The organism is Flavobacterium sp. TR2 (assembly GCF_025252405.1).
Classification (GTDB): domain Bacteria; phylum Bacteroidota; class Bacteroidia; order Flavobacteriales; family Flavobacteriaceae; genus Flavobacterium.
This window is the reverse complement of sequence record NZ_CP104307.1, coordinates 4209093-4266763: the sequence shown is the minus strand read 5'-3', so window position 1 is coordinate 4266763 and position 57671 is coordinate 4209093. Positions and strand designations below refer to the sequence as shown.

Here is a 57671-nt window from a genome sequence, read left to right as displayed (position 1 = left end):
AAACTGGAGTTATGCAGGATTATAACTTGAGTTTTTCAAATGGTACAGAAACTTCAACAGGACGTTATTCTGCAGAATATATGAAACAGGATGGAGCTATTATCAATACGGGTTTCGAGCGTTATTCTTTTAGAGCTAATAATACACAAGATATTGGCAAACTAAAAATAGGAAGTAACATGGGGGTTTCTTTCAGCACCATTAATCCAGAGCGCAGTTCAGGTGGAAGAACTTTACTTGAGCATGCCATTAAAATGGCTCCTTATTTGCCAATTTATAATGAAAATAGTTTAGGCGGTTATCAAGGGCCTAGCGCCATTGATGGAAATGATGCTGAAAACCCAGTGCGTGTGGCTAATTTAGGATATCAAAAAATCAACAACCTGTCTATTATCGGAAATATTTATGCAGAATTAGAAATCTACAAAGGTTTGAAATTCAGATCGCAAGTTTCTTTAGATTACTTTACAAGTAAAGACCATACTTTTATTCCAAGCTTTCAAGATGGCTCTTATCACAAACAAGCATTTTCTTCAACCAACGAAACAAATTCTCAAGGGCAAACTATCGTTTTTGATAATAGTTTAACGTATAAAACAACTATTGCTCAAAAGCACAACCTTGAAGTATTGGGAGTTATTACTAAAATTGACGGAAAAGGACAAAGTTTAGCAGCAGGTAGCAAATACTACATTTCAAACGAAATTGATCAGTTAAGATATAATGAGGGTAGTTTAGGGTCTTCTAATTATGAAGAAAAAAACTTAGGATATATTGCTCGTATCAACTATGATTATGATGGCAAATATCTTTTAGCAGTTTCAGGACGTAGAGATGCATCTTCTCGTTTTGGGGCAAATAACCGTTGGGGGAATTTCTACTCAGTGGCTTTAGGTTGGAATATTGCGAAAGAAAACTTTATGCAAAATTCTATTTTCAGCACCTTAAAACTTAGAGCTAGTACAGGAACAACAGGAAATGATAGAATTGACAATTATCAATACAGCGCTACTTTATTGGCAAATTACAATTATCCAATTGGAGGAGAAAATGCACCAGGTGTTTCTTTAGGTGTTGCGGCTAATCCGGACTTGAAATGGGAGTCAAAACTAGATAGAAATATTGGTGTTGATTTCGGTTTATTTGATGATGCGCTAACAGGTTCATTTGAATATTTCAATAATAAAAGCAGCGATATTCTTTTTGCAGTTCCTTTGGCTGCTTCTGTTGGATCTGCAGGCGGCGGAACTCAAATTCAAAATATTGCAGACGTAAAAGTAAGCGGTTTTGAGGTTTCTATTGGCTACAATGACAGAAAAGGAGACTTTACATGGTCTGCCGTTGCAAATTTAGGAACAAGTAAAAATGAAGTGGTTGGTTTAGCACCTGGAGTGACCAGCGTATTAGGTGGCCCATCGCCAAGAGCAGGTTTAGAAAATTTCTCTAGATTAGAAGTAGGACAACCATTATTCTATTTTTATGGATACCAGACTAATGGAATTTACCAAAATCAGGCAGAAGTAGATGCTGTTTTTGGACCAGGTCAGACTGCTATAAAACCGGGTGATATTAAAATTGTAGATCGCGATGGCAATAAAGTGATTAATTCAGATGATAAAACAAATATCGGAAATCCGTATCCTGACTTTACTTATGGTTTAAACCTAACTGCAGCATATAAAAACTTTGATTTTAATTGCTTTATCACAGGAGTTGCAGGAAATGATATTTATAATGCAAACACTTTTGACCTAAAAGGAATGAACCGTTTGTTTAATGCCAGCACTGATGTTCTCGACAGAGCAATTGTTCAAAACGGTGTTGTAACAAATCCGTCAGCGACTTTGCCAAGAGCACAAGGAGCAGATATCAACTGGTCTTCTGCAAACCAACGCTATATTGAAGATGGTTCTTTTACAAGATTAAAAAACATCGCTATAGGATATACATTAACAGGAGATGCTTTTAAGACCTATTTCTCAAAAGCAAGGTTCTATATAAGCGGACAGAACCTTATAACAATTACTAATTACTCTGGTTTAGATCCAGAAATTGCACGTGCCGATGGTAATGCAAATTCTGCAGGTATCGATTTAGGAAGATATCCACAGCCAAAATCGGTAATTTTTGGAATTGATGTTACATTTTAATATTTAAAGACGATGAAAAAAATTAAATATATACTTATAGTACTGTCTGGAGCTTTAACTCTAACTTCATGTGACAGTAGCGAATTAGAATTGACTAACCCCAATACTTTATCGCCTGAAACTTTCTTTAAAACCGAAACTCAGGTGCAGTCTGCCGTAAACGCTTCGTATGCAAATCTTCAGACAAGAGGGCTTTATGGAAGAAATCTTTTCTTTGCGATGGACCTTATGGGGCATGATGCTTTAGGAAATCCGCAGTTAGAGGGTAACAAAAAGCCTTTTCAGGATTTTTCTTTTAACGCAGGAAACGATATTATTCAATACTATTGGGAGTCTTGTTTTACGGGAATATCTAGAGCTAATTTTGTGTTGGATAATGAGCCTAAAATCAATGCTCTTCCCAATAATGTTTTATCTCAGGAAAAAAAGAACAAGTATTTAGGAGAAGCTCATTTTTTAAGAGCCTACTATTATTTCCTATTAGTAAGACGTTTTGGCGATTTGCCAATTTACAAAACAGGTACTATTGTTGGAAATGCAAGAAGCCCTAAAGCAGAAGTATACGCTTTAATTGAAGAGGATCTGGTATTTGCAACACAAAATCTTTTGCCAAAAGGATCAGAATCTGCAGGAAGAGCCAATAAAGAAGCGGCTTATGCGCAATTGGGTAAGGTATTATTGTACCAAAAGAAATATGATGAAGCTTTAGCAGCGCTTAACAATGTGACTGGTTACAGCCTTGAAGATAAAGGTAATTTTTACAACAACTTCATGCAAGAAACAGAACATGGTAAAGAATCTATTTTTGAAATTGAGTTTGATGAAAAAAATGGAACTGGTGATCAGTGGGGAGCTGTTGGAGATAGTGGAGGAACTGGTTTTGATGAGTCAACACTTAGAGGTCAGGAATACGGAAATCTTAGCTGGTACAATGTTTACCCATCAGATGATCTTTTAGATTCTTATGAAGCAGGAGATAACCGTTTTGGAGATACTTTTTATGTGCCAGGATCATCTTATTTAAAAGGAACTAAGGTTATGGTCGCAAGCAATTTTACTACTTCTGCAGGTATTAGAAGAGCGGGGTGGAAAAAGTATCAAAACTATTACAATAGAGAAGATGAAGCAACGCGTTCAAGCATTAACTTTAAAGTGATGCGTTATGCAGATGTATTGCTTATGAAAGCAGAGTGCGAAAACCAGAGAAATGGCGGTTCGCAGACAGCAGCGATTGCTTATATTAAAGAAGTTCGTGACAGAGCAAACTTGGCAACGAGTATTACGGCATCAAAAGACGCAGTTTTTGCTGCAATTGTTCACGAACGTCAGGTAGAATTTGCTGGAGAACAATCTCGTTTTGATGATCTTATAAGATGGAACATGGCAAGTACAGTATTGCAGGGTACAGGTTTTACTCCTGGTAAAAGTGAGCTATGGCCTATACCAAACAGAGAAACATCTTCTAATCCTAAAATAAAACCAAGCGATAACAATCCTGGTTATTAAGATATTTAAATTTTGGTAAGTTTAAGTTAAATAAAGTCAAGTTAAGTTAAGTCAAGTTAGTTTTTTTATAAACAGCGCATTTATTGCGCTGTTTATTGTTTACAGAAAGTGAATTGCAGAAAAACTGACTTCATTTTCGAAATTATTTCAATTAAATCATATAAAATGAAAAATACAGGTAAAATTTTATGTGTGCTCTTTTGTAATTTATTTGCAATAAACATAGAAGCACAAAATCCTATTATCAAAGATATTTTTACAGCCGACCCAGCACCTCTAGTGCATAAAGGCACTTTGTATTTGTATACAGGACATGATGTAGCTACTCAGGAAGATACCAATTATAAAATGGCCGACTGGCACGTTTTTTCTACCACCAATATGAAAGATTGGAAAGATCACGGAGCCCTTCTTTCTCCAAGTGCATTTTCTTGGGCAACTGGCGATGCGTATGCAGCCCAGTGCATAGAAAGAGACGGAAAATTCTATTGGTTTGTTTCTACATTTCATAAAAAAGATGAAGTAAGCCAGGGAGGCGCTGCAATAGGCGTGGCAGTTTCAGACAGTCCAACTGGGCCTTTTAAAGATGCAATAGGGAAGGCGCTTATTATAAATGAAATGACAACAGATATGAAATATGGTTGGGATGATATCGACCCTACTGTATTTATAGATGATGATGGACAAGCGTATATGTTTTGGGGAAATGGAAGCTGCAAATGGGTGAAGCTTAAGAAGAATATGATAGAATTGGATGGAGAAATTACCACTTTTAAACCTAAAAATTATATTGAAGGTCCGTGGGTGTACAAAAGAAAAGGACTTTATTATTTAGTGTATGCCAGTGCAGGCACAAAACCTGAAATGATAGAGTATTGTACAGCGAAAAGTATAACTGGACCATGGAAGTATCAGGGAATTATTCAGGAGAATGTCCAAAATAGTTTCACCACGCACCCTGGAATTATTGACTATAAAGGAAAATCGTACTTCTTTTACCACAACGGAAGTTTGCCAACAGGAGGCAGTTACAGACGTTCAATTTGTGTAGACTATATGCATTATAACAAAGACGGAACTATTCAAAAAATTATACAAACCACAGAGGGAGTAGGTTCCGTAAAATAAAATCTCATTTTGTTTTTTCTTACGAATAAATACTATTAAAAAAGATAAATATAATGGTATATAAAAAATTAAGCATTAAAATTTCGGTTTCTATGATAGCATTCATGCTAACAATTCCATTATCGGGAATAGGGCAGAGCAAAAAGAAAACCGCTAAAGCAGAATCTGAAAGGCCTCAATACAAAAATCTCTTTAAGGAAGCAGGTTATAGTCAAGATGAAATAGACAAGAAACTAGCTAAAGCCTATTTTGATATATTCGAAGGCCCAAACAAAGTATATTTTAAAGAAGGAGATGATCTAGGATATGTTTCCGATGTTAAAAATAAAGATGCCCGTACCGAGGGAATGTCTTACGGTATGATGGTGGCTGTCCAGCTCGACAAGAAAGATGTTTTTGATTGCTTATGGAGATGGTCTGTAAAATATATGCAGCATCAGGATGGACCAAGAGAAGGCTATTTTGCATGGAGCGTAAATCCGGTGACCAAAAAGCAGAATTCTCCGGGTTCGGCTTCAGATGGTGAATTATATTATGTTACGAGTCTTCTTTTTGCTTCTAACAAATGGGGCAATAGTACAGGAATTGACTATTACAAAGAAGCTAGGAGAATCCTGGATGCCATGTGGAAAAAAGATGGTACAGGCAATGTGCATAATATTATAAATATTGAACACAAACAGATTTCATTTGTTCCCGAGGGAGGTGGCTATAACTGGACAGATCCTTCTTATCATGTCCCTGCATTCTTCGAAGTTTGGGCACTGTATGCTAAAGATGGACATGAGCAATTTTATAAAGAATGTGCAGAGGTTTCTCGTAATTTTTTGCATAAAGCCTGTCATCCCGTAACAGGTCTTAATTCTGATTACACCGAGTTTTCTGGAGAACCGCATCCAACACCTTGGATGCCTGCGGGATTTCGCTATGATTCATGGCGAGTTCCCATGAATGTGGCAATGGATTATACTTGGTATGGGAAAGATAAAAAATGGCAGGAGGAATATGCGAGGCGCTTTCAAAATTTTCTTAGATCTAAAGGATTAGACAAGTTCGAAGATCAATTTAATCTAGATGGCTCAACACCTGATTTTATCCTTCAAGCCGGTCCTGTAAAAAAGCTTAGGCATTCTATTGGGTTGGTAGCCACTTCAGCAGCAGCGTCATTAGTTAATCCCGATAAAGAAAGTTTGGATTTTGTTCATGCCCTATGGAATGCTAAGCTTGAGCCCTACGAAGACGGTTACTTTGATCCATACTATGATGGGCTGATGTATCTTTTTAGCCTAATGCATCTTAGCGGAAAATATCAAATTATTGTTCCAGAAGTAAAATAACTTTTAAAACAGAAAACATGAAACAGTATAGAATTGTTATCTTATTGGTTTTATCAAGCTTTGTTGGTTTTGCACAGACAAAAACAACTTCAATTATCGAAGATTTTAAACCTTCAGTGGTTAATCAGCCAGGACAGGAATATCCAAAAGTTAATTCTCAAGGCTATGCACGATTTCAAATTTCAGCACCAGAAGCAAAATCTGTTGTAGTAAGTCTTGGATTGGGAGGGGCCAAAGGCGGAACTGTTCTTACAAAAGATCAGGACGGTTATTGGAGAGGCACTACAGAAGGAGCAATGGATGAAGGTTTCCACTATTATCACCTTACAATTGATGGCGGAATTTTTAATGACCCTGGTGCGCTCAATTTTTACGGATCTACACGTTGGGAAAGCGGTATTGAAATTCCGGCACACGATCAGGATTTCTATGCATTAAAAGATGTTCCGCACGGAAATGTGCAGCAGATTCTTTTCCCTTCAAAGAGCACCAATACATCACGTAGGGCTTTTATATATACCCCACCTTCTTATCATAAAGATAAGGACAAAAAATATCCAGTGTTGTATTTACAGCACGGCTGGGGTGAAGATGAAACCGCTTGGAGCAATCAGGGGCGTGTAAACTTAATTATGGACAATTTAATTGCTGAAGGCAAAATAAAACCATTCATTATCGTCATGGCGTACGGAATGACAAACGAAGTTAAATACGGCGGATTGGCAAGCTTTAAAATAGAACCATTTCAAACGGTTCTTGTAGAGGAATTAATTCCGTACATCGATTCAAATTTTCGTACGATTTCCAATCAGGCAAACCGTGCTATGGCTGGTCTGTCAATGGGCGGAATGGAAACGCATTCTATCACGCTTAATAAACCTAATATTTTCTCTCATTATGCACTTTTAAGCGGAGGAATTTATAAGCCAGAAGAAATTGAAGACAAGTCAAAGCTTAAACTTATTTTTATAAGCTGTGGCAGCCGCGAAAGGCCCGAATCAGTACAGTCTGCGGTAAAAACATTGAAAGATGCAGGGGTTAATGCCGTTTCTTATATCTCTGAAAATACGGCTCACGAATTTTTGACTTGGCGAAGAAGCTTCAAAGAATTAGCTCCGCTATTGTTTAGATAGTACTTAAAAACAAGATGCTTTTTGGATGTTTATTCTGGTATTGGATAGAGTAAAGATAGGAAAGCCATTTTTCGCTGTATGCAGATTGTCTTTGAGATTTCTTCCTGATTATTTTTTAAAAATACCGGTAGCAGAAAATTCATCTCGCATTTTAAACGCCAGCCAATGATTTATGTAAAGGAAGGCTAGGTTTGGCTGCAAAGTTATTGGCTGTTCGTTAAATTTGAAGTGAAAAATAAAACCACTATTTTAAATAAAATTTAAAGTAGTGGTTTTTGTATTAATAAACAATAATGGATAAAACTATAAAGTTAGTATCAATATTAGTATCTATTATTTAAGAATAGGCTATTCAATTACAATTTTTTTGGTTGTTGCAGTTGAATTTTGAAGAATCTTCGCTAAATATATACCTCTAGGAAGTTTAGTTCTTATAACATGATTAGTGTTAGATTTTAGATTTTTGGTTTCGTATAATGGCGCACCAGTAATTGAGTATATAGTCAGAGAATAATTTTCGTCTGATTGTGAAGCGCAATAAATATTAAACTCTCCATCTTTTGATGGGTTCGGATATACTTGAATAGTAGTATCTGCTTCAATATTATCTGCCAAAATAGCAACATTGGCACTTTTTGCTGTAGCCTCTATTTTATTGAACTTGAATAACTGGCACGAAGTCCCGTAATATTCCCAAAGCTGAAGATTTGCGGTGCCATCCATATTGCAATTGGAAGTGTCCCAGCCTTTTGAAGTATCTACGGCTGATTTTACGCTGTAATAGCCATTGCCAACATCTGTTACCAGCCATTTTTGGGCATCATTGCTATAGTCATCCCAAAGTCTAATCGATTTTCCATTTGTTGGATCTGCGCTTTCAAGATCTATTACGCGTCCTGTAGAACTTGCATTTGATTTAAATCGCCAATAGCCGTTTCCAGCATCAATGGCAATCCACTGCTGCGCTGTTGCTCCTGATCTATCCCAAGGACGAATCGCCGTGCCATTTGCATTAGTTCCGTACTTAAGATCTATTACCTTATTTGAGTTTGTTTTAAATTCAATTTCATAGACACTATTATTTATTAGTGTAGTGCAGTTTTGCGATGGGATGTTACTGTTTGCATATGCAGAGAACCATTGTTTGACTGGTGCAGCACAAGCCTCCCAATTGTTGTTGAATGCAGTTGTAACATTGTATGGATCTGCATTGGTTATAAGGCCTTCCGGTGCGAGCAGATTCCAGCTGCAATTTCCAGTAGCATCAATTCTTCCTTTCAGATTGAGACCAAAACCGCTTGTCGTGCCAGTGCCCCACGTTCCATCACCTGTGGGAGACCAATCCGTTTCTGTTATCATAATAGGAGCAACGTTTGCAATAGGCTGGACATTAGCATTCCAAGCGTTATTAAAACTGGTGGTGTTTTCTGCATTTGCTCCCCAATAGCCAGGATAAACATGAACAGCATAACCAATATTGCCGCCTGTTATCAAATGGTTTGGATATCCTTGGTAATGGGATTGATATCCCGTTCCTGGTATCCAGCAGACATTATTTGCACCATTGGCTCTAATTTTATTTACTAAATCCTGAAAGTAATTATGTAAAGCGGCAAAATGTTCATCGCCCGTAGCTCCCCAATTTCCATTTGTCCCAAGTATTTCTATAGGCTCATTGGCTATTTCAAACATCACATTATCTACATTTTTTAAATTTGGATGGCCCGATAGATATTGCCACACAGTTCTTAGATAATTATGGTAATTGTCTCCATAGGCAATTCGATTAGGACATACTCCAGGAGGGCGAAGGACAACATAAAGTCCTCTGCTTCTGGCATGATTAATTAAAGGAATTATAACTTGATTTACATAAGTTACCAATCTGTTGTAATCAAAGCAGGAGATATCATTTTCTCCCGCTGAGCAGCCTGGCGTATTGGTCCAGTAAGGATCAATATGAAGCCTTATATAATTTAATTTCCATCCGTTACTTGTGTTGGTAAGCGCGTCCATAACAGCATTATTATAGTTTAGGCAGCCTTGAACATTATAATTATCCCAACGGCATTGGTTATACGAGCATCCATTAAACCAAGGACTGGGAGTGATGGCAACGCCATGAAGCAAAACGTTTTTTCCGCAGGGATCCTTTAAATTTTTACCTTCGATATGCAATGGAGGCAGAGGCATTCCGGGCCAGGCAAATAATTGCATTAAAGGAATAAACATTAAAAATAGAAAAAGTAATTTTTTTAATCTTTTCATAACTTAAATGGTTTTAATTAGTTAGTAAATCTACTCTTTGTTTAGAGTAAGTTTTTTACTGCTAATTTAATAATAAAAGACATTAAAAAAAACAACCGATTGTGTTATTTGTTAAGAAAATATTTTATTGGAGGATTCTGAGTAAAATTTTGATAATCAAATGTGGAGCGGTCTATGCGTTTAGCTTTTGTCTTATATTGCCTTATGCAAGCTTTTTTAAAAGGGCAAGATCGATTTAAAAAGTAAGTATATAACAGTTAACTAGGAAAGTCGGTAAAAATTATGTAATTGTATGTTCATTTTTACAGCTTCAGATTAATACTGCTTTAGCTTTTAGCCGTAGAAAAAATATCATCTCAGTCTGTCGGGATGCTTGACAAAGCAATGATCCAGCATAACTGAATGCCAATCAATAGCGATGTGCATTATATTGTTAGGGATGGGATTCGTTTAGGAATAAACAGAAATCATGTGAATTGTTACAATTTATAGCAACCGATTGTTTATATTTGAGAGGCAGGGCATTCCGTAACTGATCATTCAAACATTAGTGGCAATAAAATAATATTAAATCATATAAAATTAAATCATGAAAAAGCTAGGTCTCTTGCTAATGATAGGGATGATTCCTGTGACTGCTTTTAGTCAAAGAGCAACTAAAGTATGGGAATCGGATTCTTTATTTCTCAAACCAGAATCGGCACTTTATGATTCTTCGAAAAAGATTGTGTATATCTCCAATATAAATGGAGAATACTTAGCCAAGGACGGAAATGGATTTATTTCTAAAATTAGAACAAATGGACAAATAGAAGTTCTAAAATGGATTGATGGACTGGACAATCCGCAAGGAATGGCTTTATTTAAAAATAAACTGTTTGTGGCTGATATTAATAAAGTTTTGCAAATAAATACCAATACGTCTAAAATAGAAAAAGTATATAAAGCTGATTCTGCAAAATTTTTCAATGATGTTACATCAGATCGCAATGGAGACATTTACGTATCGGATTGTTTTGACAATAAAATCTATAAAATATCTGATGGAGAAATAAAGGTATGGCTTGAATCTGATTTTCTTTCTATGCCGAATGGATTATTATCCAGAAAAGATGAAGTTTTAGTGTTGAATATGAAAAGCCGAACTGCTTTTGCGGTTAATAAATCGACAGGTAAGGCTTATGAAATTTTTAATGGAATTGATAATTTAGACGGTATTGCCAGTGATGGAGGTAACGGGTTAATAGTATCTGGAGCATGGCAGGGAGAAGTGTTTCATATCGATGCAAAAGGAAATAAAAAACTCATTATTGATTTAGGAAAAGAAAAGATTGCTGCTGCAGATATTGAATATATCGCAGAGAAAAAGCTATTGATAGTGCCGACTTTAAATAAGACTGTAATGGGATATCATTTGGAGTAAAATTATTTTTATCGCAAGCTGTATTTGATACAGCAGTGAAAATACAACATCTATGGCATTAACTGCCTCAAATGTGGCATTCTATTTTTTTATATAAAGTTACTTTTAGTCCTTAATAGAAACTAAATAATAACTAAATAACATTTCATGAAAAAATTAAGTCAGGTTGCCTTAATGCTAACATTTGCTGTTGGATTTTCTTCTTGCTTTGAAAATTCAGGCACAGAGAAAAAACAGGATGGGATAAATGCAGACACGAAGATTAATAAAGCCGCAGAATCTGATTGGATAAAACAATTCGAAGACACTTTTGAGACAGATATCTCGCTTTCAAAGTGGACAAAAGTGCAGCGTACCGACTATAATTCTAAATATTGCGATTACAAAAGTTCGGTGCCTTCAGTGCAATCTAGAGACGGAAGAGGATGCCTGGAAATTAAAACAGCCAAGCTCAGCGCAACCAAATACCAGTCAGGACTTGTGAAGTCGCTTTATGAGTACACGCCTGAAAATAATACCGAATACAGATTGTCTGCCACGATAAAATTACTGGCAATGGACGGAGCCAATTATAAGTCATTTGCGCAAACATATGGCGCATGGCCGGCTTTCTGGACAGTTCAGGAAGATGGATGGCCTACACATGGGGAAATTGATATTATGGAAGGCTATTCTTTTGCTCCAAATGCCTCCCGATTTGCCTCTAATCTTTTTTACGGAACAGCGGTAGGGGCAAATCAATTGGAAAACCTGGCAGAAAGGCAATATCCAGTAAGTTTTAATATTGATGGAAACAATGGATGGCATTTGTATGAATGTTTTATAAAAATGAAAGATAATGCGCTAACCATAACAATAAAAATTGATGATAATATTGTTGCAGCTTACGCAAACAGCAGCGTATCAAAACTGAATTTGAATAATTTCAAAAAGCATAATATTGTTTTAAATATGAATGTTGGGTCAAATCATTCCAGTTTTATAAATCCTGATAAAATAAATTTGTTTACAGCTGCAATCATGTGGGTAGATCAAGTTTCGGCCTATAAAAGAGCACTATAATAGCCCTGCCGTTTTTCATATCGTTATTAACAAAAAACACCACTCATAACGAAGTGGTGTTTTTTTGGCAGATGGCTGCCAATCTAATTCAAATTTGTTTTTGATTTAATCTAAACCTTCTAAAAATCCGGTATGTGAACTTTTGACCGCAAAATTAGAATCGTACAATAAAGGCCAGTCATTGCCTGGGTGATTCAGTTCAGTGCTGAACGGAATCCATGATTCATTATCTCTCATTCCCCAAATTGTCAAAGCGTATTTGTTTGCCGCTGGAAGCGCATTATAAATCTGCACCATCTCTTTATATTTTGCTTTTTGAGCCAGTCTTCTTTCATTAGTAAATGCAGAGATATCGTTAAACTGGTTTACCTGTATATCCAATTCTGAAACATGAATTTTTAAGCCTTTTGCAACAGCCTTGTTAAGATCTGTTTGTATTTGCGCTTTGGTTGGGCTTAAATAGGTATTGTGCATCTGAAAGCCAACACCGTCAACAACTTTAGCAGCTTTTAGATCATCCAGTAAGCTAAAAACTTTGTCTTGTTTTGCTGTATTAGTTGAGGTAGCGTAATCATTATAGAATAATAATAAAGAAGCATCACCAGCAGCAATTGCGGCATTTCTTGCCCATTGAAAACAGTCTTTTACATAGTTAGGCCCCATTCGCTGTAAGAAAATAGTATTTTTCATGGCGCCACTGTCATCTACAGCTTCGTTAACCACATCCCAAGATTTTACTTTTCCCGCATAATGCGTTACCACATCAGTAATGTATTTTTTAACTTCAGCTGCAAATTCAGCATCTGTTCCAGAAAAATCTTTTAGCCACTGCGGCACTGCATTATGCCAAACTAGGGCATGGCCGTGCACGTTGATGCTATTGGCATTTCCGTAAGCCACAATTTTATCGGCTACAGTCCAGTTGTAAACACCGCTTGCAGTTGAGATCTGATCCATTTTCATTTCGTATTCGGCAGAAATGCTGCTGAATTCATTTTTCAGAATAACATCATAAGGACTTCCGCTTGTCAATTGTGAAGCTTTTATCGCCATACCAACAAAAAACGGATTGGCTAGCTTATTTACTTTTACCTTTAAAAAAGTGGGATCTTCAGGAATACCGCTTGAGCCTGTTGTAACAACCGCAATTACATTTGAATAATCAGAAATTTGCGTTTCGTTTTTGGCTCTCACTCTGTAGTAGTATTGCGTTCCTCCGGTTAAACCTGTTACAGCATCATTTAAATCAGTAATTTCTTTTGCATTGTAATTTGGGACAAAAGAGGTGAAGTTTTCTGTAGTTGAAATATCCAGGAGATAGCTTTTGGAATGCGAAACATAATTCCATTTGGCTTTAAAACCATGATCATTTATATCTTTTGGAGCATTGGCAACTGGCGTTTCCAGAGTTTCAACAGTTTCGTTATCGTCCTTCGAGCATGCATTTAAAAAAAAGACGAGGCCAGCCAGCATTAATAAAAATTTACTTTTCATACTGTTTGTATTATGGACATTCTTTTTTCATAGAATGTCCTTATTTATAGTTATTTATTCGATGTAATAAAGAGGCCGTTTTGACCACAGCCTCTTTTTTAAGTTAAAATGTCAGATTAATTATTGATAACGGATTTTAATATTATCAAATTTAATGGCACTGGGGTTAGGGGTATCTCCCTGAGCAATTCCAACTTTAATTTCGTTGATTTTAGATGGATTTAAATTAGCAGCTGTATTAGATCCAAAACCGTAGTTGTCTTTAAAATCTGCAATAGATATGGTTTTTGTCATCCAGTTTACATCCGTAATTTTAAAATTATAGCCATAGTTTACTCCGTCAATAGTATTTAACTGGATTGCAAATTGGGCACCCGTAACATTTGCACTTACGTCAATGTCAATATAAGCTTTTGCTGCATCTGTATTAGAAGCACTTAGGAAACTGGCTCCTCCGCCGCCACTGCTTCCGTTATAGCCATTGGCAGTTGAACCTGCCCAAACCAATGTGGTGTAATTTCCAGTCGGACCTCCAGCTGTACTGGTGCTGAAACTTTCTACGTCTCCATAAGATGTCCAATCTTTTCTAAGGCCATTTCCGTCAAAATCAGATACCAGAATAATGGTTGCAAAATCAATTGTCTTTTTTGCTGTTCCTCCAGGTGTAGTAATGGCAAGTTCTGATCCAGAAGCTGCATCTGCAGGCAAACCGATAATAATTGAAGAAGACGATTTTACTGTATAGCTTACCGCTTTTCCTGCTAAGGTTACAGATGAAATATTATAAAACCAAGTTCCTTCGATTTCTAATGGAAATCCTGGAGTTGCAACAGTAGGAGTGGTTTTGGTAATTGTTGGTACAGGCTGTAAAATCTCAATGTTTTTAGTAACAGAGCCATTTGCAGCTGTAAAAGTAATAGGCTGCACACCAAATCTGCTTCCTAGCTTTTCATCAAAAGGAATGGTGAAAATAAACGATTTGTCTGAATTGTAATTAGGATTAAAAGCAATATTGATAGTATTATCTAGTGTAATCTTTTTTAGTCCCGTTAAACCTTCCCCTTCAACTCTTACTTTATTGTTTGGAAAGGCCTGATTTAGTAAATCCCCCGGTTCGGCAACCATTGCATCTATGTTTGCGCTGGCTGCATCATCATTCTGGCAGGCTGTAAAAGAAGCCAGCATAAAAAGCAGTAGAATGCTATATTTTATTGTATTGATCATAGTTTAGTTATTAAAGTTAAAAGGAACCGGAGCTTCTAATAATGATGGATTGGTATCTATGGCAGACTGAGGCAATGGAAGTTCAAAATAATTGCTGCTAGGCGTTATTTTTCTTGAAACCAATTCTGTTCTGGCATCATCAGAATAAAAACCTACTTCCTGCTGTGAGATAATCGCAGTTGCTTCAGCCAGACCGCGGCGTTTTAAATCAAAGAAATATTGTCCTTCCAAAGCAAATTCAATCCTTCTCTCATTAAACAGATCATCTCTTGTAAGGACTGTTTTAATTGGCAATCCCGCTCTTTTTCTTACTTCGTTAAAAGAGCTTAAAGCAGCTGCAGAAGTAGTGGATGGCGCTCCTGCCAATAATGCTTCAGAATTCATCAGTAAAATGTCCGAATACCTTAGAATGATTGTATTTTGCGAGGTTCTCATAAAGAATACGTCATTTCTTTCCGCAGCTGACCCTACTATGTATTTTCTGAAATTTGCGGCTGTAGAAGAATATATTTTTTTGTATGTAAAACCGCCTTGACTTTTTAGTAATTCAGGGTAAAAATCGCCATCGGTCATAATGGTGCTTTTCTTTCTGATATCTTTTGGCTCAAATCCATTTTGCAGAGAAATTGATGGAAGGTAAACTCCCCATCCGTCACCACCGCCTGTAATTCCAGTACCTCCTGGAACTATATACGCCTGATTGGTATTTTGAGTTCCCCATTCTGTAGCAATAGCTTTCCATTGAAGCGCAAACATACTCTCTGCACTATTATTATTTTCCGGACTGCTGAACAGATTTCCGTATTCTTGAATTAAAGTATACTGATTTCCGATAATTTTCTGGGTTAAAGCTGCACATTGGGCATATTCATTTAAAGTCAGATGCACTTTGGCTAAAATTCCCATTGCGGCATATTTAGTCACATACCCTTTCTTTAATCCTTTTTCCGGTAAATTTTCTGCCGCATATTCTAAATCCTGCTTGATGAATTTGTAAACATCTTCAACAAGATTTCTTTTTGGCTGTGCAGCAGAACCCGCTTTATTGATGATAGGCACGGCTCCAAAAGTTCTAACCAAATAGAAATAGGCATTGGCCCTCATGAATCTTGATATGGCAATTGCATTTTTATAAGATGCCTCAGGGAGTTCGCTTTTTCTGGCTTCAACCAGACTCATTAAGTTATTAGACTGGTCGATAACCGAAAACAAGGCTACGTATCCTTCTGTAAGAATCGGATTTTGAGATGTTACCTGAGCATCTTTAAACTGCGCATAAGCGCCGTCAAATGTAAAGGCGTTTCCGGCATACATATCTCCTACAGCAATTAGGAATTTATCGTTAAAAGCAAACCAAGGCTTAAAGTACAAGCTCTCGGCGATTCCGTCAAAAGCGGTAACGCCTTCAGGCAGATCGCTTGGCGTCAATTGGTTTTCAGATGGTGCATTCAAAAACTCATCTGAGCAGGAAAATAAAGACAGCAATGGTATAAGCATTCCCATCAAAAAAAGTTTAAAAAGTTTTTTCATAACTATATTTTTATGTTAATGACTGCAAGTCATTAAGTTGAATGTGTTTTTATAAAGCTTAGAATTCTAAATTTACCCCTATGGAAGTTATTCTTGGCACAGGATAACGCCCCAAGTCGATACCGCTCAGTGTTATATTCTGATCTAGGTTTCCAAGAGCTGGATCAAATCCGGTATATTTTGTAAACGTGTACAAGTTTTGAACGTTTGCATACAATCTTACTTTAGATATAATGGAATTGTCGAAAATCTTATTTGGCAGATCGTAGCTTAAAGAAACATTTTGGATTCTTAAATAAGAACCGTCTTCAACAAATCTGTTCGAAATTCTTCCGTTGCCATTTGGATCATTAAGCGTAATTCTCGGAACATCGGTATTTTCATTCACTCCAGGTTCAAAAGCCTGCATGGCCTGTGTGCTTACGTTTCCAAATCGGTCTCCAAAGCCAGGATAAATTCCGTCAATATAATGGCGCGTAAAGTTGTAGATCTTGTTGCCTTGACTTCCTGTTAAAGAAACCGAAAAATTGAAGTTTTTGTATCTAAGGTTATTCGTAATAGCGTAGGTAAAATCAGGAATGGCATCTCCTATGGCTGTCTGGTCTTTACTGTCTATTTTTCCGTCACCATTAAGATCTTTAAATCGAATGTCTCCCACGCCTGTTCCTGCTTCTTGAATTGGTCCAGCTGCCAGTTCTGCCGCATTTTTAAACAAACCATCTGTCACATATCCGTAAAACTGTCCTACAGGCTGTCCTTCGGTAGTTCTGGTAACATTGTATAAATCAAACTGCACTTTTCCTAACAATGATTTGCCCTGACCTTGAAAACGAGTCAGTTCATTATTGTATTTTGAAAAAATGATCGTGGTATCCCAGCTAAAATTTTCTGCGGCGATGTTTCTTGTATTTAAAGTAAGCTCAATACCTTTTGTTACAATTTCACCTGTATTCAGATAATAGTTAAGGGCACTTTGATTGGATTCATCGTTGATTTGTTTGGTCAGGAAATCTGAAGAATTTTTAATGTAATAATCAAAATCTAATTTTACTCTGTTGTTAAGCATTGCCAGTTCAAAACCGGTATTGAAAGATTTAAGAGATTCCCATTTTATGTCTGGATTTCCCAAATTGTCGATCGTTGGCGAAACCCCGCCAAATGGCGATGCTAGCAGCGATAAAATAGTCTGGTATCGGTTTGCTGGAATGTTTTGATTTCCTACAAGACCGTATCCGGCTTTGAATTTCAGATAATTGACGCTTTTTGACAAAGGCTCAAAGAACTTTTCGTTGCTCACTGTCCATCCTCCTGAAAATGAAGGGAAATATCCCCATTTGTGGTTTGGTCCAAAGTTGGATGAAGCATCCGCTCTTAAAGAAGCAGAAAAAGAATATCGGTCAGAAAAACCGTAGTTTAATCTTGAAATATAAGAAGTCATAGACCAGCGTCCAGAACCGTTTCCGTTTAGGGCAGTGGCGATATCACCGATATTAAGATTGGTGAAATCTTTATTTAGGAAATCGCCTGTCCTGTAACCGCTTAAATATTCATAATAGCTTTCCTGCGCTTCCTGGCCCAGTAAAAAAGTAAAATTATGCTTCTCGTTAAGCGTTTTGTTGTAAGTCAGATAGTTTTTGATATTCCAGTAATAGCTCTGATCTTGCTGTTTGAACGATTTATTTAAAAGCTCCGTTACGTTTCCTAAAGTATATTTAGGCACAAAAGTGCTGTTTTTTGAGAAATTCAAGTCGTATCCTAATTCTGATCGGAAAACCAATCCTTTTAAAATAGTAAAATCAGCAAATAGATTTCCATTGATTTTAAATCTTTCTGTAGTGGCATTATTGTATTCAGATAAGGCAATTGGGTTAGTGGCTTCATTTGCCGATGATCCCAAACCAGATGTTGGTCCCGCATAAGAACCGTCTGCAGCTCTAACCGGTAATTCTGGAGACTGTCTTAAGGCGTTCATAACCAATCCTCCTCTGTCATCATTTCTTACCACTTGCTGAGATGATTTGCTTATTGAGAGGTTATTGCCAATTTTTAGCCAAGATTTTACATTAGAATCTACATTTAAGCGCATTGCCAATCTGTTGAAATCTGAATTTAAGACAATACCTTCCTGATCAAAATAATTTAAAGAAGTATAAAAGCGTGTTCCATCTTTTTCTCCAGAGAAAGAAAGCTGGTGATTGTATATGGTTGCTGTTCTGAAAAGTTCGTCCTGCCAGTTTGTGCCATTTCCAAGCAGATTCGGTTTTTGATATTGATACGGAACAGGTTCGCCATTTAGCTTGTAGATTTTTGCCTGATAAGCCGCATATTGAGGCAGGTTTAAAACATCAACCGTATTGTTTATCTGTTGTGTTCCTAAATAGGTTTCGTATGTAAATTTAGATTTTCCCTTTTTTCCTTTTTTAGTGGTAATCAAAACCACTCCATTTGCACCGCTTGAACCGTATATGGCTGTTGCAGAAGCATCTTTTAAGATATCGATCGTTTCTATGTCTGAAATATTCAAACCGGACAAAGCAGAATTTTTAGTCTGTCCGTTTCCTCCGCCTAGAGCGCTAAACGAAAAGGAGTCATTGTTCTTGTCTGCAAAGACAGGCGTTCCGTCGATCACATATAAAGGCTCATTCCCGTTAATAGAGGTAATTCCTCGAATCTGAACCGAGATTCCCCCTCCTGGAGTACCGGAGTTCTGCGTAACATTCACACCTGCGGCTTTACCCACAAGAGCCTGATCAATGGAAATAAAAGGCTTATCCTGAATTTCAGAAGCTTTAATAGAAGATACAGCGCCATTTATGTCTTTTCTTTTTGATGTCCCGTATCCGATAACCACCACTTCGTTTAGTTTTTCGAGGTCGCTCGCCATCACCACCTGCATATTCGGTTTAGCTTCAAGGATTAAATTTTTGTATCCTATATAAGTGAAAAGCAGCATTGCTTTTGGTTCAATATTATTCAATACGAAACTGCCGTCAAAATCCGTGACTGTTCCATTTTTGGTTCCTTGTACTATTACACTAACGCCTGGAAGACTGTTTCCCCCCGATGTTACTTTACCTTTAACAGTTTGAGCGAAGAAAAAATTTCCCCACAAGCATACTATTAAGCACAATAGTCTTTTTAATGTTTTTTTCTGCATAAAGTTTGGTTGTTTAGTTTAAATTGAAATAATTAGTAATTCGTTAAGTTTTAAGAAAAACATTTAAAAATTTGGGAGTTTGGCCAAGAGATTGTTTTGAGTTAGAGCGGCTAAACTTTTTTCTTAAATATTTCTTAACGAAAGTATATTCTAGAGGTGTTGCATTGTAGCACAGATGATGCATATTGTGCAACAGATGATGCAAAAAGCGCTTCTGAATCCCTGTAAATGCTAAATTGAAGTCCTATAGGCATTAAAACAGCTGCTGAAGTATTGATAATTTTTTAGACTAAAAAATATTGTTTGTTCAAAATATTAAGGGTTTAATTTTTATAAGCTGAATTTCAGCTGAAAATTAAAAGCTTGGATTTTGAAAAAAATCACTGACAAAAAAAGAGCTTCGGTTTAAACCGAAGCTCTCTGCCATTTGATGTTTAATTATGGATATTCTGCTATTCTTTCGTTCTTTTTTCCTGCGTGGGCAAATGTCCATATTTGATTTTATAGCACTTGGCAAAATAGGAGGGAGAAGTAAAACCGACTTTGAAGCTTATTTCGTTGATATTATTATTGCCCTGTTCTATGAACTGTTTTGCTTTTTCTAGTCGCACATTTCGGATAAATTCATTGACAGAAACACCCGTTAAGGTTTTTATTTTTCGATAGAGCTGGCTTCTGCTTAAAAAGATCTTAGATGAAAGGAGTTCTACGGTTAGTTCAGGCTCACTGATGTTTTCATTAATATAATGCAGAATCTTTTGGATGAAATCATTATCAAGCGAAGTTGTTTTTTCTTTTCCCTGTTTTGTGATGCCGCTGTAAAATTTCTTAAACATGATCTGTCTGCTTGTAATAAGCTGAGCCAGACTGGATTTTAGAATATCCAGTTCAAAAGGTTTGCTTAAATACATATCAGCCCCCGAATCGATGCCTTCCAGTCGGTCTTTTACCATTGCTTTGGCAGAAAGCATCAATAAAGGAATATGGCTTGTTTTTAAATCGCCTTTTATGTTTTTGCACAGTTCCAGTCCGTCCATTACTGGCATAATGACATCGGTTATGATTAAATCGGGCAATTTCTGCACCGCAAGATCGTAGCCTTTTTGGCCATTTTCGGCCGTAATTACTCTGTATGACTTGCTAAGTTCCTGTTTTAAATAATTTCTCAGTTCTGTATTGTCTTCTACAATTAAAACGGTATAGGCTTTTTGAGTTTCTGCTTCAGAATTAGATTCAATCTCATCTCGAACAGGCTCAGATAGAAGTTCGTTTTTGCTCTCTATTTTATATTTCTCCTCAATGATTTCACTTCCTTTATATAGCGAGCTGCCTAACGGAAAAGTTATTTTAAAACTTGTGCCTTGGCCAACTTGGCTCTCAACTTCAATTTTTCCTTTATGAAGTTCGACAAATTCCTTTACAACCTCCAAGCCAATTCCTGTGCTTCCGTAATATTCCTTATTGAGATTATTGACCTGGTAAAAACGGTCAAAAATTTTATTCAAATCTTTTTTTGGTATTCCCGAACCTGTATCTGCAATGGTTATCGAAAACGATGGGACTTTATTTCCGTCAATTATCAATGCATTTTCGGTTTCTGATGCGTTTATGGAAATATGGATAGAACCATTATCAGGGGTAAATTTAAATGCGTTCGAAATAATATTAAACAGTATTTTTTCCAGCATTTTAGGATCCAGCCAATCTTCGAGCTCATCTATGGGCGATTCAAAATTAACAGCAATGTTTCGGGCAGCAGCTTCTTCATAAAAGTAGCCTATAACGGCTTCGGTAAACGATACTACTTCAACTTTCTTGGCTTGAAGCGAAATTTTATTAAACTCTAATTTGTTAAAATCCATAAGCTCATTAATTAGCCTAGAGAGTCTATCAGAGCTTTTGTGCACTATTTTTAATTTATTGTATATCTCCGGAGATATTTTTTTACTTTTTAAAATGTCTTCCAGAGGATTGATAATCAGTGTTAAAGGAGTTCTGAATTCATGCGAGATATTGGTAAAAAACTGAAGTTTTTTATTGTTTAATTTCTCCAATTGAATGTTCTTTTCCTTTTCCAGAATGATAGCCTGCTTCGCTTTGAAACGGTTTTGATAGATCTTGTTAAGATAGAGGATCAGGAAAATTAAAATAGAAGAATAGATTAAATAAGCCCAAATGGTTTTCCACCATGGGGGAAGCACTTTTATTTTCAGTTCTAATTGATTGCCGCTCCAAGTGCCGTCTGCGTTGGCAGATTTTACTTTAAAGGTATAATTTCCCGGCGCCAGATTGGTATAGGTTGCTGTTCTGTTATTTCCTACATAGTTCCAGTCTTTTTCAAAGCCTTCCAGATAATACGCATATTGGTTTTTCTTAGAATAATTATAATTGATTCCTACATATTCGATGGTAAAAACAGACTGCGTGTAATTAAGCGTAATTTCTTTAGTCTGTGAAATTACTTTGCTTAATGGCGAGCCTTCTTCATTTGGCTTTACTGATTTATTGAATAATTTAAAATCACTGAAATAAAGGCGCGGGGCTTTTTCTGCTTTTTTAATTTCGTTTGGATTAAAATAGTTTACTCCTTCATAACCTCCAAAATAAAGTTCTCCGTTCCCGTCTTTATAAACAGCATTGTTATTAAAATCGTTATCAATAAGACCATCATCTTTATTGAAGTTGGTGCTTTTTCGGTTTTTAAGATCAAGTTTTGTAAGTCCAGATCCACCGCTTAGCCATAAAGCGCCATTATTGTCAGAAATGATAGCGCGAATTGATTTTTCTTTAAATCCAGGAAAATCATCATAATTGGAAAATGCCTTGTTTTTTTTATTGTAGCTAAACAGCCCTTGAGCATCTGTTCCTATCCAAATTGTTTTATCATTAGATTCATAAATAGATAAAATAATCTGAATGCTATTGTTTTTATTAATGCCGCCAAACATGGCATCGCGCATTTTTGTGACCTTAAAGCCAGACTCGTCCTTTATATTTATCTGATATAATCCTAAGATAGTGCCGACCCACAAAACATTATCAGAATCCACAAAAACTTTACGGATGAAAGCATTGTCTAGACCGTTTTTGGCAAATGGCTCAGAATCGCAATGTACAAATGTGCTGCTTTTATTATCAAAATAATGCAGTCCTTTTATAAAAGTTCCTATCCAGATTCTGCCTTTTGAATCTTCAGAAAAACTGAAAATTCGATTTGATTTTAATCCTGGTGTATTTGCTGTATTATAGTTGACAAATCTTGAAGTTCCGTTTTTTAAAAAGTAGATGCCGCGGTCCCAGCTTCCAAGCCAGATGTTTTGTTTGCTGTCTATAAAAATGGCTTGAATATCGAGAGCATCTAAACCAGAGTAGTAACTTTGATTTGTTTTATTTACATGAATGAAGCTTTTATTGGCAAGGTTATATATGTCAAGTCCGCCTCCTTCGTTACTGATAAGCAGGTTTCCTTTTTTGTCTTTTGCAACCGAAGTGACATAGCTAGTTTGAAGGGAATTTTCATTGTTAGCAAGCGATTCAAGAGCATTGAATTTATTATTTGGCTTGTCAAAAACGCCAAGTCCCTTATTGAAATATCCTAGCCAGAGTCTTTTTTCTCTGTCCTCGTACAAGGACCAAACCGAATTGGATTTTAAGCTGGCGCTATTATACTTGCTGTGCAGGTATTTTTTTAGCACTTCTCCCTTATAATTTACAACCAGTAATCCGTCATTTTCGGTGCCGCAGACAATGTAACCCAAACTGCTTTGTACGATTGATAAGATTTTATTTTTGGTAATGGGATAGTTTTCAAACTGATAATTATCTGTTTCAGGCTTGATTTTTATGAGTCCGTTTTCTGTTGTGCCCATCCATAAGTATCCAAATTTATCTATAACAAGACTTTCAATGTCGCTAGTTAGAGGTTCTCGTTTAAATTTGTCTTTATAAACCTGTTTGACTTTTCCATTAGTGTCAATTTCTAAAAGTCCGTAACTGGTTCCCAAATAAATAATTCCCTGTTTGTTTTTAACCGAGGATTTTATCAGAAAATTGGGTTTGTCCAGCACTTTTGAATGCACCAGAGAAGCTTTTAGAGTTTTTATATTAAGTTTGAATAATCCAAAACCATAAGCGCCTAAGTATAGATTGCCATTATTGTCTTCAATAATTGTTTTTATCGTAATGGGCTGCGTGTATCCTTGTGTTATGGCATCTTCAATATTGATTCGGGTAAAGTTATCCAAATCCCTGTTATATAAGCATAAACCCTGATCGGTGCCCACCCAAAGATTATTTTTGGAATCGATAAACGTCGAATAAATAAAGTTGCTGTTTACCGAGCCGGGTTTGTTATCGTATTTATATCCGAAATAATTTACGCCATCGTATCTATATAGGCCAGCACCGCTTGTACCAATCCATATAAAATCATTTTTATCCTGAATGATAGAAGAAACAGCTCGTTTTGAAGCAGTTTCTTGTATGCTTCTAAACTGGTAGCTGTCAAATTTGCCTTGCGAAAACAGCGAGTTTGAAATGGTTAAACAGCATAAAAGGATATAAATTGTTTTTTTCATGTAGATGTAACGGTATGCATTATTTGGTTTGTATAAGTGGATTTTTCAGGATATGGGAAACAATATTAATAAAACTAATTTGAACACTTATTTTTTTTTATTCAAATCTGTCTTATTGCCAAAATCCTGAGTACGATTATGAACCTTATTAAGGAATTATCGTACTCAGGATATAAAAAAATAAAAGATATTCGATTCTTGTTAAGACAGAATAATCCTTTTGGGCTTTATTTTTGGGCTTTTATTTTAGCTCAAATTTACCGTTAAGTCCATTGTTGGAATTCCACCCAACCATAATATTAAATTGGCCAGGTTCTACTAAAAATTTACCGTTGTTGTCGAAGAATCCAAGTTCATTATTTGTCAATGTGAATTGAACTGTTTTGGTTTCTCCCTTTTTTAATTCGATAAGCTCAAAGCCTTTTAATTCTTTTATAGGTCTTGCAATGCTGGCAACAGGATCATTTATATAAAGTTGGACGATTTCTTTTCCATCAAAGTTTCCTGTATTGGTCACATCAACAGAGACTTCGATTTTTTCTCCTTTTTGGAAAGAAGCTTTTGAAATCTTCAGGTTTTTATAGTCAAAAGAAGTATAGCTTAATCCGTAACCGAATGGGTATAAAGGAGTTTTTTCGACATCAGAATAGTGCGACCAGAAAACATTATTGTCTTTGTTTATAGGTCTTCCCGTATTGTACAGATTGTAATAGATAGGGCATTGGCCTACGTTTCTTGGAAAAGACATTGGCAGCTTGCCGCTCGGATTATAGTCTCCGTATAAAACCTGCGCAATAGCATTTCCAGATTGCGTTCCTAATTGCCAAGCTTCAACAATAGCAGGTATATGTTCTGCCGCCCAAGGTATAGACAAAGGACGTCCGTTGTTTAATACCAGAATAATATTTGGATTTTCTTTATAAATTTCCTCCAATAATTGCTGCTGATTTCCTGGCAGCCCTAATTCTGTTCTGCTGCGCGCTTCGCCGCTTTGAAAACCTATTTCGCCCAGCACTATTACCACAATTTCAGCCTCTTTGGCCACTTTTTTTGCTGCTTCAAACCCAGAAAAATCAGTGGTATTGACTTTCACTTCATCTAAAAAAGATTGTTTGTTGGTGGCAACATCGGTTCCTTTTTCATAAACTAATGCGCTGTTTTTATATTGCTGCATTCCTTCCAGAACTGATACCGCAGTATTATCATCAGCGGCGATTCTCCAGCTTCCCAGAGGGCTGTTTTTATCATTGGCCAAAGCGCCGATTAAAGCAATTTTAGCGCCTGATTTTTTTAAAGGCAGAAGGTTTTTATCATTTTTTAATAGCACAATCGATTTTTTGGCCATGTCCAGAACATCGGAATGGTTTCCTTTGCTTCCTATATTTGATTTTTCGCGAGCTTCGTCACAATATTTATAAGGGTCGTCAAAAAGACCCAGTTCAAATTTCACGCGAAGGATTCTGCGCACGGCATCATCAATCACGCTTTCTTTTACCGATCCATTTTTTACCAGTTTAGCCAGTTCTGTAACATATATATTCGATTCCATATCCATGTCAGAACCTGCGAGAGCCGCTTTTTTAGCTGCATCCGCACCATCTGCTGCGTAGCCGTGAGTAATCATTTCGGCTATTGAGGCCCAATCAGAAACCACGAATCCTTTAAATCCCCAAGCGCCTTTTAGAATATCTCTCTGTAAAAATGAATTTCCAGTCGCTGGAATTCCGTTTAAGGTATTGAATGAATTCATAAAAGTGCGGATTCCTGCGTCGCTTGCCGCTTTAAAAGGAGGCAGCACCGTATTGTATAGTTTAGAATTGCTCATATCTACGCTGTTGTAATCTCGGCCTGCTTCTACAAAACCATAACCGGCAAAATGTTTTGCACAGGCGATGATTTTAGTATGGTCAAAATGCTCGCCTTGAAAACCTTTAACTCTTGCTATCGCAATTTTACTTCCCAAATAAGGGTCTTCACCGGCGCCTTCCATGACTCTTCCCCATCTTGCATCATTTGAGATATCGACATTCGGGGCAAAAGTCCAGTTTAATCCAGAAGCAGATGCTTCCAAAGCAGCTACGCCAGCCGATTTTTTTATGGCTTCCAAATCCCAGCTGGCAGCTTCTGCTAGCGGAATAGGACTTAAGGTTTTGTAGCCGTGTATGACATCAAAACCAAAAAGGAGCGGAATGCCAAGACGGGTTTCTTCAACAGCAATTTTTTGCACGGCTCTTACTTCTTTGACGCCTCGAACAGTTAGCATAGAGCCTACCCATCCTTTTTTGATATTATTGTATTTTTCTTCATTAGAGCCAGATTCTGGTTTAGGTCCGGTAACATCCCATGAACCGTTATACTGATTCATTTGGCCAACCTTTTCTTCCAATGTCATTTCTTTCATTAAAAGCGAAATTCTCTCTTCTATCGGTTTGGTTGGGTCAAGATATTTTTTTGCCTGTCCGTAATTGGTTCCATAAACAATCAGCAGTAAAAATGCATATCGTTTCATTTGCTTTTTCATCATTGTGGTTTTAATTTTATTATTGAGATTAAATTAGGTCACTTTCTAATGCTGTTTTTCTGTGCAGTTTATATTCAATGCCAAAAAATCATCTTAGATGGCATGGACAGAAAATTAAAGGCTGTAAATGTACTTTTAGCAAAGCAGTCTGGGTAATAAATTTGAAGCATTATGTGCGACAAATGATGTATTTTCAGCCTTCGCGATAAGCAAAAACAAAAGATATGCGGCATTAGACCGCATGAGTGTTTTCTAAACTATGCTTTTTATAAAATACCAGCGTAATGATAAAAAAGAACCGAAATAGACTAAAACAAAAGGCAGTGTAAATCTACACTGCCTTTTGTTATGCTCTTAGACTGAATAATTTAATGCACAAGGGAATTAATGCGCAGGAAATGGCAAGAAATATAGCAACCCTGATATAATTGAGCGTCTGCCAAAGGGAAATTCGCTGTGTAAGATCTTCTGTAAAAGTTGAGTTTTCAGCCATTCTTTGAAAATCAATGATGTTTGGCGCAAAATAGGAGAGCGTCCATGCTCTAACTGCAAAATGTGCAGCAAATAAAATTAAAAGCCAGTTTCTGATAGGGTCAATTTTCCAGCAGAAAATAATGGCAAGGATAAAGGCGATTTCATGCAGAGAATGAAATATAATCCAGAAAACTTTCAGGCTTGCGCCTTTATTTTCTCGTGGATATTTTTACCACGATTTTGCCACAGAGATTTTGAGAAGTTAAAAAAATATGAAAAACAATATAAAATAAAAAAACCTGCAGATCCAAAGATTTGCAGGTTTTGTGGGGAGAGCAGGATTCGAACTTTATGTGTTTAGATCCCGTCTTTGCTACGTATTTATAAATGTCTTGAACCTAATGCACCGATTCTGCACCCAAATTCAATTTTACTATTTCAACAAATCATGCACAAAAATTAAAACACTAACGAATAACTGACAGTACTATTATTCTTTTTTGTACTACAAATATACCAAAAATACTTAATATTTACGGTTAAATAGAATTGTCACTTACACAGATTTTTCAGATTGAACTTTTCATTAAACATATTTACAGTTTTAAATATGATTACATTATTTCAAGATTTGAAAACGAAAACTCAAGAGGAAAAAATTATATATATACCAATTTTTTGAAGTTTTTTTTTAAAGATTGGGTGATTACAATATGGAAATTTAATTTCTGGATATGTAATTAATAATATTGAATTATCTTAATTTAAGTCCATTTCTAATCTGACTCTTTTTATTCGTTTTTTTACTGTTTAACTAGTACCTAGTTATAAAAAATAAGCGATTTGTATGTCCTGTCGGGGGACCTCGAAGGGACAAATTTCTATACATTTTATGGAAGATTTGAAGAGATTGGCTTACTGGATGTAGGACCTGTCTTAAGATGGCTTCAACAATTTGGTTTAGATGTCCTGTTGGGGATTGATGAAAAAATGTATAGTTTTATATATGATTTTACCATAAATTGCAATCTTATAATTTTAATTTATTTAAAGTAAAATGAGATAGCCCTTAATTTTTTTGTAAAAAAAGATATCAGCTCCATATATGTAAAGTTTTGAGCTGGCAATAAAATGTTAAGCAGAATCTCTTTTACAATCGACTATTATTATTGTATCGCATAGTAATTATATAAAAAGCCCTGAAATTTCAGAGCTTTTTATATAATTGTAATTTATTTTTAGCAAATTACATTTTTGGAAGCAGTACTGTGTCCACTACATGTATAACACCATTAGATTGATTTACATCTGAAGTTGTAACTTTAGCCTTATTGCCGCTTTCGTCGCTAATGTACAAATCTTTTCCATCCATCCAGGCAGTTAGAGTTCCGCCGCTCACTGTTTTTAAAGCAGCTTTTCCTTTACCAGCTTTTATTGCTTTTGCAATATCAGAACTATTCATTTTACCGGCCACTACATGATATGTCAATATGGTTTGTAATGATTTAATATTCTCAGGTTTCAATAATGTTTCAACAGTTCCAGCCGGCAATTTATTAAATGCTTCATTTGTTGGTGCAAAAACAGTAAATGGCCCTTTACTTTGTAAAGTTTCAACTAATCCTGCTGCTTTTACTGCTGCTACCAAGGTGGTATGATCCTTTGAGTTTACAGCATTTTCTATAATATTTTTATTAGGATACATAGCCGCTCCACCAACCATTACAGTTTTTTGTGCAAATGATGTAGATCCAAATCCTAATGCCAGGATTGCCGCTGCTAAAAATTTTCTAGTTTTCATAATTACTTTTTTTAAGTTATAAAGTCATTTACGCTTTAATATTCTTTTTGGTTTTAAAAGAAGTCAAAAAATAAAGTAAAATAAAATCGGACTAAGTAAAAGGTATTATGGATGAGTATTTTGAAGTAATATTTTTTGCGCAATTTACTTTTGTCAAAATAATTTCGCTGTTTTATTCAAAATCAAAGCAAACATGTAATGTATAGCCTAAATTTCTTCTTCTTTATCTTTGGTACTCCAAGTTTTCAATTAAGTAATTTTAATCAATTGATTATAAACTTTAAAAATCAAATGTTATTCTTTTAGCCCTTTTAAGTACTTAAAAGCTGGAATTCTAGAAATAAAGAATTGTGGCCTGGATTTTTTATCAATTTATAAAATAGAATTTCTTCCCATCTTTTAGATTATATTTATTGGTTTAAGATTTAATGTATTATCAATTCTCTCATAACTTTAAAAGTATTATTTTTGTTTAATGTTATTTAATAACTGTTAAACAAAATATGATAAAGTCAATCATTGTAAAAATCGATAATGGTGTAATGAATGAAATTCAGATCGATAGAATTATAGAAATGGCATGGGAAGACCGAACACCTTTTGATGCAATAAAATTTCAATTTCATCTTTCAGAAGCCGATGTGAAAGCTTTAATGAAAAAAGAGCTAAAATTCAGCAGTTATAAATTATGGCGCATTCGAGTTGAAAATTGTAAAACAAAACACGCTGCAAAGAGAGCCGAAACAATAGAAAGATTTAAATGTAACAGGCAAAGAGCAATTTCAAATAATAAAATATCTAAGCGTTAATAAAAATATTCGAAGATGATAAAAAAAGATAAACCCGATAATGTAGTATTTTCTTCTGAGCATGGTTATAATGCAAGCCTATTGCCATATGCTACAAATGTTGGCGCACCGGTAATAAAAGCAGATGATTTAGCAGGATGGAAAGGCATGGGCCTAAATAAGGTAAACAAAGAGTTTGAAAGTAAATTCAATGAACTAAAAATGCAATACCAGGATTTAATCGAAGAATTCCAATGGAATGAATTGGTATACAATGCCAGATTTTCTTTTGAACCTATTGTAGGTGAAATATATCACTTATATAAAGATGCAGACGGTTTTGATTTTCTCTCACTTATAGGACCCAAAGAATGGAATAAGGAACATATTGCTACTTTTAGACTTAACAGTGATAAAAAATGGATACTCATCAATTGAAAAGTTGCATTTTTTAATAAATTTCTACTAATGAAAAACAAAATAAATTTTAAAACCAGTGATCTGGAAAAAATGGAAAAGCAAACTGCCGTGCATTTAATCAATAGTTTAGGCGGTTTTAAAAGTGTGGCATTGGTAGGAACTTCTGATGTACAGGGAAATACTAATTTATCCATTTTTAGTTCTTTTTTTCATATTGGAGCAAATCCTCCATTAATAGGTATGATTTTTCGCCCCAGCCCGCCCGAGCGTGATACCATGAGAAATATTTTAGATACAGGATTCTATACCATTAATCATATCAATGAACAGATCTACAAGCAGGCACATCAGACATCAGCGAGATACAATAAAGAAATTTCAGAATTTGATGCTGCAGGACTCAGTGCGGAATATAAAAATAACTTTCCAGCTCCTTTTGTACTCGAAAGCAACGTACAGTTAGGCATTAAATTTAAAGAAAAAACAGCCATTTCAATCAATAATACTACTATGATTATCGGGGAAATAGTCCAGATTTTTATTCCCGAAGACTGCTTGTCTGAGGATGGTTTCCTCGATTTAGAAAAAGCCAATACCGTTACTTGTTCCGGTCTGGACAGCTATCATAAAACCATGCAGTTAGACCGATTTAGCTATGCAAAGCCCGATAAGGAAATTAAATCACTGCTTAAAAGTTGAATAAAAAAAAGATAAATATTATGTGGTTCAAACGTGATCTGCGTTTTACAGATCACGAACCTCTTTTTATGGCACAGCAGGAAAATATCCCTCTTCTTTTGGTTTATTTTTTTGAACCCTCAATAATGACTTGCGATGATGCTGATGTCCGTCATTGGCGGTTTGTTTATGAATCCTTAAAGGAAATGCAGTCTAAATTAAAATCATTTGCTGCGCAGATTTATTATTTTCATAACCAAGTCCAGACTGTTTTTGAGCACTTATGCAGTCTTTATGAGGTTCAAACAGTGTTTTCGCATCAGGAAATTGGCAACAAAGTCACTTTTGACAGGGATATTGCCATGCAGTTTTTTTTTGATGATCATAAAATTCTTTGGAAACAATCTCAGCTCCATGGTGTTATCAGAAAGCTGCGATCAAAACAAGATTGGGATAAGCGCTGGGAAGAAACAATGCGCGCAATTCCTAAAATGATTGACCTGAATACTTTTAAATTTGAAAATTTAGATCCTGATTTTTATCAAAAACTAAAAGGAAGAGTACTTTCGAATGAAATTACAAACCGAAATAAAAATTTTCAACAAGGTGGCGAATATTGGGCCTGGCGATATTTAGAAAGTTTTGCAAAAGAAAGACACGTAAATTACAGCAAGCACATTTCCAAACCAGCTTTAAGTCGAAAAGGCTGCAGCCGTTTATCGCCTTATTTAACCTATGGAAACATAAGCATGCGAATGGTGTATCAATATACCAATCAGTTTTATGAAACATCATACAACAAAAGAGCCATGCTAAATTTTGTTTCCAGACTTCACTGGCATTGCCATTTTATGCAAAAATTTGAAAATGACTGTCAAATTGAATTTGAAAATATAAACAAAGATTACGATTCCTTGGTCAAGCCAAAAAACGAAATCTATATAAAAGCCTGGCAGGAAGGTAAAACCGGCGTTCCTATTGTTGATGCCTGTATGCGATGTTTAGTCCAGACAGGTTATATCAACTTTAGAATGCGTGCCATGCTGGTTTCCTTTTTTACATTCAATTTGTGGCAGGACTGGCGGGACCTTCATTTCTTGGCAAGACAGTTTTTAGATTATGAACCCGGAATTCATTATCCGCAGATTCAGATGCAGGCCGGTACAACAACAGGCAATACCATTAGAATTTATAATCCCGTAAAAAATTCACAGCAGCACGATTCAGAGGGCATATTTATAAAGAAATGGCTGCCTGAGCTGGCTGAAATTCCACCACAATTAATTCATGAACCATGGAAATTAAATCTTATTGAGCAGCAATTTTACAAATGCGAAATAGGTAGAGATTATCCAGAGCCTATAGTTGACATAGAACAAACTCGAAAATACGCCAGTGATATTGTTTGGAGTTTTAGAAATAAACAAAAAAATGAGAGGAGTTAAAAAACAAAACCTGCCCACTAAAATCTGCATTGTTTGCCAGAGCCCATTTGCGTGGAGAAAAAAATGGGAAAAAATCTGGGACGAAGTGAAATATTGCAGTGATAAATGCAGAATAAGCAGATAAATGATATTTATACTGGTACTAGTTCTTTAACAAAGGTATTAATGGGTAATATATTTAAGAAAGTCAAAAAAGACTGTTTATCAATTTAGAAAGCTTTTGCTTCTTATATTTATTAGTCCCTTAATAGTTATAATGCTTGCATCTGTAGCTGAATCTAAAATAATAAGACCTTCACTATCTAGCATTATTAATGCATCTAAGACTTTTGCCTGATTTGACCTTTGGATAAATAAACTCTCTTGTAGGGATTCATTCAAACAAGCAATAACCATACTGGTTAAATCTTCAAAAGGGCAAGTTTTTTCAGGGCTTTGTGCCAGTATATTAAGAATGATTTCAGAAATAGTAAACTTGTTATACATAAAATAGTTTTACTTAAAATTATGCAAAATAATTCTATTTTAAAACTTTAAAAAGTTACCAAGATAATTAGTACAGAATTAGAATATTAAACAAAATTACTTTCCAGAGTAAATATTTACTTTTTAAAATATTTTTTTTTAACTCTCAAAATCAATTAATAACAAAACATCGAAATAAAAAGCGGGGAATTTAGAATCTAATTGATGTTAGACGTACTTAGGTAAGAAAAGTCGTTTTAAATGTTATACTTTTAACTAACTTTATTAATCGTAAATTATGGATCAGGATATTATATTAGATAAGTTAAAAAAAGCGAAGCAAGAACTTATTTTTAATCACGAAGAATTGCAAAGATGTACTAAAGATTTAAAAATTGCTAATGTAAATTTGAACATCAGAGAAAAAGAAAAGGAGTTGAACATGGAAGAATTTAACAGTGGTTTAGAGCAGATGATGTTTGCAATTTCTCACAAGGTTAGAAAGTCCGTTGCCAATATCCTGGGTCTTTCAAAATTGTTGTGTGAAGATGTAAATCTTGGAAATAATGAGTTGAAAGAAATTTTACTTTTGATTATTCAATCTGCCGAATCACTGAATGCTTCGACAGAAGAATTATCGAAGTTCATTTGTATAAAGAGGCGAACGGATATATGAATGATGGGAGGTCCAATATCTCGATATTGCTATTTTAGTATTATTCAGCCCAGTCATTAATCCAGTTACCAACAGTCTGGCACCACTGGTCGTCGTCATTCAAACAAGGAACGGCCAAGAAATTTTCTTCTCCATTTTTCTCAAAATCTTCTCTGGCACGCATGGCAATTTCTTCGAGCGTTTCTAAACAATCCGAAACGAAAGCCGGTGTTACCACAGCCAGATTTTTAATTCCTTTTGCCGGCATTTTATCAATTTCAATATCGGTATAAGGCTCCAGCCATTTATCTCCAGCCAATCGGGACTGGAAAGTTAAGCTGTATTTATCTTCTGGGAGACCTAATAATTTTACTACTTGTTTTGTCGTTTCATAACATTGATGACGATAACAGAAATCATGCGCTGGTGAAGGTGTGTTACAGCAAGAACCGTCAATTTTGCAATGCGATTTGGTTACATCGGTTTTTCGTATATGACGTTCTGGAATTCCGTGATACGAAAACAATAAATGATCGTATGGAAATCCAGCTAAATGTTTCTGAATTGAATCTGCCAGATTTTTGATATAATCCGGTTTGTTGTAAAAAGCAGCAACATTGGTAAAAGTCATCTGTGGAAATTTCTTCTTTCTGATTTCCTCTGCCTTTACTAAAATGGTTAGAGTAGAAGCCATTGCATATTGCGGATACAGTGGGAAAAGCATTACTTCGCTAACGCCTTTATCGTGTAATTCCTGGAGGCCTTTCTCGATGGTCATGCTTCCGTAGCGCATTGCCAGTGCAACCGGTACATTTACCAATGGTTGTACTTTCTTCTGCATTCGTTCTGAAAGCACTACAAGGGGCGAACCTTCGTCCCACCAGATTTTTGCATAAGCATGTGCCGATTCTTTGGGTCTTTTTCTTAAGATGATGCCTCGGACTAATAAAGCTCTCAATAAATACGGAACATCGATCACGTATTTATCCATTAAAAATTCATCTAAATACGGCTTTACATCTTTTGGTGTTGGACTTTCGGGAGATCCCAAATTTACTATTAATACGCCTTTCATTATTTTTTTGCTTTTTAGTTAAGCTTTAAGCTTTAAGTATTTGTTGTTTGAATTTTTTCTAAAAGTAGCATTTGCTGCCATTTAGAAATATGAGTAATATTATTTTTTATTTATACTGCAATTTACAAAATCGATACTGTTTTAAAATTGGTATTAATCGACATCAGATATTTTTTTGGAGTTGTGGCAAATTTTTTCTTGAATCCCGCAATGAAGTGGCTTCCGGTGCTGTAACCTATTTTTAAGCCCACTTCATTTACATTGTAGCAGCCGCTGTCAAGCAGTTTTCTGGCGCAATCCATTTTGTAATCAAACAGAAAACCATAGACAGTATCACCGTATATTTGTTTGAAACCTATTTTTAGTTTTTTCATATTAAGGCCAATTTCATCTGCCAATTCCTGTAAACCAGGGGGTTCATTCATATTTGCAATAATAATTTCTTTGGCTTTTCTGATTTTCAAAACATTGTCCTGATCAATTAAAAACGGACAATGTTGTGCACTTGGATTCTCAGACCTGTTAAAATACAAACTCAGCAGTTCATATCCTTTTGCTTTGTAATAAAGGTTTTTTATAGAAGGATGAAAGTTATAATGAAACAGCTGGCTTAAAACAATTGCCATCGGGGGACTGATATTTGCTTCAGTAGAATACTTTTGGTTGTTATTATCAGCACTTAATAAAGTAATATAATCTGCTTGAGTAGAAAACAGCGCGTGAAATTTCTTAATCGAGACGATAATAGAAATCACCCATGAATTTGGAGCAAGTTCTAAATGAAGTGATGTCTGCTTTTTAGGATTATACAAAAGCAGGGATTTTTCCTCTTTCAATTCTAAAGTATAACTACCCTGACTGAACAAAAAATTGCTATTGCCTTTCAGTCCGAAATGAAACTGAATCATATCACTTCCCAGCTCACGGTTGGCAAAAAAAGGCTCTGAACTGTCATTCTGAAAGCGTATAAGGGTAAAGTCGTCTTCAATTTTCGTTTCTTCCTCCATTTTTTTTGATATAATGAATAATTGACTTTTTAAGTTTTTTTGGTAGTTATTGTCTGTTTGCTCCTAATACTGCTGCAACTTGAATGTTTATTTTATTAGAAACTTTGCTTTTAACAAGGCTTGGTATTGCAATATTAAAATCACTGGCATTTACACTAAAATCAGATAAAATACTAACTCCTGATATTGATTTGCTTATCCTTGCTGTGGTGCTTACATCCTTAGATTTTCCGTGAAGTTCCAATTTACCCTTAATGATAAAATCTTTAGGATTTACCGTTAGGCTCTGAAGATCAAATCCTTCTATTTTTCCTTTAAAGAATGCTTTTGGATAGCGGTCACTTTCAATATAATTTTCATTGAAATGTTCTTCCATCAAAGCGACTTTAAATCGAAATCCTTTCATTAAGGCTAAACTTGCAATTTCGCCCGTTGCAGGATTCAGGACAAAAGTAACATTAGTATTTGTGGCCTTGACTTCTTCAAAAGAAGCAACGGATGCTTCAAAAGTAATTTTTCCTGATTTACTGATCATTTTTTCTTGTGAGAGGCCAATAGCGCAGACATATAGCATTGCAATGAGTATGTTTTTTTTCATAGTTTTTTGGCTTTACATTGTTTTTAGTGGATAAGATTTATCTGGTTTAGCATTTATTTTAAAACCGCAATAATTTGAACCTTTACCTTATCGTCCAGTTTATACTTAATAAGCGATGGGATAGGGATGCTAAAATCACTGGCATTTACGGCGAAATCAGAAATGATGGTGATTCGCGGCCCCGTCTTGGTAATTTTTGCAGCGGCTTTTATATCTTTAGATTTACCGTGAAGTTCTAACTTCCCTTTTATGATATAATCTTTATAATCTTCTGTTAGACTTTTAATGTCGAACCCCTCAATTTGGCCTCTAAAAACGGCTTTTGGATACTTATCGGTTTCCATGTAATTTTCATTAAAATGTTCTTCCATCAAAGCCATTTCAAATTGGAATCCTTTCATTAAAGCAAGGCTTGCCACTTCTCCTGTTGCGGGATTTAAAACAAAAGTTACATTGCTGTTAGTTCCTGCAACCGGCTGAAAAGAAGGTACTGAAGCTTCGAGCGTTATTGCTGCAGATTTAGTTACTATTTTTTCTTGCGAAAAAACAATAAAAGAAGCCAATAGCATTGGCATTATTATGATTTTCCTCATGATCTTGTTCTAGATTATTTTTCTAATAATCCATCCTGATTCCATTTATTTATAATATCTATAGTGGTTTGAGGTAATCTTGGTCCGCCCTGCGGCATTAAGGAACTATCTCCATTTTCTAAAGAAATTCGTGTAAGCAATCCTCGATTTAAAACTGCATTTTTCACCTGATCATAAGTAACTAAGGACATAGGCGCTCCATTTTTAGGAACTGCTGCATGGCATACAACACAGTTATTATCAATAATAGATTTTACATTTTGGCTGTACGTTGCCAGACCATTAATGGGTGTGGGGTCCATTAAGGTGCTTGGATCATCGTTGGCGCAGCTTACAAAGATTGAAGCTAATGATGAGATAACGAAAAGTGTTTTTAGATTCATAAGATTGGTTTTTAGTTATAAATAAAGGCATGATTTTAAGAATCATCAGGCATTTCAAAATCATATACGTTGAAAAGCATAATACAGATTTAACAAAAGGCATATTTAATGGTTTAAATCCAATAGGTATTTTTTAACGTAGATAATCCAAATACTAAAAAACAGTTATGAGAAAAAAAATACTAACTACAATTTCCCTTTTTATAATAATCGGAATTTTGTCTTTCTTCTACATCTACAAAGGGCATAGGGATATAGAATCAGAAACTGCCGATTATGTTGTAACCGTTAACGAACTAGAAAGAGAGTTTGCTTCAAACGATAGTCTGGCTTACATCAAATATCAGGACAAAACAATTGAATTATCTGCACCAGTAACAAGTATTGATAAAGCTGGTAATGGAATTGTTATGAGCGAAAAAATATTTGTGACATTCAAAAACCGTTTGCCTCAAAATATTACATCCGGGAAAACTCTCAAGATTAAAGGGCGTTTTTTAGGATATGACGAATTGCTCCAGGAATTTAAAATAGACCAATCTTCAGTTGTACACTAATACAAATAACAATTTAAAACTAACCTCATGAAAAACTTTATTCTATTATTTTTTTTATTTCCGCTGTTAAGCTTCTCCCAAACCGATTTGCTCTCTGGAGTAGAAACTCCTTCTACAAAAGAAAAAGTGACATCTGCATTCAAAGCCCTGAAAATTGTTAATCTTGAGTCTACAAAATTGGCCGCAAAAGGTGATTTGTATTTTGTTGTTGCACACCGATTCGGATCCATTAAAGATGGTTTTGAAGGTTTCTACGGACTGGATAATGCCAATACACAAATTAAATTTATTTACGGTTTGACAAATGGACTTAATGTAAGTGCGGCCAGAAGTGAATTTGCATATGACTTTGCAACAAAGTATATGCTATTACCTCAAATAAAAGATGGTTTTCCCGTCACTATAGCCGGGTTCAATAGTTTGTCTATTAATAACACGTTAAAAGAAAGCTTGTACCCTAAACTTGAATTTAAAGACAGGCTTACTTATGTAGCACAGCTGCTGATTTCCAGAAAATTTTCTGAAAAGCTGTCTTTAGAAATTGTGCCGTCATTCTTTCACCAGAATTTTGTTGACGACGTTGACCAAAGCAATACTCAATATGCTATAGGTTTTGGAGGAAGATATAAATTCGCCAAACGCTGGTCTTTAAATATGGATTATGCAGCGCATTTAAACAGGGCACAGAATTCTCTTTATAAAAACCCGCTGTCTATCGGTTTTGATTTAGAAACAGGCGGGCATGCTTTCCAGATGCATTTTACCAGTTCACAGGCAATTGATGAAGCTGGATATCTGGGAAGAACAACAGGCGATTGGAGAAAAGGAGATATATTTTTTGGATTTAATCTTGCCAGAGTTTTCTAGTATCTCCTTTATTATTAAATTATTAGGTAATTTCTGTATTTAAAACGATTCTAAATTGATCAATTTGCAAGTATTTCTAAAACCGCAGCGATTAAGTAGACGTAGATAATTTTAAAAACATAAAAATTATGAAAATTAATAAAATAATCAAAAAGGGACTTTTTATACTAAGCGGAATATTTGGGCTATTTATTGCCATTTTGCTTTTTCACATTATAACAGTAAAACCACCCGTTTATGATACGCCAAATCTGCAGGTAAGCAGAATCGATTTTCAATCAGATATCGATTCTCTGCAGGCCAGACAAATCTGTGCCGATTTAAGAAGTATAAAAGGCCTGACATCTGACTCTATAATAGTTAAAAGAAATGTTGTGGTGTATTTCCACAATAATAAAATTACAAACTCACAGAAAGTTTTCAATGAGTTGATGTCTAAAAGACACTATGATGCTAAGCGTTATATTCTACCTGCAAATTTAGCAAACAAAGAAGTCTGCCCAATGAATCAAAATAGCTTGAGTTATAAATTATCTCAAAAAATAAATCGTTTTTTTAATTAACCCTTTAATACCTTAAATTTATGAAAATTTATTCAAAACTTACACTTAGTGTATTGCTTGCTGCATCTGCAGCTATGATTTCCTGCAGCAGTAATGACGACGAAACCCCTGCACCTCCTGTAAAGGCATCAATTTATGAACGCTTAGGCGGGACTAAAATGGTTTCTGATCCTGATAATTCCGGCCAGATGATTGAGCAGGGACGTTTGAGTTTCCGCAAAGTGGTAAATTCAACTATCGGATTGATTGTTGCTGATATCCAATCGAATGCTTCAGGGAATCTGCAGGCACATTTTGCTCCTTTATTAGCAGAAACGGGAACTACCCAGTCTACCAATATTGCTAAATTATCAGATAATCTGACTGATTTCTTTTCATTTAACACTGGAGGTACCAATGCTGTAAATACATATTCAGGCTTGAGTATGTCAGCGGCGCATGATCCTGCAAAAAACCCTCGTATGGGAACAAAATCCAGCAGTGCAGATTATACAAAATTTGAAGGATATGTTGGAGCTGCAGCCAATGCAAATGGTGTTGCTTCAAATACAGAGCTTTATACTGATATAGTTGCTGTTTTAGAATCATTGAGAACTCCTATAGTTCAAAAATAATTTTCTTCTCAAAACGCTGCCTGAAAAAGGCAGCGTTTTATATTTCAATACTATTACGGTGCCGGATTCTTTACAATATTATAGAATCAGTATATAAATATTTTGAAACTCTCATGTAATGTATAATGGCAGGAAATTATATAAAATTGCCAATTTGAATCAATTTATTCCACAGCGATATATTAAGTCCTTCTAGCGTTGTTATATATAAATTAGTCAGTAATAATTTTTTGAACTTTTTAAGGAAAGCATAAATATGGAAAATTTTAATATGTCCAGTTCCACCACTTTTTACGCATTAGGGCTAAGCTATAAGAAAGCAGATGCAGAAATTAGAGGAAAATTTAGTTTAGATACTCAAGCACAATCTGATTTATTGATGCAAGCCAGAGCAGAAGGCTTAGAATCATTAATCGTGACTTCTACTTGTAATAGAACTGAAATTTATGGTTTTGCCCATCATCCTTATGAACTCATCAAATTGCTTTGCGAAAATAGCAATGGTTCTGTTGAAGAGTTTCAGCAGGCTGCTTATATATATAAGAATGAAGAAGCTGTTAATCATATGTTTAGGGTAGGGACAGGTTTAGACAGTCAGATTCTGGGCGATTTCGAAATTATCAGCCAAATTAAAATCGCTTTTAATCATAGTAAACAAGAAGGTTTGGTAAACACTTTTCTGGACCGTTTGGTAAATACTGTTATTCAAGCGAGCAAAAAAGTTAAAACAGAGACTAAAATTTCTTCTGGTGCAACATCCGTTTCTTTTGCATCAGTGCAGTATATTATACGAAATGTGGCAGATATTGAAAATAAAAATATTTTGTTATTCGGAACAGGAAAAATAGGAAGAAATACTTGTGAAAACTTAGTAAAACATACTAAAAACAGCCATATTACTCTTATAAACAGAACAAAAAACAAAGCCGAATTATTGGCAGGAAAACTCAATATTATTGTAAAAGATTACGACGATTTGAAAGAAGAACTACAGCAGGCAGATGTGCTGGTTGTAGCTACAGGAGCACAAAACCCGACTATTGACAAAACATCGCTTGCTTTACATAAACCATTATTGATTCTGGACTTATCCATTCCACGGAATGTAAATACTAATGTAGAAGAAATACCCGGTGTAACTTTAATACATCTGGATTATTTATCTCAAATTACTGATGACACGCTGGAAAGAAGAAAACAGCATATTCCAGCTGCAGAAGCTATTATTGATGATCTGAAATTAGAACTGAATACCTGGGTAAACGGCCGAAAATGTGCGCCAACCATCCATGCATTGAAAGCGAAACTAAATGATATTGTATCGGCTGAATTTGCTTTTCAAAAAAAGAAAATAATCAATTTTGATGAAGTTCAAATGGATTTAATCAGTTCCAGAATTATTCAAAAATTAACAAACCATTTTGCAGTCCACTTAAAAAATGAAAATAATTCCTTGGATCAAAAGATCGAGTTTATTGAAAAAGTGTTCCAAATTGGACAGTTTACGCAGAAAATAAGCCCTTCATCAGCAGAAGAAAAATATAAAATTAAACTTTCATAAAAATTCTAAAATAATAGGCCTTAATTCTGGAATTTTAAAAGTATAACTTTCTAAAGATAATGCTGATTTAGCAACACTGAAAATGATGCCCAAATTTTTCTAAATGATCACACAGCTGGTTCTGGGAAAATTATTGATAGTGGAAGAAGTTTAAGTATCTAAAAATTTTAATCTCAAGAAAATGTATTATGATAATATACCAGATGTATTGATGGTTAATTATTCTATCTAACATTTAAAGAAAATCATAGATTTATAGTAATATCGCATAAAAATTAAAACAGCCGTTCGCGCTGTTTTTTTATTTTACAATGTCTTAAATCGAAAAAAATGGTTCTGTCGCATTAGGATAACTTTATCTTTATAATTTTAAACCTAGCGAAAAATGAATACCGAAGTTCATTGTTATCCTCAGTCAATTATTCTGCTGGCAGTATATTTTAAAGTTAGGTTTACTTTAAGTTATCGGGATATTGAAGAAATAATGAAGATAAGGGCTGTGATTGTGGTTTATGCTAGGATTCAACATTGCGCTTATGCCGATTTAAATGCACGCAATAGCTATTTTCGGACATTTAGGGATCTTTGTTTTGCTGTCGAAAAAATAAAGTTTTTCTATTTTTGATTGTACAAAAGCCGGGAGCGTTCTGCAGGGCTTGAGTAATCGAGTATTGAGTTAATCAGGCGTTAAGAGTTGTTGGCGGAATTTATTTTGGAGTGGTGAGCATCGTCAATTGTAGATAATATTATTTTTTAGGTTTATTATTATTATTATTATTATTATTATTATTATTATTATTATTATTATTATTATTATTATTATTATTATTATTATTATTATTATTATTATTATTATTATTATTTGGAGCTCTTACCGCTTTATGTTCCAATCTTTTGCGCAGAACACTGGCACAAAAAGATTTTCACTGTTATCAGGGCTAAGGGCCGCCTAAAGGTCCTATTTTATCTTTTGAAAAATGCATATTCGAAGCCAATTGTTGTATTTTTTGTAAATTATCACTTTTTTTAATATCATACGCTGCAATTCTCTTAAAGCTATTAGTACTTTCGGCAAAGAATAAATGAAGAATCTAAACATTGGAACGTATCTTTCAGAACTACTAAATACGCACCTTTTAATACTGATGCAATAAAATATAGCATAGTGCGGCTCTTTAGACTAATAAATTTATAAAGTATAATAAAAAAGGCGTCAATTGTCTTCAATTGGCGCCTTTTGGCAGTGTGGTGACAGGAACGGGATAAATTTCAACAAAATTTATGGAGGTTTGAAGAGATTAGCTTACTATATTTAGTGTCTTTCTTCCATTGGCTTTATGAATTTGGTTTGGATGTTCCGTTGGGGATTGATGTAAAAATTCATGAGCGTAAATTATTTAATTGTCTTTTCATTTAGTTTTAATTGTAGTTCCTTTAACAGTACTTCATTTATACTTTTTAAAAACTTAAGATTTCTTAATATAAATATTTTTTTTAAAATGACTCTAACTTATCGAATGGAATTAATTCAATTTTGTGATCCAAATCTGAGTGTCCAGCATCTTTAATACAATAAAGTGCAGTCATAAAAGTATTTAACAAAAAAGTCATTCTCAAAGATTAAAATCCATATGCCTAGAAAGATTCAGGAGGTTAGATAATGGATAACTATGTTTATATCATTCTGTAAATTAATAGTTTAATTTTAAAATTACTTAAAGGCTTATATTTTATGCTTACAGATTCTATAGAACTTATTATTATAACATTTTACCTCTTTATCAAGATCATTTTTAAGTTATCAAGCCTGTTTTCTGATTAATTAAAAATTTAATAAAAATATCATATTGATAAATAGTAAAGTTAGGTAAGGGCCATATAGTTTTGCAGTAAACTAAAACTAATGTAGTGAACGCAGAATACAATACTTTTTTAGACAAAAAACCTGTTTTCAATAAAGTTTACCAGCAGAACTGGAAAGCCCTTTATTCTTTTGCTTTTAATATTTTGCGTGATAAAGAATCAACAGAAGATATTATTCAGGAAATATTTATTGACTTTTGGGTACGAATGAATGATACTGATATTCAAAATTATACAGCATATTTGTTTCAGGCAGTTCGAAACCAATGCGCTAAAAGGCTTAGATATAAGAAACTAACAGTTTTTGAATTACAAGTTTTAGAAGAATCTATACAATTGATAGATGAGGAAGAATTTTTTGAATTTCCAAAAGAGCAGATCGTTGAGCAAGTCAGACAAAAGGCACATGAAATTTTACCTCCTAAGTGCCTTGATATCTTTAATCTTAGATTTTATGAAAAGCTGAGCATTAAAGATATTGCTGAATATAAAAAGATATCAGTAAGTACAGTTGAAAATCAAATTAATAAGGCTTTAAAAATGTTAAAGACAGAAAATGATTACTTCATTAAATTATTGGCCATCCTTATTTTTTGTTCTTAGCTAGAGTTCTTTTCAAGCTTTTTGTTAAGAATGTTAACAAATTGTAATCCTTTAAAAATTTTATAGGTGCTGCCTGCTTTTCGTGTACTATATAATAAAGACCTTATTAAATAGTCATATGCAAAAACAGTACAAGCATCTTTTTAAAAGATACAGTGAAGAGAAATCTTCTGAAAAGGAAAAAAAAATAATAGATACTTATTTTAACAAAATTCAATATAACGGTATTACAGAACAGAATATTGATAATGTTTTGGGAGATCGTATTTTGCTTAAAATAGAAGAACGTTTAGAAAGAAAAAAGAAAACCTATTATTATAGAATTTCGGCATCTGTTGCGGCTGTTATACTTTTAGGAACGTTGCTGTTTACTTTTAATTCTATTTTTAAAACGAATCATTTTATTACTGTTGCTGCACAATTTGGTGAGCAAAAAAATGTACGATTACCTGATTCCTCAGTGGTTTATTTAAACTCAGGAAGCAGTATAGTTTATCCGGAACACTTTGGAGAAGATTCCAGAGAAATTACTTTAAAAGGAGAAGCTTATTTTGAAGTTGTACACAAAGAAAAACATCCATTTATAATTTCTTCAGCTCATTTTAAAACGCAGGTTCTGGGAACCAGATTTATTGTAACCAATTATGAAAAAGGTCTTGCGTCAGTAACGGTTGTTTCCGGAAAGGTAAAAGTTACAGATCAGCATTCATCTAAATCCGAAATTATCACTAAAAATCAGAGAGTGAGTTATGATGATGTTTCAGGGGCTTTTATAAGATCTAATAATATCGAATCATCAAATTACCTGGCATGGAGAGAGGGAAGAATCTTTTTTGATCACGCTCAGATAGATCAGGTATTGCTAACACTACAGAGAAAATACAATGTGGTACTGAAACTGGATTCAAAACCTTATCAATGCAATACTATTAGTGGAAATTTCTCAGGCAATGACATCGAAAAAATCTTAAGCAGTATTCGTTTCATTAATGATATGGAATATAGCACAATTAAAAATGACACCATAAAAATTAAACTAAAACCCTGTAAAAACTAGCGCCTATGCAAAACTGAAAAACTACTCAAAAAATATAAAAAAAACCCGAACATGGCGGCCACCAATCATCGGGTCACATTAATTGCAAATAATTAACATAAAACAAATATATTCAAATTATGTATCTTGTAACAAATAAAAACAATAATAAAAAGAATATACTTTTCTTTTTTTTGGTTACGTTATGGACACAAGTGACATTTGCGTCAGCATTTACCTCGCAAAGCACAGAATCTACTCCAGTATCAGTTTCAAAAAATGTTTATGAACTCAAAGCTTTATTTAAAGCTATTGAAAGTCAAACTGATTTTTCACTTCTTTATTCTGATGAGGTTGCAAAACTTAAAACTCAAGTTCCTTTTAGTTCAGGAACACAAACAATAGCAGCATTACTTAAGGAAGCTGCTGTTAAATTTAAAGTTGCTTATCAGATAAATGATGGTTTGATTACTTTTAAAATGAATAATCCTGCTAAAGGTAAAAAGGCAGTAAATGTCGCAAAGCAAATAAAAATCTCAGGTACAGTTACGGATAATTTAGGTAAACCAATTCCCGGAGCTACAATTCTGATTGAAGGAACATCAGTAGGGGTGCAAACGGATTTAGACGGAAAATACAGTATTGAGGCCGGAGAAGGAGAAATACTAGTTTTTGTTTATATGGGATTTAAGACCGTTAAACAAAAAGTTGAAAAAGATAGGACAATCAATATTACCCTTGAAGAGGAAGCTGAAGCACTAAACGAGTTAGTAATTACTGCCTTAGGAATTAAACGAGAAGAAAAGGCTCTTGGATATGCTGTACAAAAAGTCGATGGCTCTTCAGTACAAACGGTAAAAGGTGTAGATGTTGCAACGTCATTAACTGGTAAAGTATCAGGTTTACTTGTAAAAAACAGTACTGAATTTGCAGAATCCCCTACTGTTGAAATTCGAGGCGAAAGTGCCTTATTAGTTATTGATGGAGTACCTTATGGAAACATGACTCTCAGGGACATTCCTGCTGATGATATAGAATCTTTAAGCGTACTCAAAGGAGCAACTGCATCAGCCTTATATGGCTATCGTGGCGCCAGCGGTGCTATTGTTGTAACAACCAAAAAAGGAAGTTCTAAAAAAGGCCTTACGGTATCGTTAAACAGCAGTACGATGTTTACAGCGGGTTATCTGGCAATTCCCGAAACCCAAACGACTTTTGGAAGACAGATAGATGCTACTACCAATATGTATAAGGGAACAGGCTCTTGGGGAGTACCAATGGAAGGACAAGAAGTTGTTCAGTGGGATCCGGTTAGTAAATCGTATAAATCGATGCCTTATTTACCAGTAGGAAAGGATAATTTTAAAAACTTTCTGGATCAGGGTTACATTTTAAATAATAACTTAAGTGTAACACAGCAAGGAGAATTCGGGAATCTTAGATCATCTGCAACCTGGGTTAGCAATAAAGGGCAATATCCAAATTCTCAATATGATAAATATACTTATGCATTAGGTGGAGATATTAGTGTAGATAAATTCAAATTATCATCTTCAATATCGATAAATAAGCAAAGTTCGCCAAATATTGGATTTAATGGTTATAAAGGCTATGATCCAATGTATAATATTCTGGTTTGGTCATCTCCGGATTACGACATACGAAAATATAAAGATTACTGGCTTGTAAAAAATGAGTCGCAAAATAACAGTTATACCGGTACAAATAATAATCCTTATTTTGACAGATTTGAAAGATTACACAGTTTAGACCGCAATGTTTTTAACGGTTTTGTTTCGGCAAGTTATGAAATAGCGCCCTGGCTTAATGCTACTGTCAGAACTGGTTTTGATACCTATAATAACAAACAGACAGTTAGGGTTTCAAAAGGGTCTCTGGTTGGTGCCGGTGTCTCTACAGTTATTCTTAACGGGACTGAGATTTGGGGTGAATCTCTAAAAGGATCTTATAATGAAGGCCTAGGAAGTGGTTATAGTTCTAATACTGATTTTATCTTAAATGGAAATAAAAAGATCAATGATTTTGATATTGACGGTCTTTTTGGAGGAACTATTTATTATACACAGGACGAAGGTATTGAGGCCAGAAGCCAGGGAGGACTTTCTGTTCCTGGGTTCTATTCTTTAAAGGCTTCTGTTACTAATGCTGTTGTGAATTCTTCTGTTTATAAAAGACAGGTAAACAGTTTTTATGGAAGACTTGCCGGATCGTGGAAGGGAATGGCTTTTCTTGAAGGTACTTTACGAAAGGACTGGAGTTCAACTCTTCCTGAATCTACACGTTCTTATCTTTATCCATCTGTTTCAGGCAGTTTTTTAGTCTCAGAAGTTTTACCAAAATTTGATTGGTTAACTTTATGGAAACTTCGCGGTTCCTGGACTTCATCTAAAACCCCGGCAGGAGTTTATGATATTAATTCGGTTTACAATATTACAACCAATTCCTGGGGAGGTTTAAACTCGGCATCTTATCCTGATGTTATCCGTGGAAACGAAGTTAGACCCGAGTCAGCCAGTACATGGGAGATGGGAACAGCTGCCAATTTGTTTAAAAAACGTTTGTCATTTGATTTTACTTATTATTCAAAGAGAATGTACGACTTTTTAACCGCTACCAATGTCAGCAGTGCATCAGGTTTTAGCTCAAATTATATCAATATAGATCAGGAAATTACCCGAAGAGGAGTTGAACTTACACTAAACTTTACACCAATAAAAACTTCAGACTGGCAATGGGATGTAATGGCAAACTGGTCTAAATATGCACGCTATTATACCAAGTTGGACAAAGAATTTTCGGCAGATAGACCCTGGGTAAAAGTTGGAAACAGAGTTGATGCTTTTGTTTTAAACGATTTTCAGAAAAGTGTAAATGGTGCTGTTATTTATGAAAATGGGCTACCGGTCTATTCTCCTTATGAGTCCGTTTATGGATATGGTGATCCTGATTGGATTTGGGGGCTGACATCTTCACTTTGTTATAAAAATTTCACTTTGAATATTTCTGTTGATGGACGGGTAGGAGGTTTGGCACAAACTACAACCGAAATGTATATGTGGCAGTCTGGAAACCATCCTGACTCTGTAAATGATATTCGTTACAAAGATATTACTACCGGTACAAGTAATTATGTAGGAGATGGAGTAAAAGTAATTTCAGGTGCAGTAACTTATAATGCTTACGGAAATATTACCAGTGATACCAGACAATATGCTTCAAATGATGTTCCTGTTACTTATGAGAACTATGTAAAAAGAATTCATAAAGGTACAGCCTGGGGAGGTAATTCATCTCCTGCGGATACTTACAGCACTACTTTTTTGAAATTAAGAGAAGTCTCACTTACTTATAGTGTTCCTAAGTCAGTATATAGTTTTATAAAAGCAAAAAATGCTACAGTATCAGCAATAGGTCAAAATTTATTCCTTTGGGCAAAAGATTTTAAATATTCTGATCCAGATGGAGGAGTTGATAATTTTAGCGATCCTTCACAGCGTTTTGTAGGTTGCAATATTAAGCTTGAATTCTAAATTTAAAAGTAAACATAATTTAAAATTATTGATATGAAAAAAATAATCGTTGCAATTACAGGTATGCTAATGTTTTCTGGCTGTAGTAATTTTGATGAAATCAATACCAACCCTAATACGCCTACCCAGGTAAGTGCTTCACTATTAGCTACAAATATAATTCTGAGTATTGCTAAATATCAAGGCACTGATTCAAAAGAATATATTTCTGAAAATGCTTTGCCAAAATATGTTGGTTATGCTAATGAAGGACAATTAGGAACTCAATATAACTTAATAGCCAATTCAAGTTTTAACAAAATGACCATTTTACCTGATATTGATAAAATGTTACTTGCTGCTCAAGGCAGCCCGGCAGAAAACTCATATAAAGGAATAGGTCATTTTATAAGAGCGTATACTTTTTATATCCTTACCATGAAGATGGGAGATATTCCATACAGTGAAGCAAATCTTGGACTGCAAGGCAATTATAAACCAAAATACGACGCTCAAAAAGAAGTTTTTATGGGGATTCTTGGTGAATTGGAACAAGCACGTCTTGAATTCTCACAAGGTTTGACTTTTGATGGAGATCCAACCATTTTTAAAGGAAATCCTCAAAGATGGAGAAGAGCCTGCAATGCATTTGAACTTAAAGTTCTAATGACTCTCAGTGCAAAAGAGAGTGATGCTGATTTAAAAATTAAAGAGAAATTTGCCAGTATAGTTAATGAAAATATACTTCTTCAAGATGATTCTGATTATTTTGGCTTAGAGTATAATACCGTAAACCTTCATCCATTATACAGTACAAATGATATGTTTACCGGAAGAACTATTTTAAGTGATATTGTAGTAGACAATCTAAAAAGACTAAACGATAAAAGATTGTTTTATTTTGCAGAACCCTCAGCAGATCAAATTGCAAAAGGATTAGCTCAAAACAGCTTTATGGCTTATACTGGTGTAAAAACTTCATTAGATTATGGACTAATGAACGCTAATTATGCAGGTGGCAAATATTCTAAAATAAACCTGCGATACCAAACCAAACAAAATAGCGATCCAAGAAGGCTGCTTACCTATGCAGAGCAGGAACTGATTTTGGCCGAAGCGAGCATTAAAGGCTGGATTACTGCATCAAATGCACAGCTTTATTATGAAAATGGAGTGAAAGCTGCCTTAAAAAATCTTATGAGTACAGATGCTTCTTTTGCACATGGAAATCCTATTGTGCAAAATGATATTGATACTTATTTTATCGGTGAAGCAGCATTTTCGGCAGATGCAGCTACGCAATTGAAGCAAGTTTGGATGCAGCGATATTTGCTCAATTTTTTAGTTGATGCTATAATCGGTTTTTTGATTAGTATATATTAGTTATTGTAATACGTATATTTTATAAAAAATGAGAACGACCAAAAAACATAAATTACCTTAAAATAGTTACTTTGTTTTGTTTCTATTTAAAAGTACAAGAAATCTAATTTAGTTACTTAGATTAGTATTTAATAAATAGCTTAAATAGGTCGCTTTAAATCCAATCATTGTAATCAATTGACACAACACATGTAGCTAATACGTTTAGCTAATTTACAACTATTTGATTTACACTATTCGGTGTGATACATTTGTGTATTATATAATCAAAATAGACAATCTATGAGAAAGAACAGAAGCTTTACAAGAACTGAAAATGCAATTCTAAAACAACGCTTTATATCTGATTTTGCATCGGGAAAAACCACTATTGAGGAATTATCTCGTAAATACAATGTTCACAGGCGAAAATTAGTTCCTTGGAAAAATGAACTGTTTGGCACTGGAAGCCTTAAAAGGAAACGTATGTACCAAATGCACATAAGCGGTATACCAACTAGAGTAATAGCTGATTTCTACGGCGTTCATATTGTACAGGTAGGAAAAGGCATTAGAGAAACAAAAAAATTGCTTACAGAGGGCAAAATAACGCTTAATACAGCACCATACGATAATAACGAAATGGTAAAGACTCTAAACTAACAAAAGCCCTCCATTATAGAGGGCTTTGTCTTTTAAAATGGGTTAGATATTTTACACGCCAGCTTTTAGTATTATAAATTTTAGAATACATTACTTTGTGTTTATATTTGTTGAAGAGAGCCTAATACTTCACTTTCTTTAAAGCGTACCTTATTGCCTACTTTATAAGCTTTTAATGCTTTAGATTTTACCCAGTTATGAATTGTAACGATTGATACGCCTAACATTTGAGCTGTTTCATCTCTCGATAGTAGACGGTCGGGGACAGGTTGTTGCTGTGATTTTAATTCTTTGATTTGTTTTTCAAGGCTGTCGAATCTTTGCAGTAATATTTCTGCTGAAATACCATGTATTTGTACGATATAATTATTTGTTTCTTGTGGCTTCATATTAAAGGATTTTTCTGTAAAGGATTATACTAAAAAGGCTAACGGTTTTAACTGTTCTCAGCGTGCTACAATCTTGGTTCAAAATATGCGTAGTCTTGGATATTATTACTTTCATTTTACTCATTATTTTTTATTCTTCAGTTGGTTTTAAAGAGTTAAAGAAGTCCATTATAGATTTTAAATAAAAAACGTCTGTGCCTGTAAGACACACATCACACTTGTCTACATTATCTCCTACATACTTGTAGAAAATTTCATTTATAACATCTCTGTACGGATTAAAATTTCCTGTCCAGTTCTGCATTTCCTGTAGTAAAGCAAGGTTGTGAGTTTGAATATCCTGTGTATTTTCAGTAGTCATGATTAATAGTTTTTTAGGTTGTTGAATAGTGTAATTAGCATCTGTATATTATCGTAATCTGTAGAATCTATTTTTAGCTTTCTTTCCTGTAGTATTGAAGCAGCTTTATTTATAACTGAAACCACGCTGTAGGCAGTATCTTTAAAGTTACCGCCTTGATCTATAAAAGACTGCAATTCTTTTATATTGTGATAAGAAATCAAAAAACTGCTGTTTGTTATGGGTTCATTTTCCTTGATGCTGACATCAAAAACCCGAGAAATAAGCTTTAATCTTTCTGCTCCAATCGGTTTAATGCCTTTTTCGATATTGGCGTATTCAATGCGTGAAAGACCTATAATTTTTCCTATTTCAGCCTGAGTCAGACCGTATTTTTTTCTAATGTCTTTTAGTTCCATATCTATGCAGTTTCAAAGTTTAAAATGCTGTTTCGAACCTGTCTGAAATCGTTCAGACGTGCCACATCACGTATTATCAGTTTATCTGTGAGACCATTGTTCACGCATATAGTTTCTATCTCCTTACGGGTTGGTGCTGTAAGATGATGCCATAAAGCGACACGGGTGTAAAACTCAGGCATTCCCATTTTCTTCTTATCAACGCCTTTTTTCAGGTTTTCAAGCAAATACTCCACACCAGCTATAATAATGCCTGCACCGCCCTCAATACCGTCTAAAATATCCTGTATGTACATCAATGCATTTGCAGAAAGTTTGCTGGCTTCGTCTATGATAAGCAGAGCACCGTCTTTTTTGTTCAGTTCGCCAATAATTGCACGTATCATTTCTACATCGCTGGCAAGGTAATTAACTCCTAAAGCCTTTAAAATATCGCTTAACAACTGTTTGGTTCTTACGCCTCTCATGCATGTGACCAGGTATGTATTTGAATTGCTTTCGTAGTAGTTTTGCAGGGCTGTAGTTTTGCCAGCACCAGCATAGCCTATAATACCTATCATAGTTCGCCTTTTGCGTGCTGTATCGCAGGCATCCTGAACAGTTGTAAAATTGCTGGTTTTTATAAGCGTCCAGTCTTTTGTCTTAAAATAGGCTTTGATTTTCAACAGCATTGTTTCGTTTACACGTTCCCAAAATTCATTCATTATATTGGAAATCGTTGCGGGGCTAACACCTATCATTTCAGCAAGTTTATTTTGGCTGATTTGTTTCTGCTCTAAAAAGTTGCTTAACATTTCGGCAACTTCCTGTTGTAGTAATTGATTTTTCATTATTTTTGTCATGTCAAAAGGTTAAAAATTTATAGTTCTCGATCATTCGGGCGCTGTACAATTTCAAGGGCTTCATTTTTGGAGCCTTTTTTTATGGACTTACGTTCCAAAAGCGTTTCTCTTACATCCCTTGCAACCCCTGTTTTTGAAATGGTTGCAATTGGCTTATATTGTTTCTGTTCTACAGCATCAGCGGGTATGCTGTTATCGTAATAATACAGTTCCAGCAGTTCCCTGCTTTCTCTGCTGTTAATCTGATTCTTTTCAAGGCTTAAAGGATGTGCCACATCTAAAACCTTTTTATTTACAACCTCTAAAGCCTTATCTATGTATTCCTGTTTTTCTCCATCGAGATAAGCCGTATAGCTTTTGTTTTTAGCAACGTGTGCGTAAGTTTTCTGCTTATCCGCTTCGGTTCTGTCTACTTCGGCTATGTTAAAGGCTAATGATTTTCTGCATTCGCAAATAACATTGTCGTACTGGTCAAATATCATTATGCTGTCAAGTTCTTTTTCATTATACCTAACCGTTACCTTTTGGTCTTGAAGCATTGCTTTGTGCTTATGGCTGTGAATTTCATAACAGTACTCCTTTTTGCTTACGGTAATCTTTACCATACCGTTACGCACCGTGTGGCTGGTCTTATACCAAAACATTAAAGCAGTATTCAGCGGTGTCATTTCTCGGGCGTTTGGCTTTTCAAGCTTGTAGACCTCGTTTGGGCTTTGTCTTTTGCTGGTAGCAGTTTCGTTGTATTTAACAATTATTTCAGCTATACGGCTTCGCATTTCATTAAATGTCGGCATATTGGACTTTTTGGTAAGTGCCATAAGCACTTCGGGAGCAGGACGCCCGCCAAGTCTTTTACTTGTAATGCCTTCGCCTATGTAATCATCGTAAAGACTGCAATACACGGTTTGGAAAACTCCCCAAAAACGTTCTATATAGGTTTTATCCTGCGGATTACCTACTTTACTGTGTCTCCAGCTTGTGCCAAGCTTATCCATCTGTGCCTTTAATTCCAAAATTTCTTCTGTTTTACGAGCTGAAAAGTGATCGGATACAATTTCAGAAGGTAAATGCCCCTCGCTTTTTGCAGCTAGTTTTAAGGCGTTCATAATGTTTATTTTATCCTCTGTATAGGAGATATCAAAACCTACTATTTTACGACTGCAAACATCTATAACAGCAAACAGGTTCAATCTTAAAATTTTGGTTCTCCTTTCGTTCCAGCAGTAGAACTGTACCGGCGTTCCGTCTATCATCCATACATTAGCAGGATAAGGCGTTAGTATACGCACTCCATGCGGTAACATTTTATCGTTAAAATACTTTTGTCCGTGCCTGCCTTTATTTACAATTGTGCGAACCTCATTATTTTCACGCATCATTTTTTTAATCCAGCTTTCCGTAATGGGTTCCAATCCCTCAGCAACAGAGTGATGATTAAGCAAATCAGCTACAGCCCTGTAAGAATGTTTTTTGGGATGGCTTAGCAGAACTACTGCAAGTCCTTTATGAAAATCATTGGTTTTAGCTATTTCGGGGCGGGGTTTTGACGCACCATCTACTATAATAGGGATAAGGCTTTGGTTTGCTTTTAAAGCATCTCTAACAGCTTTTAATTTGCGTTTAAACACTAATGCATTATTAATTTTACAGCCTAAAATTATACTCTCTTTTAATCTCATGTAATAGTGATACGCCTTTTCTGCCATCCCATAAAGCACGTTATCTACAGAGCCAGTTATATCAATCATTGCAAGCCAAAAAGCATGGTCTTTTGCGGATTGTACAGCCCTTTTTTCAAGATTTACCATATTATAGCTAAAATGCTCACGATACATCGGTATATACTGCCTGTATTCATTGTTATAAGCATCAAGCAAGGCTTGAAACTCATAAGAAGATTTTTTTTCAGCTTCAAAAAGTTCTGTTTGTCGTTCCTTTTCTTTTAGGATATACAAATCGTTTGCAACCTGTTCGTTACGCTGTTCCTTGTATTCTGCTCCTGTAGGCAGGTTGTACTTTTTTCGTGTCAGATCGGGGATGCTGTCAAGGTCGATAAGAACCCGACGGCGGTCATGAACATCTTTTTTGTTTGCCCAGCTTTTTGATAATCCTTTGCGATAGCGTGAAATCCCATACTTTATAGTTGTATTAGGTACGCCAAATGTTTCTAATTCCTCAAAACTAATCATGGTTAACATTTAAAAATTTAGCAATTCATCACGTTCTTTTATAATTGCTTTTGCTGCTTCCACAACAGTTTTAAATGTTTCAGATTTCACACTTTTCCCTTTTAATGCATTGATTACGGTTTTTTGAGTAAAGCCAGTCTTTTCAGATATATTTTTTTTTGCGCCATGAGGTAATTTTTTTTCAATTTCCTCTAATTTTATGTTACTTTGCATACTGTAATGATTTAATTATAATAATCAAAATGTACATTATAAATACCATTTTGTTATTACAAATGTACATATTTAAATTTAACAACCAAATTTATGAGCAATATTTTAAAAGAGATTAGAAAAAAACATTCTCTTACACAGACTGAATTAGCTGAAAATCTAGGGATTACTCGAAGTGCAATAGCGCAAATCGAGTCTGGAAAAAACAACATATCGCTTGAAGTCGCAAAGAAAGCATCAGAATTATTTGGTATAACGGTTGATGACTTAGTTAACAATGATTATTCAAATGCAGTTTTTAATATCTACCAAAATGAATCAGGAAAACTTACAGACGACTTTTATGATTCTTATTACATGATGCTAACTACGATAAATTTAAATATCGATCAAATTGAAGTTGCTAAACACACAATCAGCAGATTTGCAGAAGATAAGAAGCTAAATGCAAGATTCGACAATTACGAAAGAGCCGCTAAGATATTCAATTACGAAGTTTTGAAATCTCAATTTCAAGATGTTAAGAGTAATGAAAAATTAAATAGTAAAACTATTGATAATTTTAGCAAAGCAGTAAATAAAGTTTTATTTGCTGTGCTAACTGATTTATACGATATCACTTCGTTTGAATATAAATCTTTACAATATTTCTATAATAAAGAATAATTATGTACTTGATGAATGTACGCCTAAATACATACCTAATATCAAAAAAGTAATACCAATTGTACAGTTTTAAGATACACACCTAAATACACACCCAAATACACACCTAATATCTTAAAAAGACACTATTGATGTACATTTTATGTAGACTACAAAACAACTACATAAAATTTTAGCATTGTATAAGTTTAAATGAAAAAAATGTATAAGCAATTAAAGCAACGCTTAAAAAAGCCTAAAAACGTTGTTTAAACTATATTTAAAAGCAGTCCAAGGTAAAAAGACTGCTTTTTCTTATCTTTGCTTCTCTTCACAGCTAAATTTACTTCTAAATGGTAGTATTTAGCAATTTCCGAGGTTCAAATGGTAGTTTTTTCTCTTAAAAGGGCATTTTTTTCCATTTGAATGGTATATAAACCGAAGTATCCCGTAATTAAATGATACTTTTTTTTAGATATATACAAATCTAATTTTAACCAAAAACCTTTGCAAACCCCTTATTTTTCGGGGTTTTTTCGACCTTTTTTTTATTGTATGTAATATATATTAATTAAAGTACCCCCTATACTATTGGATTTCTAAAAAAATTAAATGAAAATTTCACACCAAGTGTAGAGGAGATAATAAGTTATTCATTTGATAATGGAAAGAATGAAGCCTACGCTAATAATACAGTTTTGAATTTTCCAATATCGACGAAATGGGCTTTTTTAGGAATGTATCAATACAGAAAAACTGAAAATACAGTCACTAAAAATTCGGCAGTCTCTAATGACTTCAAGGTCGGCGCACAATGGCAATTTCATCCCAAAATAAATTTTAATGTTTTAGTAGGTTCAAGTAATGCAAGATCTTTCGTTAGTAATTATAGTCAATTATTAGTAGACGTATTTTTCAAAATAAAGCCCTTAAAATTGCAAGATTTAGAATTAGGGTATAAGCGAGATATTCAGAACTTCAATGCTGATCTGGTAAGTAGAGAGATAACAGCTAATAATTTTTATTTCAATTATAATATTGGCACAAACTTCAAATTAGGATGGTTTACACAATATTATTACAGCGCGCAAAGTGATAGTAACCAGCGAAACTTATTATTTACCTCATTATATTATAATTTTTTATCAAAACCAATTTTGAAAGCAGGCTTTAATTATCAATTTATTGCCTTTCAAAAACAATTGCCAACAATTTATTTTAGTCCAAGTAAATTTAATGCTTATGAGATTTTTGTTGATTTTTTGAAAGATGAAAAATCGGCTGAAAACAATGCTATCTTTTACACACTAAGTGCTGCAACAGGATTTCAATACATTGAAAATGATAGCAAGCAATCGACTTATCGAGTGCAAGCTAAATTTGGCTATAAATTTTCAGATCGTTTTTTGGCGAATTTTTATGGTGTTAAAAGTAATATTGCGTCTGCTACTGCTGCCGGGTTTCAATATACAGAAGTAGGTTTGCGTCTTAGATGGATGTTGACATCTAAACCAGTATTCAAAGTGAAGAAAAACGAGAAATAAGAGCTTTTTTCAACTTAGTATTAAAGAAGTAGTATTTTCTTTTATAAAAATGCTACAATAAGTTCAGTCGTTTCATTAAATCTGGTCTATTGGCGCGACTTACAGGAATGACGTCTTTGCCAATTAAGACACTATTGTCTTCAATGTCAATAATTTTTTTTGTATTGATAATAAAGGAACGATGCACTTTCAAAAACAAATCTTTAGGTAATTTGTGTTCTATTTTTTTAAGGGTTGAGTGGACCACATAGTTTTTGTTTTCCGTTTTGATATGAATATAATCTCCTTTAGCTTCTATAATATTGACGAAAGCAAATTCAATTTTGATCAGACGGCGATCAATATTGATGTAAAATTCGTTTGCATTATCTTCATTAGCACTTCTATTTAAAATTGTTGTTGTAGTATTCGCTTTTTGAATTGCTTTTTGAAAGCGATCTTCGGTAATTGGTTTTACTAAATAATCTACAATACATTCGTATTCAAAAGCTTCGATAGCAAAATTTTTATCAGAAGTTATCAGTATAATTTTGGGTGGACTTTTAATTGTTTTAATAAAATCAAAACCTGTAAAATCAGGCATGTGGATGTCTAGAAAAATTAAATCGACATTATTTTCATTTAAATACTTTATGGCATGAATAGCATTTGAGAATTCTTTTAACAAGTTTAATTGAGATGTATTTTCAATCATTTTTTCTATTATGGATCTTGCCATTTCTTCGTCATCAATAATAATGCAATTCATAGTTTAATAAGATATTATAATTATATTACAAGTCTATTGTAGTTCCTAAAAGTAATCTAAAGTTCATATTGTCGGTTAGTACTATTTCTTTTTTTAATTTTCTTCTTATTTTTTAGCAATATATGAACTTTTTGCAAGACCTAATATGGAAATTTTAGATTTTAATTTTTAAATGATTCTAAAAAAGTTTTTTTGAATAGTTTAAAGTAAAAGTTTAATTAATCTTTCTAT

Annotated in this window: 46 protein-coding genes (1 of these 46 only partly in view); 25 read left to right on the top strand and 21 right to left on the bottom strand. The window is 34.6% G+C overall.

Annotated elements, in window-relative coordinates; translation table 11 throughout:
* From N4T20_RS18370 to N4T20_RS18350, 5 genes are all read left to right on the top strand, one after another.
* Window positions 1–2150, top strand: the 3' portion of a protein-coding gene (locus N4T20_RS18370; protein WP_260670522.1) for a SusC/RagA family TonB-linked outer membrane protein. It extends 859 nt beyond the left edge of the window; the window shows 2150 of its 3009 coding nt (coding positions 860–3009); its start codon lies beyond the left edge, outside the window; it ends in the stop codon at window positions 2148–2150.
* Between the two features lie 12 nt (window positions 2151–2162).
* Complete coding sequence (locus N4T20_RS18365; RefSeq protein WP_260670521.1) at window positions 2163–3656, top strand: RagB/SusD family nutrient uptake outer membrane protein; 1494 nt, start codon at window positions 2163–2165, stop codon at window positions 3654–3656.
* A 165-nt stretch (window positions 3657–3821) separates the two neighbouring features.
* Complete coding sequence (locus tag N4T20_RS18360; RefSeq protein WP_260670520.1) at window positions 3822–4784, top strand: glycoside hydrolase family 43 protein; 963 nt, start codon at window positions 3822–3824, stop codon at window positions 4782–4784.
* 53 nt (window positions 4785–4837) lie between these two features.
* A complete protein-coding gene (locus N4T20_RS18355; RefSeq protein WP_260670519.1) occupies window positions 4838–6121 on the top strand; it encodes a glycosyl hydrolase family 8 in 1284 nt (427 codons plus the stop codon).
* Between the two features lie 17 nt (window positions 6122–6138).
* Window positions 6139–7254: an alpha/beta hydrolase-fold protein gene (locus N4T20_RS18350; protein WP_260670518.1), complete on the top strand. Its 1116-nt coding sequence runs from the start codon at window positions 6139–6141 to the stop codon at window positions 7252–7254.
* A gap of 348 nt (window positions 7255–7602) precedes the next feature.
* Here N4T20_RS18350 and N4T20_RS18345 read toward each other — a convergent pair whose 3' ends face one another.
* On the bottom strand, window positions 7603–9522 hold the full coding sequence (locus tag N4T20_RS18345; RefSeq protein ID WP_260670517.1) for an RICIN domain-containing protein: 1920 nt from the start codon (window positions 9520–9522) through the stop codon (window positions 7603–7605).
* A 589-nt stretch (window positions 9523–10111) separates the two neighbouring features.
* Here N4T20_RS18345 and N4T20_RS18340 point away from each other — a divergent pair.
* Window positions 10112–10945, top strand: coding sequence for an SMP-30/gluconolactonase/LRE family protein (locus N4T20_RS18340; protein WP_260670516.1), 834 nt, complete (start codon window positions 10112–10114; stop codon window positions 10943–10945).
* A 147-nt stretch (window positions 10946–11092) separates the two neighbouring features.
* A complete protein-coding gene (locus N4T20_RS18335; RefSeq protein WP_260670515.1) occupies window positions 11093–12007 on the top strand; it encodes a family 16 glycosylhydrolase in 915 nt (304 codons plus the stop codon).
* 105 nt (window positions 12008–12112) lie between these two features.
* Here the strand turns inward: N4T20_RS18335 and N4T20_RS18330 are convergent, their stop codons facing one another.
* The 7 genes from N4T20_RS18330 to N4T20_RS18300 all read right to left on the bottom strand — a co-directional run bounded on the left by N4T20_RS18330 (window position 12113) and on the right by N4T20_RS18300 (window position 28785).
* Window positions 12113–13501 carry an endo-1,4-beta-xylanase gene (locus N4T20_RS18330; RefSeq protein WP_260670514.1) on the bottom strand — a complete coding sequence of 463 codons (1389 nt, stop codon included), beginning with the start codon at window positions 13499–13501 and terminating at the stop codon, window positions 12113–12115.
* Between the two features lie 120 nt (window positions 13502–13621).
* Entirely contained in the window at window positions 13622–14725 is a 1104-nt protein-coding gene (locus tag N4T20_RS18325) for a CIA30 family protein (RefSeq protein ID WP_260670513.1), read from the bottom strand.
* Window positions 14726–14728: 3 nt separating this feature from the next.
* Window positions 14729–16255: a RagB/SusD family nutrient uptake outer membrane protein gene (locus N4T20_RS18320; protein WP_260670512.1), complete on the bottom strand. Its 1527-nt coding sequence runs from the start codon at window positions 16253–16255 to the stop codon at window positions 14729–14731.
* Window positions 16256–16313: 58 nt separating this feature from the next.
* Complete coding sequence (locus N4T20_RS18315) at window positions 16314–19412, bottom strand: TonB-dependent receptor (protein WP_260670511.1); 3099 nt, start codon at window positions 19410–19412, stop codon at window positions 16314–16316.
* Window positions 19413–19864: 452 nt separating this feature from the next.
* Window positions 19865–23989: a two-component regulator propeller domain-containing protein gene (locus tag N4T20_RS18310; protein WP_260670510.1), complete on the bottom strand. Its 4125-nt coding sequence runs from the start codon at window positions 23987–23989 to the stop codon at window positions 19865–19867.
* Window positions 23990–24230: 241 nt separating this feature from the next.
* Window positions 24231–26510, bottom strand: a complete 2280-nt coding sequence (bglX, locus tag N4T20_RS18305; RefSeq protein WP_260673123.1) for a beta-glucosidase BglX — start codon at window positions 26508–26510, stop codon at window positions 24231–24233.
* A 1720-nt stretch (window positions 26511–28230) separates the two neighbouring features.
* Complete coding sequence (locus N4T20_RS18300; RefSeq protein WP_035625480.1) at window positions 28231–28785, bottom strand: fasciclin domain-containing protein; 555 nt, start codon at window positions 28783–28785, stop codon at window positions 28231–28233.
* 503 nt (window positions 28786–29288) lie between these two features.
* Here N4T20_RS18300 and N4T20_RS18295 point away from each other — a divergent pair.
* The 5 genes from N4T20_RS18295 to N4T20_RS18275 are packed head-to-tail and all read left to right on the top strand — an operon-like array spanning window position 29289 to window position 32240.
* A complete protein-coding gene (locus tag N4T20_RS18295) occupies window positions 29289–29594 on the top strand; it encodes a TIGR03643 family protein (RefSeq protein WP_051885892.1) in 306 nt (101 codons plus the stop codon).
* A 15-nt stretch (window positions 29595–29609) separates the two neighbouring features.
* A complete protein-coding gene (locus N4T20_RS18290) occupies window positions 29610–30011 on the top strand; it encodes a DUF2452 domain-containing protein (protein ID WP_313771877.1) in 402 nt (133 codons plus the stop codon).
* Window positions 30012–30041: 30 nt separating this feature from the next.
* Complete coding sequence (locus N4T20_RS18285; protein WP_089052224.1) at window positions 30042–30692, top strand: flavin reductase family protein; 651 nt, start codon at window positions 30042–30044, stop codon at window positions 30690–30692.
* 20 nt (window positions 30693–30712) lie between these two features.
* A complete protein-coding gene (locus tag N4T20_RS18280; protein WP_249965677.1) occupies window positions 30713–32116 on the top strand; it encodes a cryptochrome/deoxyribodipyrimidine photo-lyase family protein in 1404 nt (467 codons plus the stop codon).
* Window positions 32103–32240: a DUF2256 domain-containing protein gene (locus N4T20_RS18275; protein ID WP_081912509.1), complete on the top strand. Its 138-nt coding sequence runs from the start codon at window positions 32103–32105 to the stop codon at window positions 32238–32240. The genes N4T20_RS18280 and N4T20_RS18275 overlap by 14 nt, the downstream gene beginning before the upstream one ends.
* Before the next feature lie 80 nt (window positions 32241–32320).
* On the opposite strand, the gene N4T20_RS18270 is transcribed toward N4T20_RS18275, so the two are convergent.
* Window positions 32321–32602: a hypothetical protein gene (locus N4T20_RS18270; RefSeq protein ID WP_035625477.1), complete on the bottom strand. Its 282-nt coding sequence runs from the start codon at window positions 32600–32602 to the stop codon at window positions 32321–32323.
* Between the two features lie 277 nt (window positions 32603–32879).
* Here N4T20_RS18270 and N4T20_RS18265 point away from each other — a divergent pair, with 277 nt between their 5' ends.
* Window positions 32880–33257 carry a hypothetical protein gene (locus N4T20_RS18265; RefSeq protein ID WP_035625474.1) on the top strand — a complete coding sequence of 126 codons (378 nt, stop codon included), beginning with the start codon at window positions 32880–32882 and terminating at the stop codon, window positions 33255–33257.
* A 40-nt stretch (window positions 33258–33297) separates the two neighbouring features.
* Here N4T20_RS18265 and hemH read toward each other — a convergent pair whose 3' ends face one another.
* The 5 genes from hemH to N4T20_RS18240 form a co-directional block, all read right to left on the bottom strand.
* Window positions 33298–34311, bottom strand: coding sequence for a ferrochelatase (hemH, locus tag N4T20_RS18260; protein ID WP_035625470.1), 1014 nt, complete (start codon window positions 34309–34311; stop codon window positions 33298–33300).
* Between the two features lie 122 nt (window positions 34312–34433).
* Window positions 34434–35318, bottom strand: coding sequence for an AraC family transcriptional regulator (locus N4T20_RS18255; RefSeq protein WP_035625466.1), 885 nt, complete (start codon window positions 35316–35318; stop codon window positions 34434–34436).
* A gap of 46 nt (window positions 35319–35364) precedes the next feature.
* Window positions 35365–35916 (bottom strand): YceI family protein, encoded by a 552-nt coding sequence (locus tag N4T20_RS18250; protein ID WP_035625463.1) that lies wholly within the window; start codon window positions 35914–35916, stop codon window positions 35365–35367.
* A 53-nt stretch (window positions 35917–35969) separates the two neighbouring features.
* Window positions 35970–36509, bottom strand: a complete 540-nt coding sequence (locus N4T20_RS18245) for a YceI family protein (protein WP_035625460.1) — start codon at window positions 36507–36509, stop codon at window positions 35970–35972.
* 14 nt (window positions 36510–36523) lie between these two features.
* Window positions 36524–36892 carry a hypothetical protein gene (locus tag N4T20_RS18240; RefSeq protein WP_035625458.1) on the bottom strand — a complete coding sequence of 123 codons (369 nt, stop codon included), beginning with the start codon at window positions 36890–36892 and terminating at the stop codon, window positions 36524–36526.
* Between the two features lie 167 nt (window positions 36893–37059).
* Here N4T20_RS18240 and N4T20_RS18235 point away from each other — a divergent pair, with 167 nt between their 5' ends.
* From N4T20_RS18235 to N4T20_RS18190, 10 genes are all read left to right on the top strand, one after another.
* Window positions 37060–37449: an OB-fold protein gene (locus N4T20_RS18235; protein ID WP_035625455.1), complete on the top strand. Its 390-nt coding sequence runs from the start codon at window positions 37060–37062 to the stop codon at window positions 37447–37449.
* 27 nt (window positions 37450–37476) lie between these two features.
* A complete protein-coding gene (locus N4T20_RS18230) occupies window positions 37477–38316 on the top strand; it encodes a DUF5777 family beta-barrel protein (protein ID WP_129055924.1) in 840 nt (279 codons plus the stop codon).
* 128 nt (window positions 38317–38444) lie between these two features.
* The gene (locus tag N4T20_RS18225) at window positions 38445–38879 is read left to right on the top strand and encodes a hypothetical protein (RefSeq protein ID WP_035625451.1); all 435 of its coding nucleotides are present in this window, start codon (window positions 38445–38447) and stop codon (window positions 38877–38879) included.
* Window positions 38880–38899: 20 nt separating this feature from the next.
* Window positions 38900–39493 (top strand): hypothetical protein, encoded by a 594-nt coding sequence (locus tag N4T20_RS18220; RefSeq protein WP_035625449.1) that lies wholly within the window; start codon window positions 38900–38902, stop codon window positions 39491–39493.
* Between the two features lie 256 nt (window positions 39494–39749).
* Window positions 39750–41054, top strand: coding sequence for a glutamyl-tRNA reductase (hemA, locus tag N4T20_RS18215; protein ID WP_035625447.1), 1305 nt, complete (start codon window positions 39750–39752; stop codon window positions 41052–41054).
* Between the two features lie 1908 nt (window positions 41055–42962).
* Complete coding sequence (locus N4T20_RS18210; RefSeq protein WP_070905662.1) at window positions 42963–43520, top strand: RNA polymerase sigma factor; 558 nt, start codon at window positions 42963–42965, stop codon at window positions 43518–43520.
* 118 nt (window positions 43521–43638) lie between these two features.
* On the top strand, window positions 43639–44577 hold the full coding sequence (locus tag N4T20_RS18205) for a FecR family protein (protein ID WP_051885885.1): 939 nt from the start codon (window positions 43639–43641) through the stop codon (window positions 44575–44577).
* 119 nt (window positions 44578–44696) lie between these two features.
* A complete protein-coding gene (locus N4T20_RS18200) occupies window positions 44697–48107 on the top strand; it encodes a SusC/RagA family TonB-linked outer membrane protein (protein ID WP_081912508.1) in 3411 nt (1136 codons plus the stop codon).
* 33 nt (window positions 48108–48140) lie between these two features.
* Window positions 48141–49469, top strand: coding sequence for a SusD/RagB family nutrient-binding outer membrane lipoprotein (locus N4T20_RS18195; RefSeq protein WP_260670509.1), 1329 nt, complete (start codon window positions 48141–48143; stop codon window positions 49467–49469).
* Between the two features lie 282 nt (window positions 49470–49751).
* Window positions 49752–50111 (top strand): hypothetical protein, encoded by a 360-nt coding sequence (locus tag N4T20_RS18190; protein ID WP_260670508.1) that lies wholly within the window; start codon window positions 49752–49754, stop codon window positions 50109–50111.
* 101 nt (window positions 50112–50212) lie between these two features.
* Here N4T20_RS18190 and N4T20_RS18185 read toward each other — a convergent pair whose 3' ends face one another.
* From N4T20_RS18185 to N4T20_RS18160, 6 genes are all read right to left on the bottom strand, one after another.
* Entirely contained in the window at window positions 50213–50500 is a 288-nt protein-coding gene (locus N4T20_RS18185; protein ID WP_260670507.1) for a helix-turn-helix domain-containing protein, read from the bottom strand.
* Window positions 50501–50630: 130 nt separating this feature from the next.
* Entirely contained in the window at window positions 50631–50861 is a 231-nt protein-coding gene (locus N4T20_RS18180) for a hypothetical protein (protein ID WP_260670506.1), read from the bottom strand.
* Between the two features lie 2 nt (window positions 50862–50863).
* A complete protein-coding gene (locus N4T20_RS18175; RefSeq protein WP_260670505.1) occupies window positions 50864–51259 on the bottom strand; it encodes a helix-turn-helix domain-containing protein in 396 nt (131 codons plus the stop codon).
* A gap of 2 nt (window positions 51260–51261) precedes the next feature.
* A complete protein-coding gene (locus N4T20_RS18170) occupies window positions 51262–52089 on the bottom strand; it encodes an AAA family ATPase (RefSeq protein WP_260670504.1) in 828 nt (275 codons plus the stop codon).
* 29 nt (window positions 52090–52118) lie between these two features.
* Window positions 52119–54290, bottom strand: a complete 2172-nt coding sequence (locus N4T20_RS18165; protein ID WP_260670503.1) for a transposase family protein — start codon at window positions 54288–54290, stop codon at window positions 52119–52121.
* Between the two features lie 9 nt (window positions 54291–54299).
* A complete protein-coding gene (locus tag N4T20_RS18160) occupies window positions 54300–54503 on the bottom strand; it encodes a hypothetical protein (protein WP_260670502.1) in 204 nt (67 codons plus the stop codon).
* Between the two features lie 93 nt (window positions 54504–54596).
* On the opposite strand from N4T20_RS18160, the gene N4T20_RS18155 reads away from it, so the two are divergent.
* Together N4T20_RS18155 and N4T20_RS18150 are read left to right on the top strand one after the other, a co-directional pair.
* On the top strand, window positions 54597–55169 hold the full coding sequence (locus N4T20_RS18155) for a helix-turn-helix transcriptional regulator (RefSeq protein WP_260670501.1): 573 nt from the start codon (window positions 54597–54599) through the stop codon (window positions 55167–55169).
* A gap of 677 nt (window positions 55170–55846) precedes the next feature.
* Window positions 55847–56692, top strand: a complete 846-nt coding sequence (locus tag N4T20_RS18150; RefSeq protein ID WP_260670500.1) for a hypothetical protein — start codon at window positions 55847–55849, stop codon at window positions 56690–56692.
* 52 nt (window positions 56693–56744) lie between these two features.
* Here the strand turns inward: N4T20_RS18150 and N4T20_RS18145 are convergent, their stop codons facing one another.
* On the bottom strand, window positions 56745–57440 hold the full coding sequence (locus N4T20_RS18145; protein WP_035625416.1) for a LytR/AlgR family response regulator transcription factor: 696 nt from the start codon (window positions 57438–57440) through the stop codon (window positions 56745–56747).
* Between the last annotated feature and the right edge of the window lie 231 nt (window positions 57441–57671).

Bases quoted from the DNA above. Each gene is read 5' to 3' on its own strand.
- N4T20_RS18195 (WP_260670509.1), top strand. From the start codon at position 48,141: ATGAAAAAAATAATCGTTGCAATTACAGGTATGCTAATGTTTTCTGGC.
- N4T20_RS18155 (WP_260670501.1), top strand. From the start codon at position 54,597: ATGAGCAATATTTTAAAAGAGATTAGAAAAAAACATTCTCTTACACAG.
- N4T20_RS18180 (WP_260670506.1), bottom strand. From the start codon at position 50,861: ATGACTACTGAAAATACACAGGATATTCAAACTCACAACCTTGCTTTA.
- N4T20_RS18320 (WP_260670512.1), bottom strand. From the start codon at position 16,255: ATGAAAAAACTTTTTAAACTTTTTTTGATGGGAATGCTTATACCATTG.
- N4T20_RS18300 (WP_035625480.1), bottom strand. From the start codon at position 28,785: ATGAAAACTAGAAAATTTTTAGCAGCGGCAATCCTGGCATTAGGATTT.
- N4T20_RS18265 (WP_035625474.1), top strand. From the start codon at position 32,880: ATGGATCAGGATATTATATTAGATAAGTTAAAAAAAGCGAAGCAAGAA.
- N4T20_RS18235 (WP_035625455.1), top strand. From the start codon at position 37,060: ATGAGAAAAAAAATACTAACTACAATTTCCCTTTTTATAATAATCGGA.
- N4T20_RS18245 (WP_035625460.1), bottom strand. From the start codon at position 36,509: ATGAGGAAAATCATAATAATGCCAATGCTATTGGCTTCTTTTATTGTT.
- hemH (WP_035625470.1), bottom strand. From the start codon at position 34,311: ATGAAAGGCGTATTAATAGTAAATTTGGGATCTCCCGAAAGTCCAACA.
- N4T20_RS18330 (WP_260670514.1), bottom strand. From the start codon at position 13,501: ATGAAAAGTAAATTTTTATTAATGCTGGCTGGCCTCGTCTTTTTTTTA.
- hemA (WP_035625447.1), top strand. From the start codon at position 39,750: ATGGAAAATTTTAATATGTCCAGTTCCACCACTTTTTACGCATTAGGG.
- N4T20_RS18225 (WP_035625451.1), top strand. From the start codon at position 38,445: ATGAAAATTAATAAAATAATCAAAAAGGGACTTTTTATACTAAGCGGA.
- N4T20_RS18205 (WP_051885885.1), top strand. From the start codon at position 43,639: ATGCAAAAACAGTACAAGCATCTTTTTAAAAGATACAGTGAAGAGAAA.
- N4T20_RS18340 (WP_260670516.1), top strand. From the start codon at position 10,112: ATGAAAAAGCTAGGTCTCTTGCTAATGATAGGGATGATTCCTGTGACT.
- N4T20_RS18335 (WP_260670515.1), top strand. From the start codon at position 11,093: ATGAAAAAATTAAGTCAGGTTGCCTTAATGCTAACATTTGCTGTTGGA.
- N4T20_RS18185 (WP_260670507.1), bottom strand. From the start codon at position 50,500: ATGAAGCCACAAGAAACAAATAATTATATCGTACAAATACATGGTATT.
- N4T20_RS18345 (WP_260670517.1), bottom strand. From the start codon at position 9,522: ATGAAAAGATTAAAAAAATTACTTTTTCTATTTTTAATGTTTATTCCT.
- N4T20_RS18365 (WP_260670521.1), top strand. From the start codon at position 2,163: ATGAAAAAAATTAAATATATACTTATAGTACTGTCTGGAGCTTTAACT.
- N4T20_RS18275 (WP_081912509.1), top strand. From the start codon at position 32,103: ATGAGAGGAGTTAAAAAACAAAACCTGCCCACTAAAATCTGCATTGTT.
- N4T20_RS18145 (WP_035625416.1), bottom strand. From the start codon at position 57,440: ATGAATTGCATTATTATTGATGACGAAGAAATGGCAAGATCCATAATA.
- N4T20_RS18310 (WP_260670510.1), bottom strand. From the start codon at position 23,989: ATGAAAAAAACAATTTATATCCTTTTATGCTGTTTAACCATTTCAAAC.
- N4T20_RS18175 (WP_260670505.1), bottom strand. From the start codon at position 51,259: ATGGAACTAAAAGACATTAGAAAAAAATACGGTCTGACTCAGGCTGAA.
- N4T20_RS18360 (WP_260670520.1), top strand. From the start codon at position 3,822: ATGAAAAATACAGGTAAAATTTTATGTGTGCTCTTTTGTAATTTATTT.
- N4T20_RS18355 (WP_260670519.1), top strand. From the start codon at position 4,838: ATGGTATATAAAAAATTAAGCATTAAAATTTCGGTTTCTATGATAGCA.
- N4T20_RS18200 (WP_081912508.1), top strand. From the start codon at position 44,697: ATGTATCTTGTAACAAATAAAAACAATAATAAAAAGAATATACTTTTC.
- N4T20_RS18255 (WP_035625466.1), bottom strand. From the start codon at position 35,318: ATGGAGGAAGAAACGAAAATTGAAGACGACTTTACCCTTATACGCTTT.
- N4T20_RS18220 (WP_035625449.1), top strand. From the start codon at position 38,900: ATGAAAATTTATTCAAAACTTACACTTAGTGTATTGCTTGCTGCATCT.
- N4T20_RS18240 (WP_035625458.1), bottom strand. From the start codon at position 36,892: ATGAATCTAAAAACACTTTTCGTTATCTCATCATTAGCTTCAATCTTT.
- N4T20_RS18325 (WP_260670513.1), bottom strand. From the start codon at position 14,725: ATGATCAATACAATAAAATATAGCATTCTACTGCTTTTTATGCTGGCT.
- N4T20_RS18290 (WP_313771877.1), top strand. From the start codon at position 29,610: ATGATAAAAAAAGATAAACCCGATAATGTAGTATTTTCTTCTGAGCAT.
- N4T20_RS18190 (WP_260670508.1), top strand. From the start codon at position 49,752: ATGAGAAAGAACAGAAGCTTTACAAGAACTGAAAATGCAATTCTAAAA.
- N4T20_RS18270 (WP_035625477.1), bottom strand. From the start codon at position 32,602: ATGTATAACAAGTTTACTATTTCTGAAATCATTCTTAATATACTGGCA.
- N4T20_RS18230 (WP_129055924.1), top strand. From the start codon at position 37,477: ATGAAAAACTTTATTCTATTATTTTTTTTATTTCCGCTGTTAAGCTTC.
- N4T20_RS18315 (WP_260670511.1), bottom strand. From the start codon at position 19,412: ATGCAGAAAAAAACATTAAAAAGACTATTGTGCTTAATAGTATGCTTG.
- N4T20_RS18280 (WP_249965677.1), top strand. From the start codon at position 30,713: ATGTGGTTCAAACGTGATCTGCGTTTTACAGATCACGAACCTCTTTTT.
- bglX (WP_260673123.1), bottom strand. From the start codon at position 26,510: ATGAAAAAGCAAATGAAACGATATGCATTTTTACTGCTGATTGTTTAT.
- N4T20_RS18160 (WP_260670502.1), bottom strand. From the start codon at position 54,503: ATGCAAAGTAACATAAAATTAGAGGAAATTGAAAAAAAATTACCTCAT.
- N4T20_RS18285 (WP_089052224.1), top strand. From the start codon at position 30,042: ATGAAAAACAAAATAAATTTTAAAACCAGTGATCTGGAAAAAATGGAA.
- N4T20_RS18250 (WP_035625463.1), bottom strand. From the start codon at position 35,916: ATGAAAAAAAACATACTCATTGCAATGCTATATGTCTGCGCTATTGGC.
- N4T20_RS18165 (WP_260670503.1), bottom strand. From the start codon at position 54,290: ATGATTAGTTTTGAGGAATTAGAAACATTTGGCGTACCTAATACAACT.
- N4T20_RS18170 (WP_260670504.1), bottom strand. From the start codon at position 52,089: ATGAAAAATCAATTACTACAACAGGAAGTTGCCGAAATGTTAAGCAAC.
- N4T20_RS18350 (WP_260670518.1), top strand. From the start codon at position 6,139: ATGAAACAGTATAGAATTGTTATCTTATTGGTTTTATCAAGCTTTGTT.
- N4T20_RS18295 (WP_051885892.1), top strand. From the start codon at position 29,289: ATGATAAAGTCAATCATTGTAAAAATCGATAATGGTGTAATGAATGAA.